The sequence below is a fragment of the Microbacterium lacusdiani genome (genome assembly GCF_054779895.1).
This window is the reverse complement of record NZ_BAAGXJ010000029.1, coordinates 1-57,671: the sequence shown is the minus strand read 5'-3', so window position 1 is coordinate 57,671 and position 57,671 is coordinate 1. Positions and strand designations below refer to the sequence as shown.

The following is a 57,671-nucleotide window of genomic DNA, read 5'->3' as shown; positions in this document are numbered from 1 at the left end:
CGCCCCGCAGACGGTCGCTGAGCGCGCCCGCGAGGGCGGCGGCGATCATCTTCTTGGGGGTGCGCTGCGAGTAGTCGCGCGGCTTCGGGCCGTGGACGATGCCACCGCCGGTCATGTGCGGCGCGCGGATCGAGCCCTGACGGGCGTTGCCCGTGCCCTTCTGCTTGAAGGGCTTGCGGCCGGCGCCCGAGACCTCACCGCGACGCTTGGTCGAGTGGGTGCCCTGGCGAGCCGCGGCGAGCTGCGCGACGACGACCTGGTGGATCAGCGGGATGTTCGTCTTGACGTCGAACACCGAGGCGGGCAGCTCGACCGAGCCGGCCTTCTTGCCGTCGATGCCCAGAACGTCGAGAGCGAGAGTCGAGTCAGCCATCTAACTCAGGCCCCCTTCACAGCGTTGCGGACGTACACGGTGCGGCCGCGCGCGCCGGGGACGGCGCCCTTGACGAGCAGCAGACCCTTCTCGGCGTCGACGGCGTGAACCGTGAGGTTGAGGACGGTCACGCGCTCGGCGCCCATACGGCCGGCCATGCGCATGCCCTTGAAGACGCGGCTCGGGGTCGACGAGGCGCCGATCGAACCGGGCTTGCGGTGGTTGCGGTGCGCACCGTGCGAAGCCGAGACGCCCTTGAAGTTGTGGCGCTTCATGACACCCGCGGTGCCCTTGCCCTTGCTCGTGCCGACGACGTCGACGAGCTGGCCGGCCTCGAAGGTGCCGTCGACCGTGAGCTCCTGGCCCAGCGAGTACTCGGCGGCGTCGGCCGTGCGGATCTCCGCGAGGTGACGGCGGGGCGTGACGCCCGCGGCCTCGAAGTGGCCCGAGAGCGGCTTGTTGACCTTGCGCGGGTCGATCGCGCCGGCGGCGATCTGGATGGCCGAGTAGCCGTCCTTCTCCGCCGTGCGGATCTGCGTGACCACGTTCGGCGCGAGCTCGATCACCGTGACGGGGATGAGCTTGCCGTTCTCGTTCCACACCTGGGTCATGCCGAGCTTGGTGCCCAGCAGGCCCTTCGAAATCTTGTTGTTGATGTCAGCCATGTCGATCCCCAGCCTCAGAGCTTGATCTCGATGTTGACGTCGGCCGGAAGGTCGAGACGCATGAGCGAGTCGACGGCCTTCGGCGTCGGGTCCACGATGTCGATGAGGCGCTTGTGGGTGCGCATCTCGAAGTGCTCGCGGCTGTCCTTGTACTTGTGGGGCGAACGGATCACGACGACCACGTTCTTCTCGGTCGGAAGGGGCACCGGGCCCACGACCTGAGCACCCGCACGGGTGACCGTGTCGACGATCTTGCGCGCCGACGTGTCGATGACCTCGTGGTCATACGACTTCAGGCGAATGCGGATCTTCTGTCCCGCCATTTGTCTGCTCACTCTCTTTACGCGTCGTACCTCACGGGCATTGGACGCACGTACCCTCCGGATACCCTTCGGGCTGACCCCTGTGGGTCGTGTTCACATGTCAGTCCACGCGCGCAGAGCAGCCTCTGCGAGGTGGGTGTGTGATTTCGTTCTCCTGCCCGCGGCCCAGACCCCTGGTCTGTGCACTGCCCTGGCAGTGATCCCGCGCAGTCCTCCCGAGGGAGCGCACGCAGGAATGTGGAACTTGTCTATTCTGCCACCCCGGGCCGCACGAGAGCAACCCGGGCGTGTCGCGCGGGATCCCGCGGAATCACGCGGCTCTCGGGAGGGCGCTCGGCACCCTCCCAGCCTCGCCCACCGGAAGCGATCCGCACATCCGAAGTCGGATGAAAGCGGTCCGGGCTTCGGATGTGCGGATCCCTTCGCATCGGCGACTCTCGTCCACAGCGATCATCAGCGGCGCACCTGTTCCGCCGCAGCGGATGGCCGCCTCAAGCGAGCCCGGCGACTGCGACGGTGGCCTCATGGATCTCCTCGCACACCTCGCCGCGCAGGGCGGGATCGCCCGCACACGTGCGCTCCGCGACGCCGGCTTCTCTCGGCACGAAATCGACGGAGCAGTCGCACGCGGCGCGCTCAGGCGTCCGCGCCGGGGATGGGTCTACATTCCCGGCTGCGCGGATCAGATGCTCGTCCGGGCAGCCGTCTCGGGAGTGGTGCTTACATGCGTGACCCAGGCTGAACGGCTGGGGCTGTGGACGAGGGCGGCCGATGACCTGGTGCACGTCGGCGCTCTCGCGCCGGCGTCCGTCGTGGTGAAGAAGGCGCACGTCCACTGGGCCCAGCCACTGATACCGCGTCATCCCGGGCAACTCGAGGACCCGATCGAGAACGTCCTCGCGCTCATCGCCGACTGCCAGCCGCACGAGGAGTCGCTCGCCGCGTGGGACTCGGCGTTCCAGCAGGGCCTCGTCGATCGCGACTCGTTCGGGCGCTACCGGCTCTCTCCGGCCGCGCGTCGGCTGCTGGCGGAGGTGTCGCCGTTCCGGGATTCGGGCCTCGAGACATTCGTGTTCACCCGGCTCCGCTGGCTGCGGATGCCCATCCGATCGCAGATCTGGCTCTACGGGCACCGCGTGGACTTCCTGATCGGCGAGCGCCTGGTGGTGCAGGTCGACGGCGCGCACCACGTCGGCGCGCAGCGGTCGTCCGACAACGCGCACGACGCGATCCTGCGGCTGCACGGCTACCACGTGATCCGCGTGACGTCGCAGCAGATCTACGAGCACTGGGAGGAGGTGCAGGACCTCATCCTGCGCGCGATCGCGCAGGGCCTGCACAAGGCGGCGTGACGACGGCGCACGCCGCCCGCACAGCCGAAGGGATCCGCCATCCCGAAGCGCGGATCGGACAAAACGGGCTTCGGATGTGCGGATCCCTTCGGATCTGCCGGGTGCGTCAGTACCAGTTGACGGCCTGCGAGTGGCCCCACGCCGCGCAGGGGCTGCCGTAGGCGCGCGAGATGTAGTCGAGCCCCCAGGTGATCTGGGTCGTGGCGTTGGTCGCCCAGTCCGAGGCGACCGTGGCCATCTTGTCGCCGGGCAGCGACTGCGGGATCCCGTAGGCGCCGCTCGAGGGGTTCATGGCCTGGTAGTTCCAGCCGGACTCCTTGTTCCAGAGCGACACGAGGCAGCTGAACTCGCCGGCGCCCCAGCCGTAGACCTCGGCCGCCATGCGCTCGGCGGTCGCCTGGGCGCCCGCGGGCGTGTTCGCGGCGGCGAGGGCCTCGGCCGCCTGGCGCTCCTCCTCGGCCTTGCGCGCGGCCTCCTCCTCGGCCTTGCGCGCGGCCTCCTCGGCGGCGCGGCGCTGCTCCTCCTCGTCCTCGCGGACGAGGGCGGCCGTCTGGGCCACGAGGTCCTGGGTGGCGTGCTCGGTCTCGACGGCCTCGCCGCTGATCACGACGGCCGGCAGCTTCTCGTAGTCGCTGAGCTCGTCGAGCTCGGCGCGGAGCTTGCTCGTGTCGGCCTCGGCGTGCGCCTGGGCCAGGGCCTTCTCCGCGCGGTCGAGCGCGGCCTCGGCGACTGCGGCGGCCGTGGCGTCGTCGGCGCCCTGGGTCGGCGCGGCCACGGTGCGCGCCCCGGGAGGCGGCGCGGTCGCGGCGACGGCGGCGGTGCCCGAGAGCATCAGGCCCGCGGCCACCGCGACGCCGAGCAGCCGGCGCCGCTGACGGGCACGGCGCTCGCGACGAAGCAGGGACAGGTGATTGGGACGCGGGAACGGGGTGAGCAGGGGTGTTTCGGGTGTGTTGTGCGACATACCTTGCGTTTCGGTCGGGTACGTCCGCACTCGCCATCGCGCGCAACGGCGCATCACGCGGCAGGGCCTTCGGGTGGCGGCCGCGGCGAATGGGGACCCTCCACCGTTGCCGACGCGTCTGGACGACCCGTGGGCGTTACCTGTTCGTTACCTGGATCGCCCGCCCTCCGCTCGTCCGGGTACGCGACGACGCCCCCGCCCGGTGAGGGCGGGGGCGCCGGAAGCCGCTGCTGCTTACTCGTTGCCGACGGCGCCGTCGACGTTGTCGCGGATCTGGTCGATCTGCGCGTCGAGGTCGTCCGGCAGAACGCCCTTGGCGAAGTCCGTGACCTTGTCGAGGACCGAGTCGCTGACGCCCTCGGCCTCCGCGCTCTGGAGCGCGTCCTGGAGCTTGTCCTTGTTCTGCTCGAAGAGTTCCTTGCCCTGGTTCACGAGATCGTCGAAGCCCATGATTTCCCCTCCCAAAGGGTTCGGTGCGTCCGCAGATCGGACGCGTCGCCGCCATTGTGTCAGGCAGACGCGCACCGGGGAACCCATCCAGCGGGAGTGGCGACGCACGGCGTCATGGGCAGGACTGCCCGCGGGGCCGACGGCCAGCGCGTCAGGCGACAGTGTCGCCGGGCATGAGCGCGGCCTTGCCGGTCTTGAACAGGATCACGATGTCGCCCATCACGCTCCAGTTCTCCACGTAGGAGAGGTCGAGGCGGACGCTGTCGTCCCACGACAGCTTCGACCGGCCGGAGACCTGCCAGAGGCCGGTGATGCCGGGCTTGACGAGGAACCGACGGTGCACGTGGTCGGCGTACTGCTCCACCTCGCGCTGCAACGGCGGGCGGGGGCCCACGAGCGACATGGAGCCGCCGATCACGTTGAAGAGCTGCGGCAGCTCGTCGAGGCTGTACTTCCGCATGATGCGGCCCACCGGTGTGACGCGGGGGTCGTTGCGCATCTTGAACAGCACCGAGTTGCCCATGTCCTGCATGTCGAGCAGCGACGCGAGCTGCTTGTCCGCGTCGGCGACCATCGACCGGAACTTCAGCATCTCGAACTCTCGCCCGTGTCGGCCGACGCGCTTCTGGCGATAGATCACGGGGCCCTTCGAGGTGCTCCAGACCAGGACAGCGAGCACGGCGAAGACCGGACTCAGCATGACGACGAGAAGACTGGCGCACACCAGATCCATGATCCGCTTCACGAATCGCTGGCCCGACGAGAACCGAGGCGTCTCCACATGCATGAGGGGGAGGCCCGACACGGGGCGCATGTGAAGACGCGGTCCGGCGACATCGGTGATGCTCGGAGCGAGGACCAGGTGCTGGCGTCCGGCCTCGAGCGCCCAGGAGATCTCCTTGACTCGCTGGGGGCCGACCGCGTCGGTGCTCGTGATCACGACCGTGTCCGCACCAGTGACGCTGATGGCGCGCTCGATCGAATCCACGCTGCCCATGACGGGGACATCGGTCCCCGTCAGCTCGCCGTGCACGCGACCGGTCGGGATGCACGCGCCCACGACGTGATAGCCGGCTCCCGTGTCGCGCTTGAGTTCGCGGGCCATGTGGGCGACGCTCGCCTCCGACCCGACGAGCAGCACGTTCGCCGAGTACTCGCCTCGCGCGCGACGACGCCGGAGCCAGAAGCGCCAGAGGTATCGCTCGGCGATGAGAAGGAAGACGCCGAGCGGAAGCGCGATGAAGAGGTAGCCGCGCGCGATGTCGATTCCCGCTGCGAACGCCACGATCGCGATGACGCCGAAGAGCATGAAGCTGCCGTCGAAGATCCGCCGGTACTCCTCGGCACCGACTCCGACCACCCGCTCCGACCGTGTGTCGTTCAATGCCAGGACGATCATCCAGAGCAGGACGATCAGCGCCGAGAGGAGGGAGTACGACGAGAGCCCGGGCCACGTGGGGATCGGCATCGGGATGTTCGCATGAAGGCCGAGCCAGCTGAACTGAGTCCCGAAGACCACGACGGCGATCACGAGCAGATCCGTCGTCCGCAGCATGCGCGCGTAGCGCTTGCGCCAATCGAACGAGCCACGGGGGGCACCGCCGACGACGGGGACGCCCCCGCTCGCGGTCCGCACGACCGCGGAGAACGGCGCCGGGGTCTCACGTACCGAGGCGCCCCCCGGCGCACTGCCCTGCTCGGCTCGCGTGATCTCGGTTGTCAAGCCCTAAGCCTCCTGTTGCCGTCGAACGGCGACCGTGGCAGTCTACCCCGCTCCCGGGTCGCGTGCCGGTGGACGCGCTTCCCGGCACGCGACGGGGGCACCCCTGCCCAGGCGCATCGCGTCAGCGCGCGGCGCACCCCTGCGAGGAGACCTTGTAGGCCGTGTCGTTGATCATCGGAGTCGAGCGGATCTCCAGCGGGCCGTAGTCGCCGTCCGCGCCGGAGAACACAGCGCTGACATCGGCCCTCTCGGTCGGCGCGAGCATCGTGGTGAACCATGCCACGGGGCGACCGAGATCCTCGACGTCGGTGCGCACCACCCGCACGTCTCGACCGTTCACCGCCACGCTCTCGACGGTCGTGCCCGGCGGGCCGTAGATGTACACCTGGGTGCGGAACTGCTGCGACCCCCAGTGGTGGCTGCGGATGTACTGCGGAAGCAGGTCGGCCTGCGCCTGCGCGATGTCCATGTGCAGCGTCGAGCGAACGGTGAAGGACCGCGTGCCGGCATCACACGCCTCCGCGACGTCGATGGCCGACCTCATGTAGTAGTCGATCTTCGACATGGACTCGTCCCGGAAATAGACCCCGAGGGCGGTCGCTTCCTCGTTGTCGGTCGGCAGGATGCCCGACAGCCGCAGAGGTTCGATCTTCTGCTGCACCTCGTCGCGCGCGCTCCAGAACATGATGGAGCCGTTGTCGATGCCGTCGCCGAGCGCGCTCACCATCTCCTTCGGGTCGAAGGCTCCTCCGGTGAGCGCCTCGAAGATCGAGGTCGCGGCACTCGCGAAGAACGCGTCGACCAGCGGCGCCTCCTGGTAGCTGCCCCATCGGACGTAGATCTCGTTCAGGAGGAGCTTGACGGCATTCTGGTGATTCAGCTCCTCGCCGGTCGCCAGCTGGACCGGACCTGTCGCTCGAAGGACATAGCTCAGGGCGATCGGATCGATCGAGATGACCCCGTCGATCTGATCGTTCGAGATGTCCCGCTGCCACCAGGCCGCCACGATCTGCGCCATCGTCGGGAAATCGGGCCGGCTGGAGGAGGTGTTGATGTGGTGGACCAGGTAATCGCTGTACAGGGCGAGCGCGCTCTCGGGCACCTCGACCGCCACACGCTGGCTGTTCTTGTACAGGCGGCTGTTCGCCTGCCCCACGATCTCGATGTCGCCCCCGTCGGCGCGGATGAGCGTCTGAGAAGCGGCCGATCCGCCGAGCCCTACGGCCTCGGCGTTGTTCTGCGAGACGAGAAGGTAGTTGCGCGGGCCGTTCCCGCCGAGCAGCTCCGAGATGAGCGGCAGCGCATCGGCTGCCCCGCTGAGGAGCGGGGAGACGGTGTCGAGGCCTTCGCGCACTTCGGCGACGAGGGCCTCGGCGCGCACGGCGTCGAGCTCGCGTGCGAGTTCTGCGACCTCCGGCTCGACCTGACTCAGGACCGGAAGCACCCGGGCGAAGACCGGCTCATCGCTCTCGGCGTCGATCGCCTCGAGCGCAGGAGCACCGAGATCGTTGGCGAGGACGTCGAGCGACTCGGCGGCGAGCCGGACCGCTCGGAGGTTCGGCCCCGCGAACGGGATCGCCTCGCCGAGGCGCCACGCGGGATCGGCCGCCGCGTCGGCGGCAGCCTCGCCGTGCTGGCCGAGCGCCGTGAGGGACGCGCCGATATCGCCCCCGGCCTGCGCCTGGGCGACGACCGCTTGAGCGGCGGAGAGCTCCGATCGGACCGTGAGCACCTTGACGGCGAGCCAGGCAGCCCACACCACGAGCAACGCGATCAGAGCGATCGATGCGATGAGGATGATGCGGTTGCGACGTGACCTCGCCGGCACGGCGTGGTCGCGTCCTCCCGACCGGATGCGCCGGGTCGGCGGGGCGTAGCGGTCGTCCATTGAAGCAGCCATCGTGGCCAGCCTACGAGAGCCGCACTGGACGACCGCCCAGCATCCGGCCAGCCGTCATCGCCCGGCCGGCGCCTCCCCCACCCCTCCGGACACCAGCACGATGCGGTCGAGGTCGACCGTGACCGCCCCCTGTCGCGGCTCGAGCTCGGTGACCGCCCCGGAGAGGTCCGTGACCGTGACGGTGTCCCATGCCGGATACTCGACCGTCGTCTCGCCGGCGGTGGGATACACGACCTTCATGACATCGCCGACGTCGCCGAACGATACGGACCGCACCCCGTCGATCCTGTCGACTGTCTGGAAAGCACGCCCGTCGAGCGCCGCGATGAACAGAGCCTGCACGAACGCGGCCGGCTTGGGCGGCTGGGCCGCGACACCGTCCCGCTTCTGCCAGAACAGCCCGAAGTTGCCCTCGTGATCCGCCGGCTCGGTCGTGTCATTGATGAGGTCATACCAGAAGTAGCGCTCGACTCCGGCGGCCAGCGCCGTCGACTGAGCACGGACGAGGCGCGCGCCCTGCTCCTCCAGCGAGACGTCGCCCGTCTTGCTCGTCCACCCCAGCTCCGTGATCCAGATCGGCTTGGCCTCGCCGTGTGCGTTCATCGTGTCGCGCGCCTGTCGCACCACGCGATCGAGCCCCTCCGGGCCGAAATAGACCTGGTACGGGTGGAAGCTCATCGCGTCGGAATGGTTCAGGCCGCCGCGTCCCCAGAGCTGCTGGTAGAACGCATCGTCGTAGTTGCCGGTCACGCCCACGATCACGGGCAGGTCCGGCGCGACCGCCTTGATCTTGCCGTACGCCGCCTCGGCCAAGGGGTAGTAGCAGTCACCCGTGAGGCCGCAGGGCCCCGGGTTGAAGGTCGGGATGTTGAACTCGTTGAAGAGCTCCAGCCCGATGAGGTCGTAGTTCTGGGCGACAGCCGCCGCGTAGTCCCCATACGCCGAAAGGCCCTCGGCCGTGTGCGGAGGCAGTCCCCTGTCGTACAGCTTGTTGCCCCATCCGGCGATGCCGAGCACACCGAGGCCGCGGGCGTTGGCTCGCCTCGCGGACTCGACCTCGTCACTGCGGAACTCGTACACGCCTCGCTGCAGCTCGTTGAACGCCCATGTGATGTTCTGCCGCACGGCTCCCAGACCCGCCGACGAGGCGGCCGCCGCGGCGTCGTCGTACCGGTCCTGAGTGGGGTGGATGTGCGCACCGAGTCGCCCGTCCAGAGGGAGATACGCCTCGGGCATCCTCACCACTCCGATGGGCGTGGACACCGTGGCGCCGGTCGCATCCGTCACTGCGACGTCGTAGTAGCCCTGCGTCAGACCGTCGAGCCGCACGGCGGAGACGGCACGGCCGAGCTCGCTCGTGCCCCGAGCCGCCTCGGAGCCGTCGCGTTTCTTCGCGACCCAGGTCGCCCGCCCCGGGGCCATCGTGACGGCCAGCGTGGCCATCTGCTCGTTGAGGATGAGGCTGTCGTTGACGATGCCCCAGCCGCTCGTGAGGTCCTCGAGGGACCCGTTCGGCACTCGCTCCGCACCGTCGGGCCCCTTCATCGAGACGCGATCGATGCCGAAGCCGCGGATGGGTCCGGACAGCGCGACCTGAAAGTCGACCGTCGACTGGTCGGCTGCCGCCGTGAAGGAGTGCTCGATCGTCCACCACGCGCTGCCGAGCTGCGGGAGCTCGATGGGACTCCCTGCCAGCATCAACTCGACCGGAACAGCCGCCACATCGTCGCCGAGCCTGCGGACATCCACCGCGAACGTGTACTCGACGCCCGGCTCCACCGGCACCGTGACCGCCGCCGCGACCATCGGCTCGTCGACCCGCGGGGCGTCGACGACCAGCGCGACCGAGCCTTCGGCTGCACTTCCCACCTCCGGCAGGACCCCGGGAAGCGCCTCAGCGCTGGGAAAGTCCCATCCTCCAGGGACTGCGCGCGCGGCCGCTGCACGGGGGAGCGCGGCCGGCTCGGGCGTCGGCGTGGGGGTAGGCGTCGGCGTCGGAGAAGCCGTGGCGGTGGGCGTCGCGGACGGAGAGGCCCCGGGCGCGGCCGGGGAGCGCAGCGCGAAAGCCGCGCCGACGCCGCCGCCGGCCAGGGCGAGGGCCGTGACGCTCGCGACGACGACGCGCGTCTTCACGGTCCAATGCTTCGGATTGAGGTGCTCGGCGAACCAGGTCTTGATCGACATCTCACTCCGGGGTCTGCGCGCGGCGGCGGGTCGGATGGGCCTCGGGTCTCCTCGACGTTACCGCGTGAGGGATCGGACTCCGAACCGGCAGGCGCCGCGCACCCCGGCGACGGTCAGCGCTCGATGGGCAGCTGCATCGTGGGGACGTCGTCCGCCGTGCGGGCCCTGGGCGCGCTGAAGATGCGCTCGGCGGGGTCGTCCCGCGGCTCGGCGAGAGCCGACGGCACCGGCCGACGCCGCGCGGCGATCAGCTCGGCGTCGCGCTCCCAGATGGCGCGGGCGATCATCCGGCGGTCGCGCGCGTGGATCATGGCCCGCAGGATCATCGCCAGCAGCAGGCCGATGTAGCCACCGCTCGTGTTGGCGAAGACGTCCAGCAGGGTCGAGACGCGGGAGTCGAGCACCGTCGCCTGCGTGAACTCGATGAAGCCGGAGTATCCGGGCAGCAGGAAGAGCGCCAGCCACCACGCGCGTCGCGGCAGCGCAAGCCCCAGCAGGAAGCCCAGCGGCACGAACATCGCGACGTTCGCCGCGAACTCGAGCTCGTTGAAGCCGAACCACTCGGGCACGCCGAAGCGGTAGAGCACGCGCAGCACGCGCTCGGCGATGCTGCCGAACTCCAGGTCGGACGGATCCGGCCACAGCGTGACGAGCGAGACGAAGCCCGCGTAGACGAGCAGCAGCAGGGTGGTGACCCACATGCGGGCGTGGCTGCGCGGGGGCTTCGGGCCGAGGACGTCGGTCATGTGGGGCACGGTACCGGGTGGGGCTGTGGAGGAGCGGAGCGCGCAGGGTGAGTTCGGAGACGTTTCGACTCCGCTTCGCTCCGCTCAACGACCGGGGGCGGTGCGTCGCTCCGCTCAACGACCCCCAGAGAACACGAAAGCGGGGCCGGATCCGAAGATCCGACCCCGCTCCCGAAGCGAGTACTGGAGGTACTTACTTGATGATCTTGGTCACCGTGCCGGCGCCGACGGTGCGGCCACCCTCACGGATCGCGAAGCCGAGGCCCTCCTCCATGGCGATGGGCTGGATGAGCTCCACCGTCATGTCCGTGGTGTCACCGGGCATGACCATCTCGGTGCCCTCGGGCAGCGAGATGACGCCGGTCACGTCCGTGGTGCGGAAGTAGAACTGCGGGCGGTAGTTCGTGTAGAAGGGGTTGTGGCGGCCACCCTCGTCCTTCGACAGGATGTACGCGGTGCCCTCGAAGTTCGTGTGCGGCGTGACCGAACCCGGCTTCACGACGACCTGGCCGCGCTCGACCTCCTCGCGCTTAAGACCACGGAGCAGGAGACCGCAGTTCTCGCCGGCCCAGGCCTCGTCGAGCTGCTTGTGGAACATCTCGATACCCGTGACCGTGGTCTTCTGCGTCGGGCGGATGCCGACGATCTCGACCTCGGAGTTGATGGCCAGCGTGCCACGCTCGGCGCGGCCCGTGACGACCGTGCCACGGCCGGTGATCGTGAAGACGTCCTCGATCGGCATCAGGAACGGCTTGTCGCGGTCGCGCACCGGGTCCGGGATGGACTCGTCGACGGCCTCCATGAGCTCGACGATCGACTGCACCCACTTCTCGTCGCCCTCGAGAGCCTTGAGGCCCGAGACGCGGACGACCGGAGCGTCGTCGCCGGGGAAGCCCTGCGACGAGAGCAGCTCGCGGACCTCGAGCTCGACGAGCTCCAGGATCTCCTCGTCGTCGACCATGTCGGCCTTGTTCAGCGCGACGAGCAGGTAGGGAACGCCGACCTGCTTGGCGAGCAGGACGTGCTCACGCGTCTGGGCCATCGGGCCGTCGGTCGCGGCGACCACCAGGATCGCGCCGTCCATCTGGGCGGCACCGGTGATCATGTTCTTGATGTAGTCGGCGTGACCCGGGGCGTCGACGTGAGCGTAGTGGCGCTTCGGCGTCTCGTACTCGACGTGCGAGATGTTGATCGTGATGCCGCGCTGGCGCTCCTCGGGAGCCGAGTCGATCGACGAGAAGTCGCGCACGACGTTGACGTCCGACGGGTACTTGTCGGCGAGCACCTTCGAGATCGCCGCGGTGAGCGTCGTCTTGCCGTGGTCGACGTGACCGATCGTTCCGATGTTCACGTGCGGCTTGGTGCGCTCGAACTTGGCCTTAGCCACTGGGTCCTCCTCAGGACGGTTCATGGATCATGGCCGGGCGCTGGATTGCGACCGGTTCTGTCCGGGGATGTTCTTCAGTCTAGTAGAGACTCGATATGAAGTTTTCGGGGCGGGGGCCACCCTCGGGCGGCCCCCGCCGAGCCCATCAGGCTGAGGCGATTACTCGCCCTTGCCCTTCTGGATGATCTCGTCGGCGACGGCCTTCGGGACCTCGGCGTAGCTGTCGAACTCCATCGAGTAGACAGCGCGGCCCGACGTCTTCGAACGCAGGTCGCCGATGTAGCCGAACATGCTGGACAGCGGGACGAGGGCCTTGATGACCTTCACGCCCTGCGCGTCCTCCATCGACTGCATCTGACCGCGACGCGAGTTCAGGTCGCCGATGACGTCGCCCATGTACTCCTCGGGAGTACGGACCTCGACCGCCATGAGCGGCTCGAGCAGCACGGGGTTCGCCTTGCGGACGGCCTCCTTGAAGCCCATCGAGCCGGCGATCTTGAACGCCATCTCCGAGGAGTCGACGTCGTGCGAGGCGCCGTCGACCAGGGTCGCCTTGACGCCGACCATCGGGTAGCCCGCGAGGACACCCGTGTTCATCGCGTCCTGGAAGCCCTGGTTGGTGGGCTCGATGTACTCGCGCGGGATGCGGCCACCGGTGACCTCGTTGACGAACTCGTAGGTCTTGTCGGCGGTCACCTCGAGCGGCTCCAGCTTGAACTGGATCTTCGCGAACTGACCCGAACCACCGGTCTGCTTCTTGTGCGTGTAGTCGTGACGCTCGACGACCTTGCGGATCGTCTCGCGGTACGCCACCTGCGGCTTGCCGACGTTGGCCTCGACCTTGAACTCGCGCTTCATGCGGTCCACGAGGATGTCGAGGTGCAGCTCGCCCATGCCCTTGACGACGGTCTGACCGGTCTCGGCGTTGTTCTCGACGCGGAACGTCGGGTCCTCTTCCGCGAGCTTCTGGATCGCGAGGCCCAGCTTCTCCTGGTCGGCCTTCGTCTTGGGCTCGATCGCGACCTCGATGACCGGCTCCGGGAACGTCATCGACTCGAGGACGACCTGGTTGGCGGCGTCCGAGAGCGTGTCGCCCGTGGTCGTGTCCTTGAGGCCGATGACCGCGTAGATGTGACCCGCGGTGACCGAGTCGACCGGGTTCTCCTTGTTGGCGTGCATCTGGAAGATCTTTCCGATGCGCTCCTTCTTGCCCTTGGTCGAGTTGACGACCTGGGCGCCCGACTCGAGCGAGCCCGAGTACACGCGGATGTAGGTCAGACGACCGAAGAAGGGGTGCGACACGACCTTGAAGGCCAGCGCGGCGAAGGGCTCCGAGGCGTCGGCGTGACGCTCGATGATCTTCTCCTCGTCCTTCGGGTCGTGGGCCTCGATGGCCGGCACGTCGAGGGGCGACGGGAGGTAGTCGACGACCGCGTCGAGCATGGGCTGCACGCCGCGGTTCTTGAACGCCGAGCCGCAGAGGACCGGGTAGACCTCGCTGGCGATCGTGAGCTTGCGGATCGCGCCCTTGATCTCCTCGACCGAGAGCTCCTCGCCGCCGAAGTACTTCTCGAGCAGGGCCTCGTCGGTCTCGGCGACCGTCTCGAGCAGCTGCTCGCGGTACTGGGCCGCCTTGTCGGCCAGGTCGGCCGGGATCTCGGTGATCTCGTACTTGGCGCCCATGGTCACGTCGCCCTTGGCGTCGCCGGGCCACACGAGCGCGCGCATCTCGACCAGGTCGACGACGCCGACGAAGTCGTTCTCGGCGCCGATCGGCAGCTGCAGCACGAGCGGCTTGGCCTTCAGGCGGTTGACGATCGTGTCGACCGTGAAGTAGAAGTCGGCGCCCAGCTTGTCCATCTTGTTGACGAAGCAGATGCGGGGCACGTTGTACTTGTCAGCCTGACGCCACACCGTCTCCGACTGGGGCTCCACGCCCTCCTTGCCGTCGAACACGGCAACGGCGCCGTCGAGCACGCGGAGCGAGCGCTCCACCTCGACCGTGAAGTCCACGTGGCCGGGGGTGTCGATGATGTTGATCTGGTTGTTGTTCCAGAAGCACGTCACAGCAGCGGACGTGATCGTGATGCCACGCTCCTGCTCCTGCTCCATCCAGTCGGTCGTGGCGCCACCGTCGTGCGTCTCACCGATCTTGTGGTTGACGCCCGTGTAGAACAGGATGCGCTCGGTCGTCGTGGTCTTACCGGCATCGATGTGCGCCATGATGCCGATGTTGCGGACCTTCTTGAGGTCGGTGAGCACCTCTTGTGCCACTTGCGGTTCCTTACGTGTGGTGTGGAGTAGAGCGTGGGTGCCGGCCCCGGACGGCGGGTCCCGTCATCCGGGGCCGGCGGATCCGCATCCGTGGATGCGGGGTGCTGTTTACCAGCGGTAGTGCGCGAAGGCCTTGTTCGACTCGGCCATCTTGTGCGTGTCCTCGCGACGCTTCACGGCGGCGCCGAGGCCGTTCGAGGCGTCGAGGATCTCGTTCATCAGACGCTCGGTCATCGTCTTCTCACGACGGCCCTTGGCGTAGCTGACGAGCCAGCGCAGCGCGAGCGTGTTCGCGCGGTGCGGCTTGACCTCGACCGGCACCTGGTAGGTCGAGCCGCCGACGCGGCGGCTGCGGACCTCGAGGGTCGGGCGGACGTTGTCGAGCGCCTTCTTGAGCGTCGCGACGGCGTCCTGGCCGTTCTTCGCCTCGACGCCCTGGAGGGCGGTGTAGACGATGTTCTCGGCGATCGACTTCTTGCCGTCGACGAGGATCTTGTTCACGAGCTGCGTGACGATCGGAGCGCCGTAGACCGGGTCGTTGACGACGGGGCGCTTCGGGGCGGGTCCCTTACGAGGCATCTGACTCAGCCCTTCTTCGCGCCGTAGCGGCTGCGAGCCTGCTTACGGTTCTTGACAGCCTGGGTGTCGAGCGCACCGCGGACGATCTTGTAGCGGACGCCGGGGAGGTCCTTCACACGACCACCGCGGACCAGCACGAGCGAGTGCTCCTGCAGGTTGTGGCCCTCGCCCGGGATGTAGGCGGTGACCTCGGTGCCGTTGCGGAGCTTCACACGGGCGACCTTGCGCATGGCCGAGTTCGGCTTCTTGGGCGTGGTCGTGTAGACGCGGGTGCAGACACCCGCCTGCTGCGGGTTCGCCTTCAGGGCGGGCGCCTTGGTCTTCGAGACCTTCGGCGAACGGCCCTTGCGAACCAACTGCTGAATGGTTGGCACGTTCTCTCCTAGTTGGGCTGCACGGTGACAGCGGGTTGTTCCCCGCATCGCGACGTGTTGCTCGGTGTTGCGACGCGGTTTCACGTAGACCCACCCGCGCGACAGGATGTGTCGAGCGTTTGAGGTGGTGGGTATGCCGTGGGGGTGACCTGTTCGCAGGTCGTTCCCTATGTGTGGTTCACGCGCACGCAAGCGGGCGCGCCTACACGCACACCGAATCATGATAGCGCATCGCACGGCTCACGGCGTGTCGCTCCACCCTCCGGGACGCCGTCGGTGCAAGCGCTCAGAGGGCCCCGTCGCCCGGATCGTGCGGGTCGAACGGGGCGTCCAGGCTCTGGGTGAGCTCGGCGAGCATGGCCTCGATCTGCGGCTCGACGAACTCGACGACCGCGGCGTGGATGCGCAGTCGGTGGTGCAGCAGGATGCCGCACACCTCGCGGCCGATCAGGTTGGCGTACTCGTCGGCCAGCGCGACCTCGCGGCGCAGCGCCGCCTTGGCCTCCTCGGAGAGCGGCGGCAGGCTCGGCACCTGCGCCTCCTCCTCGCTCGCGAGGCCCGACAGGGTGAACAGGAACGGGGCGCCCGGCACGGGATCCGGGTCGAGCGGCAGCCCCTCGAACTCGGGGTCGAGACCCTCAGTCGGCCGGTAGCTGCGCGCGCGGTTGCGGGCGGCCTGCTGATCCAGCTCGGCCTGGAGCATCGGAAGGTTGCGCGACGTGTACTCGGCGACCGCCTGGTCGACGATGGTCTTGATCCTGGTCGAGAGCCCGTGCTGCACGCCGTGCGGCACATCCGACCCCAGGCCCGCGGACGACAGGATGGGCGATCCGAGGCAGCGCCGGCAGGGCGCGACCCGGCCGCGGTGCGTGGCCGGCTCCCAGCGCGGCACCCAGCGCAGCCAGGCGTCGACCGCCTGGCTCACCTGCGTCTCGAGTGAGCGCTCCACGCCATAAGCGTAGGCGCGGGAGGGGGCTCAGCGCCGCAGGACGCCTGGACCGTTTCGTCTCCGTTCGCTGGCGCTCACTCCGCTCAACGACCGGCATCTCTGTTACTGCGGTCGTTGAGTGGCGGTCGTTGAGCGGAGCGAAGCGGAGACGAAACGCACCGCCCCGCCGCCCCTACTCCCCGTCCTCGTCCTGCTCCCAGGGCCACTGGGGGCGGTGGGCGTGGGTGCGGCGGACGGCGAGGGCCGCCCATCCGGCGACGACCGCGGCGCCGGCGAAGACCGCGGAGGTCCAGCTGGTGGCCGCTCCCCCGGCGGCCGCGGTCGCGGTGGCGAGGTCGGCGCCGAACACGAGCGCCAGGATCCAGAGGGCGGCCAGGTGCGCGAGCGCCGTGAACAGCGCGACGCCGATCACGGCCGTGTACCTCGGATGCTCCTGCCGCAGCGCCGGCCACAGGGATGCGGCGAACGCCAGCGCGGCGACGCCGGCGGCGAGCGGGCCGGGGACGGGGCTCAGCCCGGGCGTCGCGATCACGTCCCGGTCGGTCGCGAGGCTGAGCATGCCCGAGCCGAACACGACCAGCGCCACGTATCCCGCGACCGCGAACGCGAGGAGCGCCGCGGGAGGGAACCTCCCGGGCGCTCCCGGCGACGTCATGCTGTTCGCGGCGACCTCACCTGCTCAGCTTGGGACCGGCCTCGAGCGTGCGCTCGTACTCGGCCTGCGCCTCGGCGTTGCGCTCGGTCACACGGGCGCCGCGGCGGGCGGCCCAGGCGCCGAACCAGATGGTGATCTCGCGGCCGAACACGAACGCGGCGATCGCCAGCGGCGACAGCAGCTGCTCCTCGACGAGCTGGAAGCCCTCGCTGGGCGTGATGTTCCAGAACGGCGCCTGCACCAGCTGTCCGGCGATGTGACCGAGGTACGCGATCGCGCCGACGAAGACCCCGAGGAGCACCCACGCGGCCCAGCGCGCGCGGTTCACGAGGGCGCCCAGCAGCCAGAAGCCCAGGAAGAAGACGACGACCGGCACCCAGAGCTCGAACGAGGTGAGCAGCTCGAGCGACGCGTCGGCGACGTTGTCCGTCGACACCTGGCCGAGCAGCGCGCGGTAGCCCAGCGTCGCACCGAAGTACAGCACCGCGAACACCAGCGCGGCGAGGATGCCGATCGCGCCGGACGCACCGCGGTTGCCCTTGGCGCGCGGCGGCTCGGGGGCCTGCACGAAGATCGGCAGCTGCGCCGGCGGCGCCGCGGGGGCGGCGTGCTCGGGAGCGACCGGCTCGCTCGCGGTGATCGCGGGCTCGGCGGGCGGCGCGTCGTACGCGTCGCTGGCCGTGAAGGTCTGCGTGGTGTCGGCGGGCTCGAACCAGGGGTCGGGCTTCTTCGCGGGCTCGCCCGCGTCGGCGGAGCGCGTGGGCAGCGTGGTCGTCGCGCCCCGGTTCTCGAGGGCGTCGAGGTCGGCCGCGAGCGCCGCGTAGTCCGGCTCCTCCGCGGCGGGCGTCTCATCGGCCGCGGGCCGCGTCACGGGCGCGTCGTCCTGAGGCGTAGCGACCGTGTCGATCGCCCCGGTGTTGCGGAACTCGCGGCGGGAAGCCGGGATCTCGCCCGTGTCCGAGGGGCCGGCGGGCTCATCCGTCGTGTCGGCGGCGGGATCGCCGGTCGCCGCGTCGCTCGCGGCGTCGTCCGTGCGGGAGGCGTCGGTCTCTGCGTGCTCGGCTCGGGCGGCGTCGTCCGCCGCGGGCGCCGGCTCGGCCGATCCCTCGATGGGCTCGCCGGTGGTGGGCTCGCGGTCACGACCCTGGGCGTCACTCATTCGAAGCACTCCTCACGCTGTCGGGGACGGTCCCCTGCCTGCCCGAGGGTACCGGTCCGACCGGACGCGACCGCGGAGCCTCGCCGCTCCCGGGAGAGAAACGCCGGAGGGCCCTGGCTGCTGCCAGGGCCCTCCGGTTCATCCGTTCACGCTCAGTTGTAGGTGCCGGGCGTGAAGTCGTCCGTCGAGAACGCGTCGAAGTCGACGTAGCTGTAGTCGCCGTCCGCGAAGGCGCCGTCCGACGCGAAGATGCGGTTGGGGTACCGCTCGCTCTTCGCCTCCTCCGTCGCCTCGACCGTGACGTTGCGGTACTTCGCAAGGCCCGTGCCGGCGGGGATCAGCTTTCCGATGATCACGTTCTCCTTGAGGCCGACGAGCGGGTCGCGCTTGCCCTGCATCGCGGCCTCGGTGAGGACGCGCGTCGTCTCCTGGAACGAGGCGGCCGACAGCCACGACTCCGTCGCGAGCGACGCCTTCGTGATACCCATCAGCTCCGGACGACCCGACGCGGGGCGCTTGCCCTCGGCCACGGCCGCACGGTTGATGTCCTGGTAGCGACGCAGGTCGACCATCTCGCCGGGGAGCAGGTCGGTCTCGCCGTGGTCGACCACGGTGACCTTGCGCAGCATCTGGCGGACGATGACCTCGATGTGCTTGTCGTGGATCGGCACACCCTGCGAGCGGTACACGCCCTGCACGCCGCCGACGAGGTACTTCTGCACCTCGCGGGCACCCTGCACGCGCATGATCTCCTTCGGGTCGAGCGTGCCGACCTGGAGGGGCTGACCGACCTCGACGTGCTGGCCGTCCTCGACGAGGAGGGTCGCACGCTTCAGCACCGGGTAGACGACGGGCTCGTCGCCGTTGTCGGGCGTGATGATGACCTTCTTGGCCTTCTCGGTCTCGTCGATCGTGACGCGGCCGGCGGCCTCGGCGATCGGCGACGCGCCCTTGGGGGTGCGGGCCTCGAACAGCTCCTGCACGCGGGGCAGACCCTGCGTGATGTCGTCCGCCGAAGCCGAACCACCGGTGTGGAAGGTGCGCATCGTCAGCTGCGTGCCGGGCTCACCGATCGACTGGGCCGCGATGATGCCGACGGCCTCGCCGATGTCGACGAGCTTGCCGGTCGCGAGCGAGCGGCCGTAGCACTGCGCGCAGACGCCGACGGCCGAGTCGCAGGTGAGCACCGAGCGCACCTTGATGGACTCCACGCCCGCCTCGACCAGGCGGTCGATGAGCACGTCGCCCACGTCCGAGCCGGCGGCGGCGAGCACGGTGCCGTCCTCGCCCACCACGTCGACCGCGAGGGTGCGGGCGAACACGGCGTTCTCCACGTTCGCGTCCTTGACCAGCGTGCCGGTCGAGTCGAACGCGGCGATCGGGTACTCGAGGCCCTTCGAGGTGCCGCAGTCGTCCTCGCGGATGATGACATCCTGCGAGACGTCCACGAGACGACGCGTGAGGTAACCCGAGTCGGCCGTACGGAGGGCCGTGTCGGCCAGACCCTTGCGGGCACCGTGCGTCGCGATGAAGTACTCCGCCACCGACAGACCCTCGCGGTACGAGGAGATGATCGGGCGGGGGATGATCTCACCCTTCGGGTTGTTCACCAGGCCTCGCATACCCGCGATGTTGCGGATCTGCAGCCAGTTACCACGGGCACCCGACGACACCATGCGGTTGATGGTGTTGTCCTCGGGGAACGCGGCGCGCATCTCCTTCTGGACCTCGTCGGTCGCCTCGGTCCAGATCTTGATGAGCTCCTGACGACGCTCGGCGTCGGTCGTGAGGCCCTTCTCGTACTGCGAGGTGACCTTGGCCGCCTGCTGCTCGTACTTGGCGATGATCTCGGCCTTGTTCGCGGGCGTGATGACGTCGCTCAGCGACACCGTGACACCCGAGCGCGTGGCCCAGTAGTAACCGGCGTCCTTGACGCGGTCCAGCGTGGCCGCGACCTCGGTCTTCGGGTACTCCTCCGCCAGCTTGTTGACGATCTGCGAGAGCTTGCCCTTGTCGGCCTGCTCGCGCACGAAGGGGTAGCCCTTCGGCAGCTGGTCGTTGAAGATCGCCTGGCCGAGCGAGGTGTCCACGAGGCCCTTGGTCTCGTAGTCCTCGGGCGCCTGGCCCTCGAGGAAGGTCAGGCCCGGGATGCGGATCCGGATCTTCGCCTGCAGGTCGAGGGTGCCCTCGTCCTTCGCGAGCATCGCCTCGGCCACCGAGCCGAACACGCGGCCCTCGCCCTTGGCGCCGTCCTTCAGCGTGGTCAGGTGGTGCAGACCGATGATCATGTCCTGCGCGGGCAGGGTCACCGGGCGGCCGTCCGACGGCTTCAGGATGTTGTTCGACGCGAGCATCAGGATGCGCGCCTCCGCCTGCGCCTCCACCGAGAGGGGGAGGTGGACGGCCATCTGGTCGCCGTCGAAGTCGGCGTTGAAGGCCGCGCAGACGAGCGGGTGCAGCTGGATGGCCTTGCCCTCGACGAGCTGCGGCTCGAACGCCTGGATGCCCAGACGGTGCAGCGTGGGGGCGCGGTTCAGCAGCACCGGACGCTCGCGGATGATCTCCTCGAGCACGTCCCAGACCTCAGGGCGCGTGCGCTCGACCGAGCGCTTGGCGGCCTTGATGTTCTGCGAGTGACCGAGGTCGATCAGGCGCTTGATCACGAACGGCTTGAACAGCTCGAGCGCCATCTGCTTGGGCAGACCGCACTGGTGAAGCTTGAGCTGCGGGCCGACGACGATGACCGAACGGCCCGAGTAGTCGACGCGCTTTCCGAGCAGGTTCTGACGGAAGCGACCCTGCTTGCCCTTGAGCATGTCGCTGAGCGACTTCAGGGCGCGGTTGCCGGTGCCGGTGACGGGACGACCGCGGCGGCCGTTGTCGAACAGCGCGTCGACGGCCTCCTGCAGCATGCGCTTCTCGTTGTTCACGATGATCTCGGGGGCACCGAGGTCGATGAGGCGACGCAGACGGTTGTTGCGGTTGATCACGCGGCGGTACAGGTCGTTCAGGTCGGAGGTCGCGAAGCGGCCGCCGTCCAGCTGGACCATCGGGCGCAGCTCCGGCGGGATCACCGGGACCACGTCGAGGACCATCGCGGCCGGCGACATGCCGGTCGAGAGGAACGACGAGACGACCTTCAGGCGCTTGATCGCGCGGATCTTGCGCTGACCCTTGCCCTCGGTGATCTGCAGGCGCAGCGACTCGGCCTCGGCGGCCAGGTCGAACTCGGCCAGGCGACGCTGGATCGCCTCGGCGCCCATGTGGGCCTCGAAGTACTGGCCGAAGCGGTCCTGCAGCTCCTGGAAGACGTCGTCCTCCGCCTTGAGCTGGCCGACCTCGAGGTTGCGGAACTCGTCCCACATGCGCTCGAGCTTGGCGACCTGCTCGTCCGCGCGCTTGCGGATCGTCGCCATCTCCTTCTCGGCGGCGTCCTTGACCTTCTTCTTCTGGTCGGCCTTGGCGTCCTCGGCCTCGAGAGCGGCGAGCTCCTCCTCCAGCTTCTGGAGGCGGGCGGCGATGCGGGCATCGCGGCGGTCGCCGATGTTCTTGATCTCGAGACGCAGGTTGTTCTCGTGGGTCGGCATGTCGCGGTGACGCGCATCCTCGTCCACGGAGATCACCATGTAGGCGGCGAAGTAGATGACCTTCTCGAGGTCCTTCGGCGCCATGTCGAGCAGGTAGCCCAGGCGCGAGGGCACGCCCTTGAAGTACCAGATGTGCGTGACGGGCGCGGCGAGCTCGATGTGGCCCATGCGCTCACGGCGGACCGAGCTCTTGGTGACCTCGACACCGCAGCGCTCGCAGACGATGCCCTTGAAGCGCACGCGCTTGTACTTGCCGCAGGCGCACTCCCAGTCGCGCGAGGGGCCGAAGATCTGCTCACCGAACAGACCGTCCTTCTCGGGCTTCAGGGTGCGGTAGTTGATGGTCTCGGGCTTCTTGACCTCACCGAAGGACCAACGACGGATGTCGTCGGCGGTGGCCAGGCCGATGCGAAGCTCATCGAAAGTGGTTGCGTCGAGCAATTGATGTCTCCTGTTTGGAAATCTCTGTATCGGCCGGGCTTAGATCTCGTCGATCGAGGCGGACTCGAATCGGCTCGAGATGTTGATGCCGAGCTCCTCCGCCGCGCGGAAGGCCTCGTCGTCGGTGTCGCGGAGGTTGACCGCCGTGCCGTCGGCCGAGAGGACCTCGACGTTCAGGCAGAGCGACTGCATCTCCTTCATGAGCACCTTGAACGACTCGGGGATGCCGGGCTCCGGGATGTTCTCGCCCTTGACGATGGCCTCGTACACCTTGACGCGGCCGAGGATGTCGTCGGACTTGACGGTCAGGAGCTCCTGCAGCGCGTACGCCGCACCGTAGGCCTCGAGGGCCCACACCTCCATCTCACCGAAGCGCTGGCCGCCGAACTGCGCCTTACCACCCAGCGGCTGCTGCGTGATCATCGAGTAGGGACCCGTCGAGCGCGCGTGGATCTTGTCGTCCACGAGGTGGTGCAGCTTCAGGATGTACATGTAGCCGACCGAGATCGGGAACGGGTACGGCTCACCCGAGCGGCCGTCGAACAACTGGGTCTTGCCCGAGCTGTCGATCAGGCGGTCGCCGTCGCGGTTCGGCAGGGTCGAGTCGAGCAGACCCGCCAGCTCCGCCTCGTGCGCGCCGTCGAACACCGGGGTCGCGACCTTGGTGCGCGGGGCGGCCTCGAGGGCATCCTCGGGCAGGTGCTTCGCCCACTCCGGCATGCCCTCGATCTTCCAGCCCTGCGCCGCGATCCAGCCGAGGTGCAGCTCGAGCACCTGGCCGAAGTTCATGCGGCCGGGGACGCCGAGCGGGTTCAGGATGATGTCGACCGGCGTGCCGTCGGCGAGGAACGGCATGTCCTCGACCGGCAGGATCTTCGAGATGACGCCCTTGTTGCCGTGGCGGCCGGCGAGCTTGTCGCCCTCGGTGATCTTGCGCTTCTGGGCGATGTAGACCACGACGCGGCGGTTGACGCCCGAGCCGAGCTCGTCGTCGCCCTCCTCGGCGTTGAACTCCTTGACCGCGATGACGGTCCCCTGCTCACCGTGGGGCACCTTCAGCGACGTGTCGCGGACCTCGCGGCTCTTCTCGTTGAAGATCGCGCGGAGCAGGCGCTCCTCGGCCGAGAGCTCGGTCTCGCCCTTGGGCGTGACCTTGCCGACGAGGATGTCGCCGGGACGCACCTCGGCGCCGATGCGGATGATGCCGCGCTCGTCGAGGTCCTTCAGCAGCTCCGGGCTGACGTTGGGGAGGTCGCGCGTGATCTCCTCCTTGCCGAGCTTCGTGTCGCGGGCGTCGACCTCGTACTCCTCGATGTGGATCGAGGTGAGGGTGTCGTCCTTCACCAGGTTCTGGCTGAGGATGATGGCGTCCTCGTAGTTGTAGCCCTCCCAGTTCATGAACGCGACCAGGAGGTTCTTGCCCAGCGCGAGCTCGCCGTTCTCGGTGGCGGGGCCATCCGCGATGACCTCGCCGACCTCGACGCGGTCGCCCGCGTCGACGATCACGCGCTGGTTGTAGTTGTTGCCCTGGTTCGAGCGGTCGAACTTGCGCAGGAAGTAGTCGCGCGTGCCGCCCTCGTCGAGCTGCAGGCGGACGTAGTCGGCCGAGACCTCGACGACCACGCCGGCCTTGTCGGCGATGAGCGTGTCACCGGCGTCGATCGCGGCGTAGTTCTCCATGCCCGTGCCGACCAGCGGCGCCTCCGAGCGGAGCAGCGGCACGGCCTGGCGCTGCATGTTGGCACCCATGAGGGCGCGGTTCGCGTCGTCGTGCTCGAGGAACGGGATCAGCGACGTGCCGACCGACACCATCTGGCGCGGCGAGACGTCCATGTAGCCGATCTCCTCGGCGGGGACCAGGTCGACCTCGCCGCCGACCTGACGCGCGAGCACGCGGTCCTCGGCGAACGAGCCGTCGTCCTTCAGCGGCGCGTTGGCCTGGGCGACGATGTACGCCTCCTCCTCGGCAGCCGTGAGGTAGTCGATCTCGTTCGTGACCTTGCCGTCGACCACGCGACGGTACGGCGTCTCGATGAAGCCGAACGAGTTGATCCGCGCGAACGAGGCGAGCGAGCCGATCAGACCGATGTTCGGGCCTTCCGGCGTCTCGATCGGGCACATGCGGCCGTAGTGCGACGGGTGGACGTCGCGGACCTCGACGCCGGCGCGCTCACGCGACAGACCGCCCGGGCCCAGCGCCGACAGGCGGCGCTTGTGGGTCAGGCCCGCGAGCGGGTTGTTCTGGTCCATGAACTGCGACAGCTGCGACGTGCCGAAGAACTCCTTGATCGCGGCCACGACGGGGCGCACGTTGATCAGGGTCTGCGGCGTGATCGCCTCGATGTCCTGCGTGGTCATGCGCTCGCGGACGACGCGCTCCATGCGCGACAGACCGGTGCGGACCTGGTTCTGGATGAGCTCGCCGACCGCGCGGATGCGACGGTTGCCGAAGTTGTCGATGTCGTCGACCGACAGGCGCAGCTCGGCGGGCTTGCCGTTGCGAACGCCCTCGAAGGTCTCGTCGCCGCGGTGCAGGCGGACGAGGTACTTGATCGTCGCGACGATGTCCTCGACGGTCAGCACCGAGTCGCTCAGCGGGCGGTCGATCCCGAGCTTCTGGTTGATCTTGTAGCGACCCACCTTGGCCAGGTCGTAGCGCTTCGGGTTGAAGTAGAAGTTGTCGAGCAGCGCGCGGGCGGCCTCGGCGGCCACCTGCTCGCCCGGACGCAGCTTGCGGTAGATGTCGCGGAGCGCGTCCTCCTTGGTGAGGATCGTGTCCTTCGCGAGGGTCTCCTCGATCGACGCGATGCCGGCGAACTCGGCGAGGATCTCCTCGCTGGTCATGCCGAGGGCCTTGAGGAAGACCGTGACCGACTGCTTGCGCTTGCGGTCGATGCGGACGCCGACCTGGTCGCGCTTGTCGATCTCGAACTCGAGCCACGCGCCGCGGCTCGGGATGACGCGCGCCGACACGATGTCCTTGTCGGACGTCTTGTCGGGGGTCTTGTCGAAGTAGACGCCGGGCGAGCGCACGAGCTGCGACACCACGACACGCTCGGTGCCGTTGATGATGAACGTGCCCTTGTCGGTCTGCAGCGGGAAGTCGCCCATGAAGACCGTCTGGGTCTTGATCTCACCGGTCTGGTGGTTCATGAACTCGGCCTCGACGTAGAGCGGGGCCGCGTAGGTCTTGCCGCGGTCCTTGCACTCCTCGATCGAGTACTTCTCGGGCTCGAGGTACGGGTTCGTGAACGAGAGCTGCATGGTCTCGCTCAGGTCCTCGATCGGCGAGATCTCCTCGAAGATCTCCTCGAGTCCGCTCCGCTCGGGGACGTCGTTGCGACCGGCGGCCTTGGCCTCGGCGACGCGGGCCTTCCAGGCGTCGTTTCCGACCAGCCAGTCGAACGACTCGGTCTGCAGCGCCAGCAGGTCGGGGACCGTGAGCGTGTCGGAGATCTTGGCGAACGAGAGGCGGGATGCTCCGCGACCGTTCTTGGGAGTGGTGGTGGTTGCGTTGCGCGCAGCAGCCAAGGGGATTACCTCCATGAGCGACCGTGGCGGGGCCGCTGAGTTCCTTGTCGACAGGTGAGGTGCGACTCCGTCCATCCCGTACACCCAGACCACACGCCGCTATCTGCGGGGATCATGAGCACCAGCCGACCACCATATGAAGGCATGGGGGAATCCAAGGAGCGCAAATACCCACTATAGGACGCCCGACACGCGTTGTCCAGCGGATCCTTGACGAAGGTTCCACCCTCCGGTATAAACCCGCGCGATCCGGGGTCGTACCCGGTCATCGAGCGGACGCGGCGCTCGCGAGACTGCAACGCGCGGCTGAGACTGCAACGCCCACGCCAGACCGCAGTGGCCCGCTGCTGTCTCGGCGGAGCGATGCGGTCTCGCGATCGAGGCGGCCGCGTGGATCGACCTCGGGTCAGCGACGGCGGAGGATGGCGTGGGCCAGGAGGCCCGCGGCGAGCGCCCAGAAGGCCGCGCCGATGCCGAGGATCGAGATGCCGCTCGCCGCGACGACGAACGTGATCGCGGGGGCGATGCGGCCGCCGTCCTCGGCCATGGCGGCCCGCAGGGACGAGGCGAGGGTCGGGACCAGGGCGACGCCGGCGACCGCCGCGAGCACGACCGGCGCGACGCCGACCAGCGTGGTGATCGCGGTAGCCAGCGCGGCCAGGACCAGATAGAGGACCGCGGCGACGCGCACCGCGCGCCAGCGCTCCGCCCTGTCCGGATGCGCGTCGGGCGATGCGGCGAGCGCCGCGGTGATCGCGGCGAGGTTGATGGCGTGACCGCCGAAGGGCGCCCCGAGGACGGTGCCGACGCCCGTGACCGCCATGCTCTCGCGCCACGGGGCGCGGTATCCGTACGAGCCGAGCACGGCCGCGCCCGGGACGTTCTGCGACGCCATGGTCACGATGTACAGCGGCAGCGCCAGGCCGAGCACGGCCGACCAGGTGAAGGCGGGCGCGACCGGCTCGAGCACCGGGAGGAGGGGCCCATCCGCACCCCCGCGCGCGACCGCCTCGATGCCCAGGATCACCAGGCCGACCGCGAAGGCCGCGGGCGCGGCCCAGGTGGCGGCGAGCCGCATCAGGACGAGCCAGACCAGGATGACCGGCGCGACGGCGAGGGGATCCTCGACGACGCCGCGCACCGGCGTGAGGCACAGGCCGACGAGAACTCCCGCGAGCATGGCCTGGGCGATCGGGGCCGGGATGGCGGCGACGAGCCGCGACAGCCCCGGCCACAGGGCCGTGAGCACGATGAGCACGCCCGCGACGAGGAAGGCGCCCACCGCGGCGGGCCATCCGCCCTCGGGCACCGCGGCCGTGGCGAGGAGCGCCGCGCCGGGCGTCGACCAGGCGAGGACGACGGGCATGCGGGTGCGCTGCGCGAGCCACAGCATGCCGAGCGCCTGGGTGAGACACAGCGCGACGAGCCCCGAGGCGGCCTGCGCCCGGGTCGCGCCGACCGCCTCGAGGCCCGTCAGCACGACGGCCGACGAGCTGGCGAAGCCGACGAGCGCGGTGGTCACGCCCGCCAGCGCGATCCGTCCCCGTTCCATCCCGCCAGGTTATGGGCTTCGGTCGGCCGGGACGCTTCAGCACGTTTCGACTCCGCTTCTGCGTTTCGACTCCGCTTCTGCGTTTCGATTCCGCTTCTGCGTTTCGACTCCGCTTCTGCGTTTCGACTCCGCTTCGCTCCGCTCAACGACCGCCGCTCAACCACCACGGGGCAGCGCCGTACCCTGAGACGCATGGGGCGGCAGCGGCGGGACGAGGCGGAGACGCCGGCGGCGCGGCTGTCGGACGGGCGGATCACGCGGATCGTCCCGAGCCCGTACGTCGCGGGATACGAGGTCGACGTCGACGGCACGCCGCAGTCGCACGTGGACCCGTCCGACCCGCGGCACCTGCACTTCGAGTACGTGGCGCGGATGGGCGCCGTGATCGACCAGCTGCCCGACGGCCCGCTCACGGCGGTGCACCTGGGCGCCGGCGGGCTGACGATCCCGCGGTACATCGAGGCGACGCGGCCGGGCTCGCGGCAGCAGGTGATCGAGATCGAGCAGGCGCTCGTCGACCTGGTGCGCGAGAACCTGCCCCTGCCCCGAGGCGCGAGCATCCGGATCCGGATCGGCGACGCGCGCGACGGGCTGTCGCGCCTGCCCGCGGCGATGGCCGGATCCGTCGACCTCCTGGTCTCGGACGTGTACTCGGGCGCGCAGACCCCCGCGCACCTGACCACCGTGGAGTTCTACCGCGCGGCCGCGCGCCTGCTCGCGCCGGGCGGCGTCCTGCTGGTGAACGTCGCGGACGGGTCGGGGCTGGCGTTCGCGCGCCGCCAGGTGGCGACCATCCGCGAGGTGCTGCCCGAGGTCGTCGTGCTCGCCGAGGTGCAGGTGCTCAAGGGCCGGCGGTTCGGCAATCTGGTCATCGCGGCGTCGGCCGCTCCCCTGCCGACCGACTGGCTGCCGCGGCTCATGGCGGCCGGCCCGCACCCCGCGAAGGTGGCGCAGGGCGCCGAGGTGGACGCGTTCGTCCAGGGCGCGCGCCCGGCGGTCGACGGCGACGCGACCGACTCGCCGAAGCCGAGCCAGGTGCTCTTCGAGCGCTGACCGATCCGGATGTCCTGGGCGTGCCCTGCTGCGGCTCGCGGCTGTCTCGGGGACACTGGACAGGCGGATCGCGAGGGATCGGGAGAGATCGCGAGTGCGGGAAGGGAGCCAGGCGAGTGAACTACATCCACGGGTACGACACCGAGTCGCTGCGTGAGATCGTCGACCCCGTCGAGTGCGCCCGCCGCCTGGACGAGATCGGCCACCTCCGCAGCCTTCCGGCGATGCTCGAGCAGGTGTGGCTGCTGAAGGTGCTGGGGCGCCTGGACGAGTCGCTGCCCCTCTCCGAGCAGGCCGTGCGCCTGGCGCGCATGTCGGGCACGCGCAAGGACCTGCTGCGCGCGCGCATCCTGCACGCCAGCGTCAACCACTGGCTCGGCAAGCACGCCGCGGCCGAGGCCGAGCTGTCGACCTGCATCGACGAGGCGCTCGGCCAGAGCTGGAACAGCATCGCCGCGTTCGCGCTCTCGCACCGCGGCAAGAACCGCTACGACGCGGGCGACATCCACGGCGCACGCGCCGACTTCAAGCAGACGCTGTTCCTGCGCCAGGAGTCCGGCGCCAGCGATGAGGAGCTCGAGCCCGTCATGCAGTGCATCGAGGCGGCCGACCGGCGCCGCCACCAGAGCGCCATCGCCTGACGCGCGACTCGACGCCGCGCCGCTGCGCCGGATGTCGGAGGCCCCGGATAGCGTTTCGGATGTGTCGGATCTGGAGCGCGTGCGGGTCTGGGCCAACGCCCTGATCGCCCATCACCTCGATCCGGCGTGGACGTTCGGCTTCGACAACGCCAAGCGCCGCGCCGGACTGTGCGACTACGCGCGCAAGCGCATCTCGGTGTCGCGCTATCTGGCCGCGCGCTACGACGATGACACCAACCACCAGACCCTGCTGCACGAGGTCGCGCACGCGCTCGCCGGTCCTGCCGCGGGCCACGGCCCCGAGTGGAAGCGCGTCGCGCGCGAGCTGGGCTACGTGGGCGGCACGACGCATCACGGCGAGACCGCGAACGAGCTCGCCCCCTGGGTGGGGGTCTGCCCAGCCGGCCACACTGCGTACCGGCATCGCCGCCCGACGCGCGCCATGTCGTGCGTGCTGTGCGCGCCGCGGTTCGACCCGCGGCACCAGTTCCGCTGGATGCGCCGCGAGATCACCGCGGCGACGCGGCTGGCCGCCGCGACCCCGCGGTGACGCCTCCGGGCCGCCGGGCGGAGCGAGCGCCAGCGAGCTCCGCTCGACGACCGGGGCTCACGCGGGAGCGAGCTCCTCGGCCACGGCCGACGGGCGCGCGCCGCGCGCGGTGCGCGCCGAGCGGTCCACCGCCTTCGCGGCCGCCAGGATGCTCAGCACCGCGTAGAACGCGATGAACGCCGACAGGATCCAGGTGTCACCCCCGGCCCACTGCACGAACACCACGGCGAGCAGCGGGGTCAGGCCGTTCGAGAAGATGCTGCCCACCTGGTAGCCGAGCGAGACGCCCGAGTAGCGCAGGTCGGTCGGGAACTGCTCGGCGAACCATGCCGCCTGCGGCCCGTAGATCGCGTCGTGGAGCACGTTCATCCCGAGCACGAACACGGCCCAGACCCAGATCGGCGATCCGGACTCCAGGATCCCGAAGAAGGGCCACACCAGGATGCCGATGCCGGCCGCCGCCGCGATCGCGATCGTGCGGCGCCCGTACCGGTCGCTCAGCCATCCCCACAGCGGGGTGGTGAAGACGCTCAGGGCCGCGACCGCGATCAGGATGGTCACGCCGATCTGCGCGTCGCCGCGCTGCTCCTTCAGGTAGTTCAGCGAGTACACGGTCAGGATCGAGAACCACGCGGGCTGCACGAGGCGCAGGCCGATCGTCACGAGCACTCCGCGCGGCGCCTCGCGCAGCACGGCCACGACCGGCAGCCGGCGGACCTCGCCGGCCTCACGCAGGCGCCGGAACTCGGGGGCGTCCTCGACGCCCAGGCGGATCACGAGGCCGATGACCACGAGGACCGCGCTGGCGAGGAACGGGACGCGCCAGCCCCACGCGGCGAACGCCTCGGGGCCGAAGGCCGCCTGCGCGACGGCGAGCGCGCCGGTCGCGAGCAGGAGTCCCGCCGCCGATCCCACCTGCGTGAAGGAGCCGAAGAACCCGCGGCGCCGGTGGGACGCGTGCTCGGTCGACAGGAGCGCGGATCCGCCCCACTCGGCGCCCACGGACAGGCCCTGCGCCAGACGCAGCACGACCAGGCCGATGACCGCTCCGATGCCCCACACCTCGTAGCCCGGAAGGAGGCCGATCAGGAACGTCGCCACGCCCATGAGGAGCAGCGAGTACACGAGCAGACGCTTGCGGCCGATCCGGTCGCCGAGGTGACCCGCGATGATGCCGCCCAGCGGCCGGGCGGCGAATCCGACACCGTAGGTGGCGAATGCGGCGATCAGGCCGACCGTGGGGTCGGTGGACGGGAAGAACGTCGCGCCGAACACCAGCGCGGAGGCCTGCGCGTAGATGTAGAAGTCGTACCACTCGATCGTCGTGCCGACGAAGCTCGCGGCCAGCACGCGACGGGTCGCCGCGGGGCTCGGCGACGTGTCGGCCGGCGCGCTCGGGGTGTCGGTTCGGACTGCGCTGCTCATGGCGTCTCCTTTCCGGGGGGTCTTCCCGAGCGTGCTGGCGCTCCCGGCCGGGCGGCAAGGTCGCCCGCAACACGACGTCGCGCGACGTAACGCGGCGTCACGGAGAACCCTCTCCGGTCCGTGCGCGGGGTCAGGATGGAGGGACGCCACCGGAGGAGAGTCATGCCCGTTCGCCCACCGCTTCGCCTCGCCGCTTTCGTGATGGACACGGTCTCGCACATCCAGCACGGGCTGTGGCGTCACCCCGAGGCGCGCCAGCACGAGTTCGACGACGTCCGGATGTGGATCGATCTCGCCAAGACGCTCGAGCGCGGGCGGTTCGACACCCTGTTCTTCGCCGACGTGGTCGGCCTGTACGGCCCGGCCGACGGCGACTACACGGTCAACGCGCGCGAGGGCCTGCAGGTGCCCAATGCCGATCCGTCGATCCTGGCCGCGGCGCTGGCGACCCACACGGAGCACCTCGGGCTGGCGTTCACGAGCTCGGTGCTGCAGGCGCATCCGTTCGAGTTCGCGCGGCGCGTGTCGACGCTGGACCACCTGTCGGGCGGCCGGATCGGATGGAACATCGTCACGAGCGCGCTCGACGGCGCCGCGCGCAACTTCGGCCACGACCGCCTCGAGGAGCACGACGAGCGCTACGCGTGGGCGCAGGAGTACGTCGACGTCGTCACGAAGCTGTGGGAGGGCTCGTGGGATGACGACGCGTTCCTGGCCGACAAGGCGGCGGGCGTCGTGTCGGACGCGGCGGGCATCCACCGCATCGACCACGTCGGCAAGCGCTACCGGGTCGCAGGCCCCCACCTGTCGAAGCCGTCGCCGCAGCGCACGCCCGTGCTGTTCCAGGCCGGGTCGTCGCCCGCGGGCCGGGCGTTCGCCGCGCACAACGCCGAGGCGCAGTTCATCCTGACCTCCACGCGCGAGAAGACCGCCGAGCTGATCGCGTCCACGCGCGCCGAGGTCGCGGCGGCCGGACGCCGGCCGGAGGACCTGCTGTTCTTCCTCGGGCTCACGTTCGTGATCGGGTCGACCGAGGAGGAGGCGCGGCGCCGCTCCGCCGAGATCGACGAGCTGCTGTCCCCCGATGGGTTCCTGCTCCACTCGAACCTCGGCTACGACCCCGAGACCGGCGCCGCTCTGGATCCGAACACGCCGCTGTCCCAGGTCAAGACGCACATGGGGCAGTCGCACCTGCAGTGGCTGCGCGAGGCCGCCCCGGATCGCGAGCCGACCATCCGGGATCTCGCGGGCCTGTCGGCCAAGTTGCGGGCGCGCGTCGTCGGGACGCCCGAGCAGATCGCGGACGAGCTCGAGCGGTGGCAGGACATCGGCGTCGACGGCATCAACGTCATGAACTGGTGGCTGCCCGGCAGCTACGAGGAGTTCGTCGATCATGTCGTTCCGACCCTGCAGGAGCGCGGCCTGGTGCAGCGCGAGTACGCGGAGGGCACGCTGCGGCGCAAGCTCTTCGGGCACGATCAGCTGCCGGACCGGCATCCGGCGCGCCGGTGGCGCGGGGCGTTCTCGTGAGCCTCGTCGACCGGTTCGGCCCGCTGATCGACCAGGTCCGTGCGGGTGCGGTCGAGCGGGAGCTCGCGGATGCCGCTCCCCACGACGTCGTGCGGTCGCTGGCGGACGCGGGGATCGGGGCGGTCCGGCTGCCCGAGGCGGGCGGCGCGTCGATCGCCGACACGATCGAGCTGGTGATCGCGCTCTCGGCCGCGGACTCCAACGTGGGGCACCTGCTGCGCAGTCACTTCGGCTTCGTGGAGCTCGTGCTGCGGCGCGCCCCGGGCCGGGACCGGGACGAGTGGATCCGCCGGATCGCCGACGGCGCGCTCGTCGGCAACGCCACGAGCGAGCTCACGGGCACGACCCTGGCCGACATCAGCACGACCGTGACCGAGGATGAGGACGGCTGGCGACTGGACGGCCGCAAGTTCTACTCGACCGGCACGGCGTACTCCGACTGGGTGTACCTCGCCGCCGCGCGCGACGGGCGGCGGGTCACGTTCGCGGTCCCGACCGACGCCACCGGCGTCCGCGTGCTCGACGACTGGGACGGCTTCGGCCAGCGCCAGACGGCGAGCGGGACGACCGTGTTCGACGGCGTGCGCGTCGACGAAGCCGACTTCGCGGTGTACGGCGAGGGGCCGCTGACGCACATCCAGGCGTTCTACCAGCTGTACCTCGTGGCCGTGCTGGCGGGCATCGCGGAAGAGGTCGTGCGGGACGCCGCCGCGTTCGTGCGCCCGCGGACGCGCAGCTACGTGCACGCGAACACCGCCCGCCCGGCCGACGATCCGCAGGTGCTCGAGGTGGTCGGCCGGCTCTCGACCCAGGCGTTCGCCGTGCGGGCCGCGACGCTGGAGGCGGCCCGGGCGCTGGATGCCGCCGTGGCGGCGACCCCGCCCGGCGAGGCGCTGGACCGGGCGCTGCTCGAGCGCGCCGAGGTGGCGGTGTACCGCGCGCAGGTGCTCGCGACCGACGAGGTGCCCGCCGCCGCGACCCGCCTGTTCGAGATCGGCGGGGCGTCGGCGACCGAGCGCACGCGCGCGCTGGACCGGCACTGGCGCAACGCGCGCGTCGTGGCGAGCCACAACCCCGCGGTGTTCAAGGCGCGCACGATCGGCGCCTGGGAGGTGTCGGGACGGAGCCCGCTCGAGGCCTGGATCCGCTACGAGACGGTCGGACCGACGCGGTTCTGAGCCGGCGGCGGCTTCAGGGGTTTCGACTCGGTCGCTCCGCTCCCTCGCTCAACCACCACAGGGGTTGGACACCCGGCGGGCGACACAACGCAGGAGCAGACCGACGCCGGCGGGCCGCCACCCGCGGAAACACGCGGATGGCGCGCCCGGGATGCGTGGGAGGTCCTGCGTTGTGTCGGCGAAGCAACCGCCGGGGCTATGACCGGGGCCGGGAGTACTCGAGCTCGGGGCGGCCGCGGGAGCCGTGGCGCGGGGCGCGGGTGGCCACGCCGCGGTCGGCGAGGTGCTCGAGGTAGCGGCGGGCCGTGACCCGGGAGAGGCCGAGCGCCTCGGCGACCTCGCTGGCCGAGCGGGCCTGCTCGCTCGCGGCGAGCAGCTCCGAGACCGCGTCGAGCGTCTCCTCCGACAGTCCCTTGGGCAGTCCCGGGGCGTTCGACGTGCGCAGCGCCGCGAACGCGCCGTCGACCTCGCGCTGACTCAGCGTCGACACGGGCGCGGTCATCCGGTCGGAGAACGCGCGGTACGCCGCGAGCTTCTGGGCGAACACCTCGAACACGAACGGCTTGATCAGGTACTGCACGACGCCGACCGCGACCGCCTGCCGCACCGCGTCGAGTTCGCGCACGGCGGTGACCGCGATCACGTCGACCACCAGGCCGGATGCCCGCAGCTCGCGACACAGCGCGAGCCCGTGCCCGTCGGGCAGGTTCAGGTCCAGCAGCAGCAGGTGGATGCGCTCGCCGCGGGCCACCGCGTCGCGCAGCTCGCGGCGGGCGGCGCTCGCGGTGTGGGCGATGCCCGCCAGCTCGAATCCGTCGATCCGGCCGACGTACTCGCCGTGCGCGGCGGCGGTGCGCGGGTCGTCCTCGACCACCAGGACCCGGATCATCGCGCGACCCCCGTGGGCTGCGCGACGGGGCCCGTGGCGGGCGCCCCAGGCGCCGGCAGAATCGCCGTGAACACGGCGCCGCCGCCGGGCGCCGATGTGACCTCGATCGTGCCGCCGAGCCCCTCGACCACCTGCCGCACGAGCGTCAGCCCGTAGCCGTGGGCCTGCGACTCGGCGTCCTTGGTCGAGTACCCGCGCCGGAAGATCCGCTCGCGCTCCTCCTCGGGCACCCCGTCGCCGCTGTCGGTCACCTGGAACACGAGCGACCCGTCGTCCGTGCTCGCGAGGTACACCTCGACCCACGCATCCGTGTCCCCCGTGCGGGCGGCGCGGCGCGCGGCCGCGTCGATCGCGTTGTCGATCAGGTTGCCCAGGATGGTCACGACGTCGGCCGGCTGCAGGCCCTGCGTGCCGGGCGCGAGGTGGGTCTCGAAGTGCATCTCGACCGCGCGCTCGTGGGCCTGCGCGGCCTTGCCGAGCATGAGCGCCGCGATCACCGGCTCGTCGACGGCGTGCAGGACCCGGTCGGCCAGCCGCTGGCCGAGGTCGCGCTCCGACGCGGCGAACTTCAGCGCCTCGTCGGCGCGGCCGAGCTCGATGAGCGACGCGATCGTGTGCAGGCGGTTGTCGAACTCGTGCGCCTGCGCGCGCAGCGCATCCGAGATGGTCCGCACGCTCGACAGCTCGCCCGTCACGCGCCGCAGCTCGGTGCGATCGCGCAGGGTCAGGATCTCGGCGGTCCGGCCCGCGAGCTCGGTCTCGTCGCGCGCGACCAGCAGGTCGCGTCCCGCGAGGCGCACCACCTCGTCGCGGTCCGTGCCCGCGAGCAGATCGCGGACCTCATCCGGAAGCTCGAGATCGTCGACGGCGAAGGGCGGCGTGCTCTCGAGGCCGAGCATGCGGGTCGCCTGGTCGTTCGCGAGCACCACGCGCGCGGGCTCACCCGGCCTCCGCTCGATCAGCAGCAGCCCCTCCTCGAGCGAGTGCAGCACGGCCTCGTGCGCCGCGAACAGCCGGGCGAGCTCGTCGGCGTCGCGGCCGTCGGTCACGCGGTCGAGCCGCCGGAACAGGCCCCACGCGGCGAGCGCGCCGAGCCCGACGACCACGATCGTGAACAGCCCCACGAGCTGCAGCCGCACCAGGATCGCCTCGGTCACGTTCTGCAGGGTCACGCCCGCCGACACGAGGCCGACGATGTCGCCGCCCGAGCGCACCGGCGTGACCGCGCGCACGGAGGGACCGAGCGTGCCCTCGTAGACCTCGGTGAACGTCTCGCCCGCCAGAGCGGGCTCGATGGTGCCGAGGAACCGCCCGCCGATCCGTTCCGGGTTCGCGTGCGTGTAGCGCGTGCGGTCGGTGTCCATGATCGTGACGTAGTCGACGTCGGTCGCGCGCAGGATGCCCTCGACGTACGGCTGCAGCACGGACGACGCCGCGGCGACCGAGCCGTCGCGGTCGCTCGCCGCGCGCTCGTGCGCCGCGGCGACCGCCTCGATCACGGTGGGGTCGATCGCGAGCGTCGTGGCGAGATCCGCGCTCGTCTCGGCGGCGCGCTCGTGGGCCGACGTGTGCGCGTCGTACGCCAGCCCGGCGAACACGACGGCCGCGCCCGCGAGCAGGATGAGCGCGAACTGGATCAGGAAGCGGCGCGCGATGCTGCGGCGGCGCTCCCGGATGGGCCGCGCCGCCTCCGCCGTCCCCGCGCCGCGGGGCATGCCGCGTCGGGACATGCTCCCCATTGTGACCGCCCGCGGCTCCGCCCGCCGCGCCGTCCGCGCGACCGGCCGCGAACACTATGCACGCAAATATCCACGGCGGCGGCCGTCCCGAGAGGATCGGGGCGCACGCCGACGGCGCTGTGCATCCGCCTCATCCGGGCGGAGCGGGCGCCCCGACCCGAGGAGACCCCCATGGCAATGACGCCAACGGCCGCGAAGAGCACACGCGGCATCGACAAGCAGCACTGGCTCTACATCGCGGTGATCGTCGCCGTCGTGGCCGGGATCGCGGTGGGCCTGATCTGGCCCGAGTTCGGCGCCTCGCTGGCCTGGATCGGCAAGGGCTTCGTCGCGCTCATCAAGATGATGATCGCGCCGGTGATCTTCTGCACGATCGTGCTCGGCATCGGCTCGATCGCCAAGGCCGCCACGGTCGGCAAGGTCGGCGGGCTCGCGCTGTCCTATTTCCTGGTGATGTCGACCTTCGCCCTGCTGATCGGCCTGGTGGTCGGCAACATCCTGCACCCGGGCGAGGGCCTGCAGCTCGGCAACACGGGATACGAGGTCGAGGGCGAGGGGCAGTCGACGACCGACTTCATCCTGGGCATCATCCCGACCACGCTGGTGTCGCCGCTCGTGGGCGAGTCGGTGTTGCAGGTGCTGTTCGTGTCGCTGCTGGTCGGCTTCGCGCTGCAGCAGCTGGGCTCGCGCGGCGAGCCGGTGCTCGACGCCATCCGGTCGTTCCAGACCGTGGTCTTCCGCGTGCTGACGATGGTGCTGTGGGTGGCCCCGATCGGCGCGTTCGGAGCGATCGCCGGCGTCGTCGGCGCGACCGGATGGGGCGCGGTCGTCTCGCTCGCGACCCTGATGGTCGGCTTCTACGTGACGTGCATCCTGTTCATCGGCGTCGTGCTGGCGGCGGTGCTGTGGTTCGCGGCGCGGATCAACATCTTCTCGCTCATGAAGTATCTGGGCCGCGAGTACCTGCTGATCGTGAGCACCTCGTCGAGCGAGTCGGCGCTGCCGCGCCTGATCGCCAAGATGGAGCACGTCGGCGTCTCGAAGCCCGTGGCCGGCATCACGGTGCCGACCGGCTACTCGTTCAACCTCGACGGCACGGCGATCTACCTGACCATGGCGTCGCTGTTCATCGCGACCGCGATGGGCACGCCGCTCACGGTGCCCGAGCAGATCGGCCTGCTGGTCTTCATGATCATCGCGTCGAAGGGCGCCGCGGGCGTGACCGGCGCGGGCCTGGCGACGCTGGCCGGCGGCCTGCAGACCTACCGCCCCGACCTGGTCGACGGCGTCGGCATGATCACGGGCATCGACCGCTTCATGTCGGAGGCCCGCGCGCTGACGAACTTCACCGGCAATGCCGTGGCGGCCGTGGTGATCGGCGCGTGGACCAAGGAGTTCGACCGCGACCGCGCCCTGGAGGTGCTGCGCGGCGAGCTGCCGTTCGACGAGCGCACCATGGTCGGCGACGGCCACGGCGAGGTGCCCGAGGGCCGGATCGAGGACTCGCTGCTGGAGCTCCCGGAGGACGGCCAGGGCCCGTCGCCCATCTCGGCGCCCATCCCCACGGGCGCGCGGCGCTGATCCGACGCGAGGGGGACGATGGCGGCGGTCCGGGGGGACCGCCGCCATCGGCATGTATGAGGAGGTCGGCTGTCGTGCGAGCGGAAGCGAGTCGAAGCGGCGCCGCGGCTCCCGACCGGTCGGGAAGCTCGGCCGCGTTTCGACTCCTCGCTGGCGCTCGTCGCTCAACGAGCACGGCGGGGCCTCAGAGCGCCCGATACACCCCGTCGCGCAGGACCGGGACCGCGTCGAGGTCGTCGACCTTCGCGGCGGCGCGGACCTGCTCGTGGCGCGGGTCGCCCTCGAGCTCGCGGCCCGAGCCGCTCGCCGTGAGCAGGTGCTTGACGGCGCGGCGCAGCGCGGCGAACGACTCCGCGGCGGCCACGGCCTCGGGCGACGAATGGTCGATCCCGAGCGGGGTGAGCGCGTCGATCACGGCGCCCGCGCCGAGGTGGTCCTCGACCGCGAAGCGCAGGTCGCCCTCGGGCGTGCGCTCGCCGGCGGCGATGACCGCGATGCTGGTGCGGGCGCTGCGGCGCTCCTGCTCGGCCTTGATCGCGCGCGCGACGGCCGAGGCGTTGCGCAGCGCGGCCGCCAGGACGAGCGGGCGCTCGCCGTCCTCGCGCGGCGGCAGCTCGGCCAGCTCCCGCGAGATCGCGCCGCCGTTGGGGCACCGCGACTCGGCGACGACGACCTCGCCGCCCTCGGCGACGGTCGCGGCCGCGTTGGAGGCGAACCGGATGACGTCCACGACGACGTACACGTCGGCGGGCGCGAGGCGACGGAGCCCCTCGAGGCCCCAGTCGAGGCGGACCTGGTAGCTGGACTGATCGAACGGCGAGCTCACGGATCCCAGCGTAGGGCGCATCCGAAGCCGGCCGATCCCGTGTGTCGCGGGGCGTCATCCGCACCCGTGTCTCACTTCGGCGCGGAATCGGGGCCGGATTCCGCGTTGGAGTGAGACACGGATTCGGGGATGACGCGACGCGGGGGCGGATGCCAGAGTGGCGGCATGCGGATCCTGCAGAAGCTGGTGCTCGACATCGATGCGGATGCGGCGTGGCGCGCGCTGCACTCGCCGGCCGCGCTCGCCGAGCTCTACGGCCCCCTGCTGCGGGTGGAGGCGATGGCGGCCGACGGCCTGCCGGTCCGGTGGGAGCACGGCTCGGACGCCCCGGTGCGCTACTCGACCGCGGGCCTCGGGCTCGGCGCGCACCTGATCTCGATGCGTGACCGGACGAAGACCGACGCGAACGGCCCCGTGCGGATCCTGCGCGACGCCGGCATCCCACTGACGGGCCCGCTCGCCGGCCTCGACGCGTGGGACCACCAGATGGCCGTCGCGCCGCTGCCCGGCGACCCGTCGCGCACGCTGTGGCGCGAGCGCCTCGTGATCCGCGGGGCGGTCGCGCCGCTCCTGTGGCCGGCCCTGTGGGCCGTGTGGCAGTGGCGCGGCGCGCGCCTGAAGCGCCTCGCCCCGACCTGGGCGTACGACGGGGAGCCGGTCGAGCCGGACGCCGCGGATGAGTGAGATCGCCGTCCGGCGGGCGCTGCCGGACGACGCCGAGGGCCTGGCGAGGGTGCACGTCCGCACCTGGCAGATCGCGTACGCGGGGCTCGTGCCGCAGGCGGTGCTGGACTCGCTCGACATCGCGGCCCGCACCACGCGCTGGCGCGCCATCCTGGAGGGCCTCGACCAGCAGGGGCGGACGTGGGTCGCCATCGAGGGCGACGAGGTGATCGGCTTCAGCTCGTCGGGACCGGCGCGGGGCGACGACCCGCCCTGGCCGCTCGAGCTGTGGGCCCTGTACGTGCACCCGAAGCGGCACGGCTCGGGCGCCGGTGCACTGCTGGCCGACGCGGCCCTCGGCGAGCTGCCCGCGTTCCTGTGGGCGCTCGAGGGCAACGCCCGCGCCATCCGGTTCTACAAGAAGATCGGCTTCGCGCTGGACGGCGCCCGCAAGGACGACGAGGTCGGCGGCGTCACGCTGCACGAGCTCCGGATGGTCCGCGGCATCTGAGCGGTCACGCGCCCGTCCGTGCGACACAACGCAGGACCTGGGCGGGGGTGACGGCGTGTCGGGCCGGAGAACAGGCCGAACACGCCCGGGATGCGCGAGAAGTCCTGCGTTGTGTCGGAGACAGTGACGGCCGCGCGCCGGATGCCCGACGCATCCGGCGCGCGGAGCCTCACTCGGCGTGCAGCGCCTCGACCGGGACCACGCGGGTCGCGAGGCGCGTCGGGACGCCCGCCGCCACGAGTGTGAGCGCGGCCGCCGCGACGACCACCGCCGCCACGAACAGCCACGGCACGGCGGGCATCACGATCGCGCCGCCCGGCGCGCCCACGACCAGCGACACGGAGCCGAGCACGGACTGCGCGCCCACCCAGCCGTAGAACACCCCGAGCACGAGCCCGAGCGCGACCGACGCGAGCGTGATGTGCGTGGCCTCGAGCAGCACCATCCGTCGGATCTGCGCGTTGGACAGGCCGAGAGCGCGCAGCAGGCCCAGCTCGCGGCGGCGCTGGACGACGCCGATCGTGAGCAGGTTCACCAGACCCACGGCGGCGATCACGGCCGAGACGCCGACGAGCACCATCATCACGGCGGCGAACTGGTCGAGCACCGGGATGCGGCCGAGGTCCAGGCCCTGCGAGTTGGCGGCCAGCACGGCCTGCGCGCTCTCGGCCGCCACGGCGAACATCGTCACGAGGGTCACGCCGACCGTGACGCCGATGCCCATCCGGCTGGTGCGCTCGGGGTACCGCAGCGCGTTGTCGGCCGCGAGGCGCGAGACGGCCGAGTCGCCGAACGCCCGCCCCACGAGCCGCAGCACGGGCGGCATCACCACAGTGGATCCCACCACCAGGCCCGTGAACGACAGCAGGCCTCCGAGGAACGCCGGCAGCACGCCGAGGGGCGTCACGGCCCCCAGCAAGACGCCGCCGACGAGCAGCAGCGTGCCGGCGCCGACCAGCACCGCCGCCGGGACGTTGCGCGCGGGCCGCGAGAAATCGTCGTGCGCGCGCTCGACCGATCCGCCGAGCGCCTGCAGCGGCGTGACCGTGAGCACGCGGCGCGAGCCCACCCACGCGGCGGCCCACGTCGTGAGCGTCACGATCGCGGCCGGCACAAGCAGCCACGCCTGCGCGACCTCGTATCCGGTGTCTCGGATGACCGCGGTCGCCACCGCGACGCCGCCCGCGGCGAGCGCGACGCCGACGGCGAGGCCGAGCGCCGCGCCGATCGCGCCCACGACCAGGCCCTGGCGGGCGACCTCCACGCGCTGCGAGCGCGCGGTCGCGCCGATCAACCGCATCAGGGCGATCCGCCGCGTGCGGCCCGCGACGATCGTCGAGAACGTGTTGGCCGTCACGATCGCGGCCACGTACAGCGCCAGCAGAAGCAGGATCCCGCTGAGGATCGCGATCACGATGAGCAGCGTCTCGGAATCGCCGATGTACGGGTCGGTCGCGAGCAGGGCGCCGAGGAATCCGGTCGCGCTGAGGAGCAGCACTCCGAACGCGCTCGACAGCGCCGCGACCAGGATGCTCGCCCCCATGCCCCGCTCGCGCAGGAACGCCAGGCCGGCGGCGCGCGGAGCCGTGGCCGAGGTGTCCGGGACGACGGTGGTGATCGCGGCGCTCATCGCGCCACCGCCGCGGCCGCCGTCGCGACGGGAGCCGCCTCGGCCGAGAGCATGTGGGCCGAGATCTGCTCGGCGGTCTGGCGGGGCTTGTCGGCCGCGATGCGGCCGTCCGCGAGGAACAGCACGCGGTCGGCGTGGCTCGCGGCGATCGGGTCGTGCGTGACCATCGCGATGCTCTGCCCGTGCTCGCGGCTCGCGGTCGCCAGCAGCGCGAGCACCTCGCGGCCGGTGCGGGAGTCGAGGTTGCCCGTGGGCTCGTCCGCGAACACCAGGTCGGGCGCCGTGGCGAGGGCGCGGGCGATCGCCACGCGCTGCTGCTGGCCGCCGCTCAGCTCGTGCGGCCGGTGGCCGAGGCGCGGGCCGAGGCCCAGCGACTCGATCAGCCCGTCGATCCGGGCCCGCTCCGCGGGCGAAGGCCGCCGCCCGTCGAGGTCGAACGGCAGCAGGATGTTGCCGCGCACGTCGAGCGTCGGAACGAGGTTGAACGACTGGAACACGAAGCCGACGCGGCGGCGGCGCAGCAGCGTCAGCTCGGTGTCGCGCAGGACCGTGATCTCGGTGTCGCCGATCCAGGCGCGGCCGGCGCTGGGCGCATCCAGGCCCGCCATGATGTGCATCAGGGTCGACTTGCCCGAGCCGCTGGGGCCCATGATCGCCGTGAACTGGCCCCGACGGATGCCGACGCTCACGTCGTCGAGGGCGCGCACTACGCCGTCGCCCGCGCCGTAGGTCTTGCTGAGGTTCTGAACGCGGGCCGCGAGGCCCAGCTCCGTGGTCGTGATCTCCATACCGGCGACGCTACGGAGCGGGACGGGGGCGGCGGATCGGCCGGCGGGGGCATCCGCGTACATCGCGGGGATGATCCTCGGGGCCCCCTCCGTCGACACAACGCAGGAGCGGATCGCGGCGTCCGGTGGGCCGGGCGCGGATTTCCGCGGTCAACACGCCCGGGAAGCGCGACAGGTCCTGCGTTGTGTCGGGATGGCGGGCGCGGGCGGCGACACGCCGGGACACGCCGCGCGGTTTACAACCCACGCGCCGGCAGCTAGTTTTGAACCATTCAAGATTTGAAGGGCGGTGATCCCGTGATGCATGCGCATGCCACGCCCGAGGAGGCCCTCCGCGCGGCCTCCCTGCGCGTCACGGCGCCGCGGCTCGCGACGCTCGAGGCCGTGCAGACGGCGGCGCACGCCGACACCGACACGGTCATCCGGGTCGTGCGCGAGAAGCTCCCCGCCGTGTCGCACCAGGCCGTCTACGACTCGCTGCACGCGCTCACCCGCGCCGGTCTGGTGCGCCGCATCCAGCCGCACGGCATGGTCGCGCGCTACGAGTCCCGCGTCGGCGACAACCACCACCACCTCGTGTGCCGCTCGTGCGGCCTCATCGTCGACGTCGACTGCGCGGTCGGCTCCGCGCCGTGCGCCGTGCCGGCCGACGACCACGGCTTCGCGATCGACGAGGCCGAGTTCATCTTCTGGGGGCTGTGCGCGTCATGCCAGGCCGCGCCCCCGGAGTCCGCAGATCTCCCCTGACCCCCGTTCCCATCCCATCCACCACGAAAGGCGACAATGACCGAGAGCACCGGCTCCTGCCCCTTCGGCTACGACAGCGGATCCTCCGGATCGGCTCCCGCCGGCACCGTCCAGCCCGCGGCCGTCGACAGCGAACCCGCCCTCCCGGGCACCGGCCCCAGCGCGACCGACGTCCCCGGCAAGCGCGTCCACCCGACCATGGGCTCCGCCAACGCCGAGTGGTGGCCCGAGAAGCTGAACCTCAAGATCCTCGCGAAGAACCCCGCCGTGGTGAACCCGCTCGGCGAGGACTTCGACTACGCCGAGGCGTTCAACAGCCTCGACCTGGCGGCCGTGAAGGCCGACCTCGCAACGGTCATGACCGAGTCGAAGGACTGGTGGCCCGCGGACTTCGGCCACTACGGCCCGTTCATGATCCGCATGGCCTGGCACGCGGCGGGCACCTACCGCTCGCACGACGGACGCGGCGGCGCCGGCGCCGGCCAGCAGCGCTTCGCCCCGCTGAACTCGTGGCCCGACAACGGCAACCTCGACAAGGCGCGCCGCCTGCTGTGGCCCGTCAAGAAGAAGTACGGCCAGAAGATCTCGTGGGCCGACCTGTTCATCCTGGCCGGCAACGTCGCGCTCGAGACCATGGGCTTCCCCACCTTCGGCTTCGCCGGCGGACGCCCGGACGTCTGGGAGGCCGACGACGACGTGTACTGGGGCCCCGAGAAGGTCTGGCTGGACGACGAGCGCTACACGGGCGACCGTGAGCTCGAGGCGCCGCTCGCGGCCGTGCAGATGGGCCTCATCTACGTCAACCCGGAGGGCCCCAACGGCAACCCCGACCCGCTCGCGTCGGCCCGCGACATCCGCGAGACGTTCCGCCGCATGGGCATGAACGACGAGGAGACCGTCGCGCTGATCGCCGGCGGCCACACGTTCGGCAAGACGCACGGCGCCCACCCGGACGACAAGCTCGGCCCGGACCCCGAAGCCGCCCCGCTCGAGAACCAGGGCCTCGGCTGGAAGAACGGCTACGGCACCGGCAAGGGCGACGACACGGTCACGTCGGGCCTCGAGGTGACGTGGACCTACCACCCGACGCGCTGGGACAACGAGTTCTTCCACATCCTGTTCGCGTACGAGTGGGAGCTCATGGAGTCGCCCGCCGGCGCCAAGCAGTGGAGGCCGAAGGACGGCGCGGGCGCCGACATGGTGCCGATGGCGCACTCGGACGGCAAGCGCGAGCCGCGCATGCTCACGAGCGACCTGGCCCTGCGCTTCGACCCGGAGTACGAGAAGATCTCGCGCCGCTTCAAGGACGACCAGGCCGCGTTCACCGACGCGTTCGCCCGCGCGTGGTTCAAGCTGACCCACCGCGACATGGGCCCCAAGGCGCGCTACCTCGGCCCCGAGGTGCCCGCCGAGGACCTCATCTGGCAGGACCCGCTGCCCGCGAACGGCGGCTCGACCCTGCCGGCCGACATCGCCAAGGCGAAGCAGCTCATCCTGGAGTCGGGCCTCAGCGTGCAGGAGCTCGTCTCGACCGCGTGGAAGGCGGCTGCGACGTTCCGCAGCTCCGACAAGCGCGGCGGCGCGAACGGCGGCCGCATTCGCCTCGAGCCGCAGGTGAACTGGAAGGTCAACCGCCCCGAGCAGCTGAAGCCCGTGCTGACCGTCCTCGAGGGCGTCGCGGCGGAGTCCGGCCTGTCGTTCGCCGACGTGGTCGTGCTCGCGGGCAACGTGGGAGTCGAGCAGGCCGCGCAGGCCGGCGGCGTCGAGGTCGAGGTGCCCTTCACCCCCGGCCGCGTCGACGCGACGCAGGAGCAGACCGACCCCGAGCAGTTCGCGTGGCTCGAGCCGGTGGCCGACGGCTTCCGCAACTACGACAGCGGCTTCCTGAAGCTGCCGAGCGAGTACCTGCTGCTCGACCGCGCCAACCACCTGGGCGTCTCGGCGCCGCAGATGACCGTGCTGGTCGGCGGCCTGCGCGTGCTCGGCAACAACTGGGACGGTTCGGACCTCGGCGTCTTCACCGACCGCCCGGGCGCGCTGACGAACGACTTCTTCGTCAACCTGCTCGAGCTCGGCATCGAGTGGACCCCGTCGGAGGACGCCCAGACCTTCACGTCGAACACGGGCCTGACCGGCTCGCGCGTCGACCTGGTGTTCGGCGCCAACTCGGAGCTGCGCGCGCTCGCCGAGGTCTACGCCTCGGACGACGCGAAGGAGAAGTTCGTCCAGGACTTCGTCGCCGCCTGGGTCAAGGTCATGGAGAACGACCGCTTCGACCTCAAGAAGTAACCCTCCTCACACGGAGCCGCTCCCTCATCCGAGGGGGCGGCTTCGTCGTTTTCAGTCGAGCCCGTGCTCGAAGGCGAAGACGACGAGCTGCACGCGGTCGCGGAGGGCGAGCTTGGTGAGGATGCGGCTGATGTGGGTCTTGACCGTGGCCTCGCTGAGGAACTCGCGTGCCGCGATCTCGGCGTTGCTGAGGCCGCGCGCGGCGAGCGCGAAGATCTCCCGCTCGCGCTCGGTCAGGTCGCCGTAGGCCGGAGGCACGGGGCGCGGCGCCTCCGCGAAGTGGGCGAACAGGTCGCGGGTCGCGGCGGCGGCGATCACGCTCGAGCCGGCGTGGACCGTGCGGATCGCCGCGAGCAGGAACTCCGGCTCGGCGTCCTTGAGCAGGAACCCGGATGCGCCTTGCCGGATGGCGCGGGCGGCCGCCTCGTCCAGGTCGAACGTCGTGAGCATCACGACCTTCGCCGGATCCGGGTCCTTCAGCAGCTCCGCGGTCGCGGCGAGGCCGTCCATGACGGGCATCCGGATGTCCATGAGCACGACGTCGGGACGGGTCGCGCGCACGACGTCGAGCGCCTCGCGCCCGTCGCCCGCCTCGCCCACGACCTCGAGGTCGGGCTGCGACGCGATCAGCATCCGGATGCCGGCGCGGAACAGCGCCTGGTCGTCCACGAGCACGACGCGGATCATGCCGCTCTCCTCTCCACGGGAAGCACGGCCCGCACGGTGAAGACCCCGGCGTCGGCGCCGGCGTCGAGACGTCCGCCGACCAGCTGCGCGCGCTCGCGCATGCCGATCAGGCCGTGCCCGCCGGGCTCGGACGGGCGCGCATCCGCGCGGACGCCGTTGCGGACCGTCAGCTCGACGCGGTCCGGGAGCCACGCGAGCGCGACGTCGACCGGCCCGCCGTCGCCGTGGCGCAGCGCGTTCGTGAGCGCCTCCTGCAGGATGCGGTACACCGCGAGCTGCGCCGACGCGGGCGGCGTGCCGGGCGGCGCCGGATCGACGTCGACGCGCAGGTCCACGCCGGCCGCGCGCACCTGCGCGTACAGGCCCTCGAGGTCGGCGAGCGTCGGCTGCGGCCCCTCCGCCTCGCCGCCCGACCCGAACTGACCGTGGCGCAGCTGGGTCAGCAGCAGCCGCACGTCCGACAGCGCAGCCCGCGCCGTCTGGCTGATGGTGCCGAGCGCGGCCGTCGCCGCATCCGGATCGGACGCGGCCGCGTACCGCGCGCCGTCGGCCTGCGCGATCACGACCGCGAGCGAGTGCGCCACCACGTCGTGCATGTCGCGGGCGATCCGGCCGCGCTCCTCCTCGACGGCGGCGCGCTCCTCGGCCTGGCGCTGGGCGAGGCGCCCCTCGCGCGCCCGCACGACCGAGCGGTAGAGGGCGCCGAGCGTCCACGACAGCAGCAGCGCGAACAGCGCGGCGACGAACATCAGCACGCCCGCGGTCAGGCGGTCCCACAGCAGGCCCGGCACGTCGGGGGACGTCCACGCGACCCCCGTACAGGTAGGCGACGATCGTGAAGGCGCCGACGAACGCCGACGCGAAGCCCGCCCAGTACACGGCCCTCGTGCCGTAGGCCGCGGTCGCGAACAGCACCACGAAGATCGCCGTGTTCGCGAACGTCGGCTGCAGGCCCGCGAGCATCTGCAGGATCGCGCCGCCCCACGCGACCGCGAGGGCGAGCGGTGGCGACACCCGGCTCAGCATGAGCGCGGCGACCATCGACGCGACCACGAGGAAGAACCACGCGGGCGACATGTCGCCGTACAGCCCGCGCCATGCGAGGGACGCGAGCGCGAAGACCGCGCCGAGCACGGAGTCGATGAGCCATTGCCCGGGCGAGACGTCCCGGATCCAGCCCGGGGGCATCCGGAGCCCCTCGGTCGTCGCGCGCGCATCCATCCGTCTCACCGTACGGTCCCGGGGCGGCGGTCACATCCGTCGCGGGATGTATCCGGGCGGCCCCTGACGCCACCCGTAGGCTGATCGGGTGGATGCCCTGCACGACCGGACCCGCCGCGGCTTCGCCTCGGACAACTACGCCGGCGCCCATCCGGAGGTGATCGCCGCCATCGCGGCGGCGAACGGGGGCCACGAGGTCTCGTACGGCGAGGACGCGTACACCGCGCGACTGCAGGAGCTGTTCGCGGGGCTGCTCGGCGACGGCGTCGAGGCGTTCCCGGTGTTCAACGGCACGGGCGCCAACGTGGTGGCGCTGCAGTCGATGGTCACCCGGTGGGGCGCGGTGATCGCGCCGGCCGTCGCGCACGTCAACACCGACGAGGGCGGGGCGCCGGAGAAGGTGGGCGGCTTCAAGATCGTCCCGGTCGCGACGCCGGACGCCAAGCTCACGCCCGACCTGGTCGAGGCGGTGGCGGGATCCCGCGGGGTGCACCAGGCCGTGCCGCAGGTCGTCTCGATCACGCAGTCGACCGAGCTCGGCACGCTGTACTCGGTCGACGAGATCGCCGCGATCGCGGATCGCGCCCACGCGCTCGGCCTGACCGTGCACATGGACGGCGCCCGGATCGCGAACGCGGCCGCCGCGCTCGACATGCCGCTGCGGGCATTCACGCGCGACGTGGGCGTCGACGTGCTGAGCTTCGGCGGCACCAAGAACGGCGCGATCGGCGCCGAGGCGGTCGTCGTCCTGGACCCGGATGCCGTGGACGGCATCCCGTACCTGCGCAAGAGCGCCATGCAGCTCGCGTCCAAGATGCGGTTCGTGTCGGCGCAGCTCGTCGCGCTGCTCGAGGACGACCTGTGGCTGCGCAGCGGCGCGCACGCCAACGCGATGGCGGCCCGCCTGCGCGCGGGTGTCGAGGCCGGACTGGCCGCGGGCTCCATCCGGGGCGTCGCATTCACGCAGCCGACCCAGGCCAACGGCGTCTTCGCGACGCTGCCGCCCGGCGTCGCCGACCGGCTGCGCGAGCGCTTCCGCTTCTACGACTGGGACGAGGCCACGGGCGAGGTCCGCTGGCTCACGAGCTGGGACACGACCGAGGCCGACGTCGACGCGTTCGTCGCCGCGATCGCGGCCGAGACCACGCGCGGCTGAGTCAGCCCGGTCGCGCGAGATCACATCCCGCCGGCGAGATCACCCGCATCCGGATGTACCTCGCAGCGCGGATGTGATCTGGGCGGCGCCGATGTGATCTGGCGGATCAGCGCAGCGCGCCGACGCTCGCCAGCGCGGTGCGGACGAGCGTCGAGCGGCCGCCCTCCATCTCGGCGGCAAGCGATTCGGAGCACGCCTCCTCCGGCGACATCCAGGTGACCTCGAGCGCGTCCTGGCGCGGCTCGCACGTGCCCGTGACCGGAACGACGAACGCGAGCGACACCGCGTGCTGGCGGTCGTCGTGGTACGGGCTGACGCCCGGGATAGGGAAGTACTCGGCGACCGTGAACGGCACGGGCGACGGCGGCAGCAGAGGGAACGCCATGGGCCCGAGGTCGTTCTCGAGATGGCGGAACAGCGCGTCGCGCACGGTCTCGCCGTAGCGCACACGGCCCGAGACGATCGTGCGCGTGATCTCGCCCATGGGCGTCGCGCGCAGCAGGATGCCCACCTGCGTCACGGCCCCCGTGCCGTCGGTGCGCACCGGCACCGCCTCGACGTAGAGCATCGGCAGCCGGCGCCGGATCTCGGCCAGCTCGATGTCGGTCAGCCACGCCGGGTTGGACGACCCGCCGGGCACGCCGCCGAAGCCCGCCGCGCCCACGGCGGCGAAGTCGTCGTCGTCCGAGCTCTCGTTCGGGTCGGGGTCGGGGGTGCGAACGGCCATGTCTCCTGTATACCCGCACCCACCGGCAACGGACGACGGATGTCCCCGGATCGGGGCAGGTTTCGGCTCGCTCGCTTCGCTCCCTCGCTCAACCTTGCCCCGACGCGCATCAACGCGCTGCGCGCATTGATCCGCGCCGCGGCAAGATGGACGCGTGCCTGAGACCCCCGCCCTCGACGAATCCGCCGTGCTGTGGTCGGGCGACCCGGCCGGCCGACCGCTGCTCGTGCTGCTGCACGGCTACGGCGCGGACGAACGCGACCTGTTCGCCCTCGCGCCGCACCTTCCCGAGGCGTTCGCGGTCGCGGCCGTGCGCGCGCCGCTCGAGCCGCCGTTCCCCACGCCGGGTCGATCGTGGTACCCGATCGAGGGGCTCGAGAGCCGCGATGCCGCGCACGTGACGCGTGCCGCCGAGCGGCTCATCGAATGGCTGGATGCCGTCGCGGGCGAGGCGACGTCCGTGGGCCTGCTGGGCTTCTCGCAGGGCGGCGCGGTCGCCCTGCAGGCGCTGCGCCTGGACCCCGAGCGGTTCTCGTTCGTCGTGAACCTGTCGGGCTACGCCACTCCCGGGGATCTGCCGCGCGACGCCGAGCTGGCCGAGCTGCGGCCGCCGGTGTTCTGGGGCCGCGGGGCGCTCGACGACGTCATCCCCGAGTGGCTCGTAGCGCACACGACCGACTGGCTGCCCGGGCACAGCGAGCTCGTGGGGCGGATCTATCCGATGCTGCGCCACGCGGTCTCGGAGCAGGAGCTGGCGGACATCCTGATGTTCCTCGACAAGCAGCTGGAGCGCGCGGAGGACGGCGCGCGGTAGTCAGGACGCGCAGGCGACGCACCGGGTGGCCGTGGGGCGGACCTCGAGCCGTCCGGGTGGGATGGGCCGGCCGCAGCCCTCGCACACGCCGTACGTGCCCTGCGCCAGTCGCGCCTCGGCCGCGCGCAGCGCCTCGAGCTCCCGGAGGGCCGCGGCGCGGAGCCCGGTGAGCCGCGACCACTCGTCGGCCAGCGTGGCGCCCTCGGGATCGTGCTCGTCGTCCGCGGTCGAATCGCTGCGCGCGGCACCGAGGCCCTCGAGCGCCGCGTCGTGCGCGCGCAGGGCGGCCTCCGCGCGGGCGCGCTCGTCGGCGAGGATGCGGGCGAGCGCGTCGCGCGTGGTGGAGTCCATGGATCCATGGTGGGGGATCGGACGGGTGGACAGGCTTCAGAACGTTTCGACTCGCTTCGCTCGCTCAACGAGCACGGGGCGGGCGGCATGTGTCGTCAAGGGGTGGCCGGGATGTCGGCGGCGCGCGGGAGGATAGAGCGATGGACGTGCTGGATCGGTTCGCGCCCGCGACGCGGGAGTGGTTCCGCGGCGCCTTCCGGGCGCCGACCAGCGCCCAGGAGGGCGCGTGGGACGCGATCTCGCAGGGCCGGCACGCGCTCGTCGTGGCGCCGACCGGATCGGGCAAGACGCTGTCGGCGTTCCTGTGGGCCATCGACCGGATCTTCCGCGAGAAGGAGCCGGGCTCGGAGCGCACGCGCATCCTGTACGTCTCGCCGCTGAAGGCCCTCGGCGTCGACGTCGAGCGGAACCTGCGGTCGCCGCTCGTCGGGATCTCGCAGGCCGCACGCCGCCTGGGCGTGGACGCTCCGGATGTCTCGGTCGGCGTGCGCTCGGGCGACACCCCGTCGTCCGACCGCCAGCGCCTGGTGCGCCACCCGCCGGACATCCTGATCACGACCCCCGAGTCGCTGTACCTGATGCTCACGAGCCAGGCGCGCGAGACGCTGCGCGAGGTGCACACCGTGATCGTCGACGAGGTGCACGCGGTCGCGGCGAGCAAGCGCGGCGCCCACCTCGCGGTGAGCCTCGAGCGGCTCGACGACCTGCTCGAGAAGCCCGCGCAGCGCATCGGGCTCTCGGCCACGGTCCGCCCGATCGACGAGGTCGCGCGGTTCCTGGGCGGCACCGCGCCCGTCGACATCGTGGCGCCCCGCGCGTCGAAGACGTTCGAGCTGAGCGTCACCGTGCCGATCCCCGACATGCAGAATCCGCCGCCCGCGGCGGGCGCGACCCCGGCGGCCGAGACGGGCGACGACGGCGAGTGGTTTCAACCCGAGCAGACGGAGATGACCGGATCGATCTGGCCTCACGTGGAGGAGGCGATCGTCGACCGGATCCTGGCGCACCGGTCCACGATCGTGTTCGCCAACTCCCGGCGCCTGGCCGAGCGGCTCACGGCGCGGCTGAACGAGATCTACAGCGAGCGGCTGGGGCTCGACCTCCCGGAGCCGGCGGTCCCCGCCGCCAGGGAGGCGCAGGCGGGGCAGACCGCCGGGGCCGATCCCGTGCTCGCGAAGGCCCACCACGGGTCGGTGTCCAAGGAGCAGCGGGCGATCGTCGAGGAGGAGCTCAAGTCGGGCGCCCTGCGCTGCGTGGTCGCCACCAGCAGCCTCGAGCTCGGCATCGACATGGGCGCGGTCGACCTGGTGATCCAGGTCGAGGCGCCGCCGAGCGCGGCCAGCGGCCTGCAGCGGGTCGGCCGCGCCGGTCACCAGGTGGGCGAGATCTCGAAGGCCGCGCTGTTCCCCAAGCACCGCAGCGACGTGCTGCACACGGCGATCGTGACCGAGCGGATGCTCGCCGGGCAGATCGAGTCGATCGCGGTGCCGCAGAACCCGCTCGACATCCTGGCGCAGCAGACCGTGGCCGCCACGGCGCTCGGCGCGGTCGAGGTGGAGCACTGGTTCGAAACCGTGCGCCGCAGCGCGCCGTTCCGCTCGCTCCCCCGCAGCGCGTTCGAGGCCACGCTCGACCTGCTCGCGGGACGTTACCCGTCCGACGAGTTCGCCGAGCTGCGGCCGCGCCTGGTGTGGGATCGCGACGCCGGCACGATCGCCGGCCGTCCGGGCGCGCAGCGGCTCGCCGTGACGAGCGGCGGCACCATCCCCGACCGGGGCCTGTTCGGCGTGTTCATCGCGGGCGAGACGCGGAACGCGCGCGTGGGCGAGCTCGACGAGGAGATGGTCTACGAGTCGCGCGTGAACGACGTGTTCACGCTGGGGACCACGAGCTGGAAGATCGTCGAGATCACGCACGACCGCGTCAACGTCGTGCCGGCGTTCGGGCAGCCGGGCAAGGTGCCGTTCTGGCACGGCGACGGGCTCGGACGTCCCGCCGAGCTGGGCGAGGCCCTCGGCCGGTTCGCGCGCGAGCTCACGTCGGCCGCGCCCGAGAAGGCCGAGCAGCGCCTGCGCGAGGCCGGGCTCGACGACAACGCCCGCGGCAACCTGCTCGACTACCTCGCCGAGCAGCGCGAGACCACCGGCACGCTGCCCACCGACCGCACGCTGACCGTCGAGCGCGGCCGCGACGAGGTGGGCGACTGGCGGATCATCCTGCATTCCCCGTACGGCATGCACGTGCACGCGCCCTGGGCCCTGGCGGTCAACGCGCGCATCCGGGAGCGCCTGGGCGTCGAGGGGTCGGCGGTCGCGAGCGACGACGGCATCATCGCGCGCATCCCCGACGCCGAATCGGAGCCTCCGGGCGCCGAGCTGTTCGTGTTCGATCCGGATGAGCTCGAGCGCATCGTGACCGATGAGGTCGGCGGGTCGGCGCTGTTCGCCTCGCGGTTCCGCGAGTGCGCCGCACGCGCGCTGCTGATGCCGCGCCAGAACCCCGGCAAGCGCAGCCCGCTGTGGCAGCAGCGCCAGCGGTCGGCGCAGCTGCTCGAGGTCGCCCGGCGGCATCCGACGTTCCCGATCATCCTCGAGACCCTGCGCGAAGTGCTGCAGGACGTCTACGACCTCCCCGCGCTGCTGCGGATCGCGCGGAGCATCGGGGAGCGCCGCATCCGGCTGATCGAGACCGAGCCCGCGCAGCCCTCGCCCTACGCGCGCGACCTGCTGTTCGGATATGTCGGTGCGTTCATGTACGAGGGCGACTCGCCGCTGGCCGAACGCCGCGCGGCCGCCCTCTCGGTGGATCCGGCGCTGCTGAGCGAGCTGCTGGGCAAGGTCGAGATGCGCGAGCTGCTCGACCCCGAGGTGATCGCGCAGTTCGAGGCCGAGGCCCAGCGCCTCGCGCCCGACCGGCGCGCGCGCGGCGTGGAGGGCGTGGCGGATCTGCTCCGCGTGCTCGGGCCGCTGTCGGCAGAGGAGGTGGCCGAGCGGCTCGAGCCCGACCCCGAGGCCGCCGGCGCGCAGGCGCACCTCGACGCGCTGGTCGACGCGCGCCGCGCCATCCGTGTGTCGATCGCGGGGCAGGACCGCTACGCCGCGATCGAGGATGCGGGGCGCCTGCGGGACGCGCTCGGCGTCGCGCTGCCGGTGGGCGTGCCCGTGGCGTTCCTGGAGCCGCTGCCCGATCCTCTCGGCGACGTGGTCTCCCGGTACGCCCGCACGCACGGCCCGTTCACGACCGCCGCCGTGGCCGAGCGGCTCGGCATCGGCCCCGCCGTCGCGCGCCACGCGCTGCAGCGGCTCGAGGGTCAGGGCCGGCTGGTCAGCGGCTTCTACCTGGCCGACGCGGGGGTGAGCGACGAGCCGGAGTGGTGCGACGCCGAGGCTCTGCGCCGCATCCGGATGCGCTCGCTCGCGGCCCTGCGCGGCAGCGTCGAACCCGTCTCCCCCGATGCGTACGCGCGGTTCCTTCCCGACTGGCAGCACGTCACCCGGCCGCTCGAGGGCGTCGACGGCGTGCTCGCGGTGGTCGACCAGCTCGCGGGCGTGCCGATCCCCGCGAGCGCGTGGGAGTCGCTCATCCTGCCGTCGCGCGTCGGCGACTACGGGCCCGCGATGCTCGACGAGCTCACGTCGACCGGAGAGGTGGTGTGGTCGGGGCACGGCTCGCTGCCCGGGCGCGACGGCTGGATCGCCCTCCACCCCTCGGACGCGGCGCCGCTGACCATCCCCGAGCCGGAGGTCGAGATCGCCCCCGACTCGCTCGAGGCGCGGATCCTCGCGGCGCTCGCCGGCGGCGGCGCCTACTTCTCGTCGCAGCTGCGCGAGCTCGCACAGGCCGAGAACGAGGCGTCGACCGTCGAGGCGCTGTGGAACCTCGTGTGGGCGGGACGCGTCACGAACGACACGTTCGCGCCGATCCGCTCGCTGCTCGGCGCGGGGTCGCAGGCCCACCGGTCCGCCCGGCGCACGCCCCGCGCGCGGATGTACCGGGGCGCCTCGCTCGCGCGACCGAGCTTCGCGGCGAACGCACCGCGCCCGCAGGCGTCGGGCGGGCGCTGGTCGCTGCTGCCCCGGCCCGAGCCGGATGCCGCCCTGCGGCACGCCGCGACGGCGTCGCTGCTGCTCGACCGCTACGGCGTGGTGACGCGCGGTGCGGTGCAGAACGAGGGCGTTCCGGGCGGGTTCGCGCAGGCGTACCGCGTGCTGGCGGGCCTCGAGCAGGCGGGCCACTGCCGCCGCGGCTACCTGATCGAGAAGCTCGGCGCGGCCCAGTTCGCGACGTCGCCCACGATCGACCGGCTGCGCCGTTTCTCGGGCCTGCCGGATTCGGCGCCGCTGCGCGCCGTGACGCTCGCCGCGACCGACCCCGCGAACCCCTACGGCGCGGCCCTGCCCTGGCCCGCGCTCGACGCCGTGCGGCACCGGCCCGGCCGCAAGGCCGGGGGCGTGGTCGTGCTGGTCGACGGCGCGCTCGTGCTGTACCTCGAGCGCGGCGGGCGCACGGCGCTCGCGTTCACGGACGACGAGCAGGTGCTCGGGGCCGCCGCCGATGACCTCGCCGGCACCGCGCGTGCCCGGCGCCTCGAGACGCTCACGGTCGAGCAGGTCAACGGCGAGTTCGTCTACGGCACGGCTGTCGGGCGCGCGCTGCGCGAGGCGGGGTTCGTCGAGTCGCCCAAGGGGCTCACGCTGCGCAAGGTCGTCGCGGGGGCGGCGCGTGCCTGAGGGCGACACCGTCCATCGCACCGCGCGGCGCCTGAACGCGGCGCTCGCGGGGCAGGTGGTGACGCGGTTCGAGATCCGCGTGCCGGGCAGCGCGACCGCCGACCTGCGCGGCGAGGTCGTCCACGAGGTCGCGGCGCGCGGCAAGCACCTGCTGCACCGGATCGGCGACCGCACCCTGCACTCCCACCTGAAGATGGAGGGCGAGTGGCATGTGTACCGCACCGGCGAGCGCTGGCGGAAGCCGGCGTTCAAGGCCCGCGCGATCGTCGGCGCCCGCGGGTGGGAGACCGTCGGGTTCGACCTCGCGATGGTCGAGGTGCTGCCCACGCGCGACGAGTCGCGGGTCGTGGGCCACCTGGGCCCCGATCCCCTGGGCGCCGACTGGGATCTCGCCGAGGCGAGCCGGCGCGTGGCGGCCGACACCCGGGCCATCCACGTCGCGTTGCAGGATCAGCGGAACGTCGCGGGCTTCGGCAACGAGTACGCGAGCGAGCTGCTGTTCCTGCGCGGAGTGCATCCGGAGCGTCCGGCGGCCGACGCCGACGTGCCGGCCCTGCTCGAGCTCGGGGTGCGGACGATCCGCCGCAACGTCGAGCTGCCGGTGCGCGTCTTCACGGGCGACAGCAGGCGCGGCTTCGAGCGCTGGGTGTACGGGCGCGAGAACCGGCCGTGCCGCCGCTGCGGCACGGCCATCCTGCGCGGCGCGCTGGGCGCCGACCCGACGCGCGAGCGCGTGGTCTACTGGTGCCCGCGCTGCCAGCCCGCCGGATGAGGGCTCAGCGGCCGATGTAGCGACCCTCGCGGTGGTTCATGGCGAGCACGAGGCTCATCACCACGGCGCCGACCGCGCTCAGCAGCACGATGTACCAGGGCAGCACCAGCAGGGCGCACACGATCACGACGACGTCCAGCGTCATCTGGGTCCAGCCCGCCCGGAAACCGGTCCGCTCCTGCAGCAGCAGGGCGATGATGTTGACCCCGCCGACGCTCGCGCCGTGCCGGAACAGGATGAGCAGCCCCACGCCGGCGAGGAGGTTGCCCGCGAAGACGCCGTAGACCGGGTTCAGGTCGTGCACGGGCAGCAGCACGCCGTCGAGCACGGAGAGGCCAGCGACGCCGCCGATGCAGACGGCGGTGAGGATCGTGAACCGCGCGCCCTTCTTCCAGAACGCGAGGACGGCGAACGGCAGGTTCACCAGGATGAAGATGAGCCAGAACGGCCAGTCCGTCGCCTGGTCGAGCAGCAGCGCGAGCCCGGCCGTGCCGCCCGTCACGGCGCCGCTGGCCTTGAGCAGGTAGAGCCCGAGCGCGGCGACGAACGTGCCGACCACGATGCCCTGCACGTCGTCCGCCACCGTGTGCCGGGCCTGCTCCCAGTCGAAGACCAGGGTGCGGTCGGCCGCATCGTTCGCCATGCCTCAACGATACGAGAACGCGACCCCTCATCCGGCGTGCAGATTGCTCAGATCCGGAGCGCTCCGGTGGACGGAAACGGGGCGCATCGAACCGTTTCATCCGACACGCCCGGACAGCGGGAATCCCGCCCCGATCCGGGAATAAGCCGTCAACGCGCTCCGTTGATCCAGATGTCCGGCCTCGACCGGGGCCGAGGGAAGGCATCGTGGGCAAGAACTACGTCGACATCGAGAACGAGCACGGCGAGACTCTGCGTTACCGGAAGCACGTCAACGGACGCGGCCTGGTGGCGCACGGCGCGAAGGTGCATCCTGACGCGCGCGTGGAAGCCGGGGCCTATATCGAGCCCGGCGCGCAGGTCGCCGCAGGCGCGACGGTCGCGCGCGGCGCCTGGGTCGAGTCGGACGCGCTGATCGGACCCGACGCCTACATCGACGCCAACGCGCACGTGGGCCCGAAGGCGACCATCGGCGCGCGGGCGCACATCGGCGTGCGGACGCGCGTCGGTGCCGGTGCGCGCGTCGCCAAGAACGCCAAGATCGGCGACGACGAGTCCATCCCGGCGGGCGGCCACGCCGCGACCGATCGCCGCGGCAGCCTGCACCTGGCCGCCTAGCGCTCACCACCCGAGAACTCGGGGCACATGCCCCAGATGCCCAGGCCCTCGGCCTGGGCATCGTGCTGTGCGGCGAGCAGCGCCGCGTAGTGCGCGTCATTGCGCCCCACCCGGATCGCCTCGCCCGCTCCGGATGCCACCAGCTCCCGGTTGACGAAGGTCCCGTCCTGGGTCCACACGTAGAGCAGCGCACGACCGTACCGATCGCGCTCCTCGATGTCCGCCGCCGCCCACACGGGCGCGCCCACCGGCGCCATCCGCCGCAGCGCCTCGCGCGCCTCGTCGGCGCCGCACTCGGGCTCATCCGACCCGGACGCCCCCGGCCCCTCGGGCGTATCCACCCCGATCAGCCGCACCCGCTCGACACCCCCGTCGGCCCGCTCCAGGCTCAGCGTGTCGCCGTCATGCACATACTCGACGACCCACCGCTCGGCCCCCTCCGGCACCCCTCCCGAAGGCGTCCCGGTCCCAGGCCGCAAGCCCGACCACCACACCAATGCGGCCCCGACCACGACCACAACAGCCGCCACCACGCTCAGTCCCCGCCGCATCCCGGCCCTCATCCCTCCCCCGTCACCTCGACCGCTGTCGCCCGCCCCGCGGCACAGCGCACCACCCCGCGGCACAGCGCACCACCCCGCGGCAGAGCGCAGGCGCAGGGGGTCCGGTCGCGAACTAGGTGTACTGCCCAGCCAGGTTGTTTGAGATCCGGCTGATGGGCGGGAGCTTCCCGATCGCGGTGTGG

Annotated in this window: 47 protein-coding genes and 1 pseudogene (1 of these 48 running past the window's edge); 16 read left to right on the top strand and 32 right to left on the bottom strand. The window is 71.3% G+C overall.

The annotated features are described in order from the left end of the window. The 3 genes in view from rplD to rpsJ are tightly spaced (at most 14 nt apart) and all read right to left on the bottom strand, a layout consistent with a single transcriptional unit that may run on beyond the window. Positions 1-373 carry the 5' portion of a 50S ribosomal protein L4 gene (rplD, locus tag ACYVGN_RS12565; protein WP_055992142.1) on the bottom strand. It extends 287 nt beyond the left edge of the window, so only the first 373 of its 660 coding nucleotides appear in the window; the start codon lies at positions 371-373; the stop codon falls past the left edge of the window. Between the two features lie 5 nt (positions 374-378). Beyond that, complete coding sequence (gene rplC / locus ACYVGN_RS12560; RefSeq protein ID WP_055992139.1) at positions 379-1,038, bottom strand: 50S ribosomal protein L3; 660 nt, start codon at positions 1,036-1,038, stop codon at positions 379-381. Positions 1,039-1,052: 14 nt separating this feature from the next. Further along, entirely contained in the window at positions 1,053-1,361 is a 309-nt protein-coding gene (gene rpsJ, locus ACYVGN_RS12555) for a 30S ribosomal protein S10 (protein WP_055992136.1), read from the bottom strand. Positions 1,362-2,089: 728 nt separating this feature from the next. Here rpsJ and ACYVGN_RS12550 point away from each other — a divergent pair. Further along, positions 2,090-2,713: an endonuclease domain-containing protein gene (locus ACYVGN_RS12550; RefSeq protein ID WP_460791155.1), complete on the top strand. Its 624-nt coding sequence runs from the start codon at positions 2,090-2,092 to the stop codon at positions 2,711-2,713. A gap of 106 nt (positions 2,714-2,819) precedes the next feature. Here ACYVGN_RS12550 and ACYVGN_RS12545 read toward each other — a convergent pair whose 3' ends face one another. The 16 genes from ACYVGN_RS12545 to ACYVGN_RS12470 all read right to left on the bottom strand — a co-directional run bounded on the left by ACYVGN_RS12545 (position 2,820) and on the right by ACYVGN_RS12470 (position 27,168). After that, positions 2,820-3,677 (bottom strand): aggregation-promoting factor C-terminal-like domain-containing protein, encoded by an 858-nt coding sequence (locus ACYVGN_RS12545; RefSeq protein ID WP_460791154.1) that lies wholly within the window; start codon positions 3,675-3,677, stop codon positions 2,820-2,822. Between the two features lie 234 nt (positions 3,678-3,911). Continuing rightward, on the bottom strand, positions 3,912-4,127 hold the full coding sequence (locus ACYVGN_RS12540; RefSeq protein WP_460791152.1) for an Rv0909 family putative TA system antitoxin: 216 nt from the start codon (positions 4,125-4,127) through the stop codon (positions 3,912-3,914). Positions 4,128-4,278: 151 nt separating this feature from the next. Next, the gene (locus tag ACYVGN_RS12535; RefSeq protein ID WP_460791331.1) at positions 4,279-5,682 is read right to left on the bottom strand and encodes a sugar transferase; all 1,404 of its coding nucleotides are present in this window, start codon (positions 5,680-5,682) and stop codon (positions 4,279-4,281) included. A 289-nt stretch (positions 5,683-5,971) separates the two neighbouring features. Further along, positions 5,972-7,750, bottom strand: a complete 1,779-nt coding sequence (locus ACYVGN_RS12530) for a DUF4012 domain-containing protein (protein WP_460791151.1) — start codon at positions 7,748-7,750, stop codon at positions 5,972-5,974. A 54-nt stretch (positions 7,751-7,804) separates the two neighbouring features. Further along, entirely contained in the window at positions 7,805-9,934 is a 2,130-nt protein-coding gene (locus tag ACYVGN_RS12525) for a glycosyl hydrolase (protein WP_460791150.1), read from the bottom strand. Between the two features lie 113 nt (positions 9,935-10,047). Beyond that, complete coding sequence (locus ACYVGN_RS12520) at positions 10,048-10,680, bottom strand: VanZ family protein (protein ID WP_460791148.1); 633 nt, start codon at positions 10,678-10,680, stop codon at positions 10,048-10,050. Between the two features lie 193 nt (positions 10,681-10,873). Then, positions 10,874-12,067, bottom strand: a complete 1,194-nt coding sequence (tuf, locus tag ACYVGN_RS12515) for an elongation factor Tu (RefSeq protein WP_055992114.1) — start codon at positions 12,065-12,067, stop codon at positions 10,874-10,876. 159 nt (positions 12,068-12,226) lie between these two features. After that, a complete protein-coding gene (gene fusA, locus ACYVGN_RS12510; RefSeq protein WP_460791147.1) occupies positions 12,227-14,341 on the bottom strand; it encodes an elongation factor G in 2,115 nt (704 codons plus the stop codon). A 108-nt stretch (positions 14,342-14,449) separates the two neighbouring features. Continuing rightward, positions 14,450-14,920, bottom strand: coding sequence for a 30S ribosomal protein S7 (rpsG, locus tag ACYVGN_RS12505; RefSeq protein ID WP_055992108.1), 471 nt, complete (start codon positions 14,918-14,920; stop codon positions 14,450-14,452). A gap of 5 nt (positions 14,921-14,925) precedes the next feature. Beyond that, positions 14,926-15,294 (bottom strand): 30S ribosomal protein S12, encoded by a 369-nt coding sequence (gene rpsL / locus ACYVGN_RS12500; protein WP_018171438.1) that lies wholly within the window; start codon positions 15,292-15,294, stop codon positions 14,926-14,928. Positions 15,295-15,580: 286 nt separating this feature from the next. After that, positions 15,581-16,243, bottom strand: coding sequence for a spermidine/putrescine ABC transporter substrate-binding protein (locus ACYVGN_RS12495; protein ID WP_460791146.1), 663 nt, complete (start codon positions 16,241-16,243; stop codon positions 15,581-15,583). A gap of 172 nt (positions 16,244-16,415) precedes the next feature. Beyond that, positions 16,416-16,898, bottom strand: coding sequence for a hypothetical protein (locus tag ACYVGN_RS12490; protein WP_460791144.1), 483 nt, complete (start codon positions 16,896-16,898; stop codon positions 16,416-16,418). 16 nt (positions 16,899-16,914) lie between these two features. Next, positions 16,915-18,057, bottom strand: coding sequence for an ABC transporter (locus ACYVGN_RS12485; protein ID WP_460791143.1), 1,143 nt, complete (start codon positions 18,055-18,057; stop codon positions 16,915-16,917). A gap of 152 nt (positions 18,058-18,209) precedes the next feature. After that, a complete protein-coding gene (locus ACYVGN_RS12480) occupies positions 18,210-22,085 on the bottom strand; it encodes a DNA-directed RNA polymerase subunit beta' (RefSeq protein WP_460791142.1) in 3,876 nt (1,291 codons plus the stop codon). Positions 22,086-22,124: 39 nt separating this feature from the next. Next, positions 22,125-25,616 carry a DNA-directed RNA polymerase subunit beta gene (gene rpoB / locus ACYVGN_RS12475; protein ID WP_460791140.1) on the bottom strand — a complete coding sequence of 1,164 codons (3,492 nt, stop codon included), beginning with the start codon at positions 25,614-25,616 and terminating at the stop codon, positions 22,125-22,127. Between the two features lie 406 nt (positions 25,617-26,022). Continuing rightward, positions 26,023-27,168 carry a benzoate/H(+) symporter BenE family transporter gene (locus ACYVGN_RS12470; RefSeq protein WP_460791139.1) on the bottom strand — a complete coding sequence of 382 codons (1,146 nt, stop codon included), beginning with the start codon at positions 27,166-27,168 and terminating at the stop codon, positions 26,023-26,025. 192 nt (positions 27,169-27,360) lie between these two features. Between ACYVGN_RS12470 and ACYVGN_RS12465 the strand changes: the two genes are divergently transcribed. The 3 genes from ACYVGN_RS12465 to ACYVGN_RS12455 all read left to right on the top strand — a co-directional run bounded on the left by ACYVGN_RS12465 (position 27,361) and on the right by ACYVGN_RS12455 (position 29,412). Then, positions 27,361-28,221: a spermidine synthase gene (locus ACYVGN_RS12465; RefSeq protein WP_460791138.1), complete on the top strand. Its 861-nt coding sequence runs from the start codon at positions 27,361-27,363 to the stop codon at positions 28,219-28,221. Between the two features lie 116 nt (positions 28,222-28,337). Next, positions 28,338-28,862 (top strand): hypothetical protein, encoded by a 525-nt coding sequence (locus ACYVGN_RS12460; protein ID WP_055992081.1) that lies wholly within the window; start codon positions 28,338-28,340, stop codon positions 28,860-28,862. A gap of 61 nt (positions 28,863-28,923) precedes the next feature. Beyond that, the gene (locus ACYVGN_RS12455; protein WP_460791136.1) at positions 28,924-29,412 is read left to right on the top strand and encodes a SprT-like domain-containing protein; all 489 of its coding nucleotides are present in this window, start codon (positions 28,924-28,926) and stop codon (positions 29,410-29,412) included. Between the two features lie 57 nt (positions 29,413-29,469). On the opposite strand, the gene ACYVGN_RS12450 is transcribed toward ACYVGN_RS12455, so the two are convergent. After that, the gene (locus ACYVGN_RS12450; protein ID WP_460791135.1) at positions 29,470-30,837 is read right to left on the bottom strand and encodes an MFS transporter; all 1,368 of its coding nucleotides are present in this window, start codon (positions 30,835-30,837) and stop codon (positions 29,470-29,472) included. A gap of 162 nt (positions 30,838-30,999) precedes the next feature. Here ACYVGN_RS12450 and ACYVGN_RS12445 point away from each other — a divergent pair, with 162 nt between their 5' ends. Further along, entirely contained in the window at positions 31,000-32,367 is a 1,368-nt protein-coding gene (locus tag ACYVGN_RS12445) for an LLM class flavin-dependent oxidoreductase (protein ID WP_460791132.1), read from the top strand. Beyond that, positions 32,364-33,545 carry an acyl-CoA dehydrogenase family protein gene (locus tag ACYVGN_RS12440; RefSeq protein ID WP_460791131.1) on the top strand — a complete coding sequence of 394 codons (1,182 nt, stop codon included), beginning with the start codon at positions 32,364-32,366 and terminating at the stop codon, positions 33,543-33,545. The genes ACYVGN_RS12445 and ACYVGN_RS12440 overlap by 4 nt, the downstream gene beginning before the upstream one ends. Before the next feature lie 196 nt (positions 33,546-33,741). Here the strand turns inward: ACYVGN_RS12440 and ACYVGN_RS12435 are convergent, their stop codons facing one another. Both ACYVGN_RS12435 and ACYVGN_RS12430 read right to left on the bottom strand, forming a co-directional pair. Next, positions 33,742-34,434, bottom strand: coding sequence for a response regulator (locus tag ACYVGN_RS12435; protein WP_460791129.1), 693 nt, complete (start codon positions 34,432-34,434; stop codon positions 33,742-33,744). Continuing rightward, a complete protein-coding gene (locus ACYVGN_RS12430) occupies positions 34,431-36,164 on the bottom strand; it encodes a sensor histidine kinase (protein ID WP_460791127.1) in 1,734 nt (577 codons plus the stop codon). Before ACYVGN_RS12430 ends, ACYVGN_RS12435 begins: the two co-directional genes overlap by 4 nt. Positions 36,165-36,344: 180 nt before the next feature. Between ACYVGN_RS12430 and ACYVGN_RS12425 the strand changes: the two genes are divergently transcribed. Further along, the gene (locus tag ACYVGN_RS12425) at positions 36,345-37,754 is read left to right on the top strand and encodes a cation:dicarboxylate symporter family transporter (protein ID WP_460791125.1); all 1,410 of its coding nucleotides are present in this window, start codon (positions 36,345-36,347) and stop codon (positions 37,752-37,754) included. Positions 37,755-37,938: 184 nt separating this feature from the next. Here the strand turns inward: ACYVGN_RS12425 and ACYVGN_RS12420 are convergent, their stop codons facing one another. Beyond that, entirely contained in the window at positions 37,939-38,580 is a 642-nt protein-coding gene (locus tag ACYVGN_RS12420) for a 2-phosphosulfolactate phosphatase (RefSeq protein WP_235563022.1), read from the bottom strand. 165 nt (positions 38,581-38,745) lie between these two features. Between ACYVGN_RS12420 and ACYVGN_RS12415 the strand changes: the two genes are divergently transcribed. Further along, entirely contained in the window at positions 38,746-39,264 is a 519-nt protein-coding gene (locus ACYVGN_RS12415; RefSeq protein WP_055992063.1) for a hypothetical protein, read from the top strand. Next, a complete protein-coding gene (locus tag ACYVGN_RS12410) occupies positions 39,257-39,754 on the top strand; it encodes a GNAT family N-acetyltransferase (RefSeq protein ID WP_460791123.1) in 498 nt (165 codons plus the stop codon). The genes ACYVGN_RS12415 and ACYVGN_RS12410 overlap by 8 nt, the downstream gene beginning before the upstream one ends. A gap of 169 nt (positions 39,755-39,923) precedes the next feature. Here ACYVGN_RS12410 and ACYVGN_RS12405 read toward each other — a convergent pair whose 3' ends face one another. Both ACYVGN_RS12405 and ACYVGN_RS12400 read right to left on the bottom strand, forming a co-directional pair. Then, positions 39,924-41,384, bottom strand: coding sequence for an ABC transporter permease (locus tag ACYVGN_RS12405; RefSeq protein WP_460791121.1), 1,461 nt, complete (start codon positions 41,382-41,384; stop codon positions 39,924-39,926). Continuing rightward, positions 41,381-42,172: an ABC transporter ATP-binding protein gene (locus ACYVGN_RS12400; protein WP_460791119.1), complete on the bottom strand. Its 792-nt coding sequence runs from the start codon at positions 42,170-42,172 to the stop codon at positions 41,381-41,383. Before ACYVGN_RS12400 ends, ACYVGN_RS12405 begins: the two co-directional genes overlap by 4 nt. A gap of 300 nt (positions 42,173-42,472) precedes the next feature. On the opposite strand from ACYVGN_RS12400, the gene ACYVGN_RS12395 reads away from it, so the two are divergent. Both ACYVGN_RS12395 and katG read left to right on the top strand, forming a co-directional pair. Then, positions 42,473-42,919 (top strand): Fur family transcriptional regulator, encoded by a 447-nt coding sequence (locus ACYVGN_RS12395; protein WP_134746149.1) that lies wholly within the window; start codon positions 42,473-42,475, stop codon positions 42,917-42,919. A gap of 36 nt (positions 42,920-42,955) precedes the next feature. Then, complete coding sequence (gene katG, locus ACYVGN_RS12390) at positions 42,956-45,208, top strand: catalase/peroxidase HPI (RefSeq protein WP_460791118.1); 2,253 nt, start codon at positions 42,956-42,958, stop codon at positions 45,206-45,208. Between the two features lie 51 nt (positions 45,209-45,259). Here the strand turns inward: katG and ACYVGN_RS12385 are convergent, their stop codons facing one another. From ACYVGN_RS12385 to ACYVGN_RS12375, 3 genes and pseudogenes are all read right to left on the bottom strand, one after another. Then, on the bottom strand, positions 45,260-45,895 hold the full coding sequence (locus ACYVGN_RS12385; protein WP_460791329.1) for a response regulator: 636 nt from the start codon (positions 45,893-45,895) through the stop codon (positions 45,260-45,262). Next, positions 45,892-46,686, bottom strand: a complete 795-nt coding sequence (locus ACYVGN_RS12380; protein WP_460791116.1) for a sensor histidine kinase — start codon at positions 46,684-46,686, stop codon at positions 45,892-45,894. The genes ACYVGN_RS12385 and ACYVGN_RS12380 overlap by 4 nt, the downstream gene beginning before the upstream one ends. A gap of 97 nt (positions 46,687-46,783) precedes the next feature. After that, positions 46,784-47,083, bottom strand: a pseudogene (locus tag ACYVGN_RS12375) (DUF7134 domain-containing protein); the annotation flags it as partial. 121 nt (positions 47,084-47,204) lie between these two features. Between ACYVGN_RS12375 and ACYVGN_RS12370 the strand changes: the two are divergent. Further along, positions 47,205-48,272: a threonine aldolase family protein gene (locus ACYVGN_RS12370; protein WP_460791115.1), complete on the top strand. Its 1,068-nt coding sequence runs from the start codon at positions 47,205-47,207 to the stop codon at positions 48,270-48,272. 106 nt (positions 48,273-48,378) lie between these two features. On the opposite strand, the gene ACYVGN_RS12365 is transcribed toward ACYVGN_RS12370, so the two are convergent. Beyond that, complete coding sequence (locus tag ACYVGN_RS12365; protein ID WP_460791113.1) at positions 48,379-48,999, bottom strand: NUDIX hydrolase family protein; 621 nt, start codon at positions 48,997-48,999, stop codon at positions 48,379-48,381. 154 nt (positions 49,000-49,153) lie between these two features. Between ACYVGN_RS12365 and ACYVGN_RS12360 the strand changes: the two genes are divergently transcribed. Continuing rightward, the gene (locus ACYVGN_RS12360) at positions 49,154-49,813 is read left to right on the top strand and encodes an alpha/beta hydrolase (protein ID WP_460791112.1); all 660 of its coding nucleotides are present in this window, start codon (positions 49,154-49,156) and stop codon (positions 49,811-49,813) included. On the opposite strand, the gene ACYVGN_RS12355 is transcribed toward ACYVGN_RS12360, so the two are convergent. After that, positions 49,814-50,164, bottom strand: a complete 351-nt coding sequence (locus tag ACYVGN_RS12355) for a TraR/DksA family transcriptional regulator (protein WP_460791110.1) — start codon at positions 50,162-50,164, stop codon at positions 49,814-49,816. Between the two features lie 140 nt (positions 50,165-50,304). On the opposite strand from ACYVGN_RS12355, the gene ACYVGN_RS12350 reads away from it, so the two are divergent. Beyond that, on the top strand, positions 50,305-54,894 hold the full coding sequence (locus ACYVGN_RS12350) for an ATP-dependent helicase (RefSeq protein WP_460791108.1): 4,590 nt from the start codon (positions 50,305-50,307) through the stop codon (positions 54,892-54,894). Beyond that, positions 54,887-55,666 carry a DNA-formamidopyrimidine glycosylase family protein gene (locus tag ACYVGN_RS12345; RefSeq protein ID WP_460791107.1) on the top strand — a complete coding sequence of 260 codons (780 nt, stop codon included), beginning with the start codon at positions 54,887-54,889 and terminating at the stop codon, positions 55,664-55,666. Before ACYVGN_RS12350 ends, ACYVGN_RS12345 begins: the two co-directional genes overlap by 8 nt. Positions 55,667-55,670: 4 nt before the next feature. Here the strand turns inward: ACYVGN_RS12345 and ACYVGN_RS12340 are convergent, their stop codons facing one another. Then, positions 55,671-56,309, bottom strand: coding sequence for a YitT family protein (locus tag ACYVGN_RS12340; protein ID WP_460791105.1), 639 nt, complete (start codon positions 56,307-56,309; stop codon positions 55,671-55,673). A gap of 206 nt (positions 56,310-56,515) precedes the next feature. Here ACYVGN_RS12340 and ACYVGN_RS12335 point away from each other — a divergent pair, with 206 nt between their 5' ends. Then, positions 56,516-56,926: a transferase gene (locus ACYVGN_RS12335; RefSeq protein ID WP_055992031.1), complete on the top strand. Its 411-nt coding sequence runs from the start codon at positions 56,516-56,518 to the stop codon at positions 56,924-56,926. On the opposite strand, the gene ACYVGN_RS12330 is transcribed toward ACYVGN_RS12335, so the two are convergent. Then, on the bottom strand, positions 56,923-57,372 hold the full coding sequence (locus tag ACYVGN_RS12330) for a thermonuclease family protein (RefSeq protein WP_162246647.1): 450 nt from the start codon (positions 57,370-57,372) through the stop codon (positions 56,923-56,925). The genes ACYVGN_RS12335 and ACYVGN_RS12330 overlap by 4 nt on opposite strands. Positions 57,373-57,671: the final 299 nt, after the last annotated feature.

Excerpts from the sequence above, each read along its gene's own strand:
- ACYVGN_RS12445 (WP_460791132.1), top strand. The coding sequence starts at position 31,000 with ATGCCCGTTCGCCCACCGCTTCGCCTCGCCGCTTTCGTGATGGACACG.
- ACYVGN_RS12530 (WP_460791151.1), bottom strand. The coding sequence starts at position 7,750 with ATGGCTGCTTCAATGGACGACCGCTACGCCCCGCCGACCCGGCGCATC.
- ACYVGN_RS12520 (WP_460791148.1), bottom strand. The coding sequence starts at position 10,680 with ATGACCGACGTCCTCGGCCCGAAGCCCCCGCGCAGCCACGCCCGCATG.
- ACYVGN_RS12540 (WP_460791152.1), bottom strand. The coding sequence starts at position 4,127 with ATGGGCTTCGACGATCTCGTGAACCAGGGCAAGGAACTCTTCGAGCAG.
- ACYVGN_RS12470 (WP_460791139.1), bottom strand. The coding sequence starts at position 27,168 with ATGGAACGGGGACGGATCGCGCTGGCGGGCGTGACCACCGCGCTCGTC.
- ACYVGN_RS12410 (WP_460791123.1), top strand. The coding sequence starts at position 39,257 with ATGAGTGAGATCGCCGTCCGGCGGGCGCTGCCGGACGACGCCGAGGGC.
- ACYVGN_RS12435 (WP_460791129.1), bottom strand. The coding sequence starts at position 34,434 with ATGATCCGGGTCCTGGTGGTCGAGGACGACCCGCGCACCGCCGCCGCG.
- ACYVGN_RS12405 (WP_460791121.1), bottom strand. The coding sequence starts at position 41,384 with ATGAGCGCCGCGATCACCACCGTCGTCCCGGACACCTCGGCCACGGCT.
- ACYVGN_RS12450 (WP_460791135.1), bottom strand. The coding sequence starts at position 30,837 with ATGAGCAGCGCAGTCCGAACCGACACCCCGAGCGCGCCGGCCGACACG.
- ACYVGN_RS12490 (WP_460791144.1), bottom strand. The coding sequence starts at position 16,898 with ATGACGTCGCCGGGAGCGCCCGGGAGGTTCCCTCCCGCGGCGCTCCTC.
- ACYVGN_RS12400 (WP_460791119.1), bottom strand. The coding sequence starts at position 42,172 with ATGGAGATCACGACCACGGAGCTGGGCCTCGCGGCCCGCGTTCAGAAC.
- rplC (WP_055992139.1), bottom strand. The coding sequence starts at position 1,038 with ATGGCTGACATCAACAACAAGATTTCGAAGGGCCTGCTGGGCACCAAG.
- ACYVGN_RS12485 (WP_460791143.1), bottom strand. The coding sequence starts at position 18,057 with ATGAGTGACGCCCAGGGTCGTGACCGCGAGCCCACCACCGGCGAGCCC.
- ACYVGN_RS12545 (WP_460791154.1), bottom strand. The coding sequence starts at position 3,677 with ATGTCGCACAACACACCCGAAACACCCCTGCTCACCCCGTTCCCGCGT.
- ACYVGN_RS12395 (WP_134746149.1), top strand. The coding sequence starts at position 42,473 with ATGCATGCGCATGCCACGCCCGAGGAGGCCCTCCGCGCGGCCTCCCTG.
- ACYVGN_RS12355 (WP_460791110.1), bottom strand. The coding sequence starts at position 50,164 with ATGGACTCCACCACGCGCGACGCGCTCGCCCGCATCCTCGCCGACGAG.
- ACYVGN_RS12385 (WP_460791329.1), bottom strand. The coding sequence starts at position 45,895 with ATGATCCGCGTCGTGCTCGTGGACGACCAGGCGCTGTTCCGCGCCGGC.
- ACYVGN_RS12535 (WP_460791331.1), bottom strand. The coding sequence starts at position 5,682 with ATGCTGCGGACGACGGATCTGCTCGTGATCGCCGTCGTGGTCTTCGGG.
- ACYVGN_RS12430 (WP_460791127.1), bottom strand. The coding sequence starts at position 36,164 with ATGTCCCGACGCGGCATGCCCCGCGGCGCGGGGACGGCGGAGGCGGCG.
- ACYVGN_RS12425 (WP_460791125.1), top strand. The coding sequence starts at position 36,345 with ATGGCAATGACGCCAACGGCCGCGAAGAGCACACGCGGCATCGACAAG.
- ACYVGN_RS12525 (WP_460791150.1), bottom strand. The coding sequence starts at position 9,934 with ATGTCGATCAAGACCTGGTTCGCCGAGCACCTCAATCCGAAGCATTGG.
- rpsJ (WP_055992136.1), bottom strand. The coding sequence starts at position 1,361 with ATGGCGGGACAGAAGATCCGCATTCGCCTGAAGTCGTATGACCACGAG.
- ACYVGN_RS12340 (WP_460791105.1), bottom strand. The coding sequence starts at position 56,309 with ATGGCGAACGATGCGGCCGACCGCACCCTGGTCTTCGACTGGGAGCAG.
- ACYVGN_RS12415 (WP_055992063.1), top strand. The coding sequence starts at position 38,746 with ATGCGGATCCTGCAGAAGCTGGTGCTCGACATCGATGCGGATGCGGCG.
- katG (WP_460791118.1), top strand. The coding sequence starts at position 42,956 with ATGACCGAGAGCACCGGCTCCTGCCCCTTCGGCTACGACAGCGGATCC.
- ACYVGN_RS12350 (WP_460791108.1), top strand. The coding sequence starts at position 50,305 with ATGGACGTGCTGGATCGGTTCGCGCCCGCGACGCGGGAGTGGTTCCGC.
- rpsG (WP_055992108.1), bottom strand. The coding sequence starts at position 14,920 with ATGCCTCGTAAGGGACCCGCCCCGAAGCGCCCCGTCGTCAACGACCCG.
- ACYVGN_RS12465 (WP_460791138.1), top strand. The coding sequence starts at position 27,361 with ATGGGGCGGCAGCGGCGGGACGAGGCGGAGACGCCGGCGGCGCGGCTG.
- ACYVGN_RS12365 (WP_460791113.1), bottom strand. The coding sequence starts at position 48,999 with ATGGCCGTTCGCACCCCCGACCCCGACCCGAACGAGAGCTCGGACGAC.